Here is a 53,306-nt window from a genome sequence, read left to right as displayed (position 1 = left end):
CCCGGACGACCAGCTCTTCCTGCCGACCGTGGCCGAGGACGTCGCCTTCGGCCCGGCCAACCTGGGGTTGCGCGGGGCGGAGCTGGCGGCCCGGGTCGACGAGGCGCTCGCCGCGGTCGGGATGAGCGAGCACCGGGACCGGGCGCCGCACCACCTCTCGTTCGGTCAGCGGCGTCGGGTGGCGGTGGCCACCGTGCTCGCCATGCGCCCGGAGATCCTGGTGCTCGACGAGCCGTCGTCCAACCTCGACCCGGCCGCCCGGCGGGAGTTGGCGGCGATCCTGCGCGGCCTGCCGGTGACCCTGCTGATGGTCACCCACGACCTGCCGTACGCGGCGGAGCTCTGTGACCGTTCGGTGATCCTCGACGCCGGCCGCATCGTCGCCGACGCCCCCACCACCACCCTCCTCTCCGACGCCCTCCTCCTGTCCCGCCACCGCCTGGAACTCCCCCACGGCTTCACCCCCCACCCCTCCTGACCCGCCCCCGGCAGCTCACCGCCCCCAAGATCCGCACAAATTCACGGAAAGAGTGGCCTTCACGACGCGGGAGGCCACTCTTTCCGTGAAAGTGCGGGAATCTTGGCGCGCCCCGCGCCCCGCGCCCCGCGCCCCGCGCCCCGCGGCGGGAGGGTCAGCGGGGGCGGGTCAGCGGGGGGTTGGGGGTGGGCTGCGGCGGGCGGGTGGTGGTTGCCGCGCGGGAGGCGGCGTGCAGGCGGAGGATGCCGGCGCCTAGCGCGCCGGTGCCGGTGGCGAGGATGAGCACCACGAGCACCCGGGCCGCGGTGGGCGGCCACACCATCGGAACGACCGAGCGGGAGAGCATGGCGACGTTGGCGAAGCCGGCGAAGATCGCCAGGGACGCCCCGGCGAGGGCGAGCGCGAAGTCGGCGGCCTCCCGGCGGGCCAGCGCGTAGCCGCCGGCGGCGATGGCACCGAGCCCGGTGAGCAGCATCCAGACCTGCCCGTTGATCAGCCCGAGCAGCACCCCGCCGAGCCCGTCGGCGCCGGCGTCCAGTTCCCGGCCGATGGTGAACGCCACCGTGGCCAGCCCGCCGAGGGCGAGCAGGGCACCCACCCCGCGCAGCGTCCGTACCCCGGTGGCGGTGCCGGCCGGCGCGAGCCCGGCCGCCGCGATGGCGAGGAAGGCGAGGGTGGCGGCGACCCACCAGGGGTACGCGTCGGGCGGCGGCACCCAGTCCAGGGTGCCGCGGACCTCGATGGTCTGGTCGCCGTCGCGCAGCGGCACCACCCAGTCCCGGACCCGCTGCGGGCGCCCCGGGTCGGCGCTGACCTGCGCGGGCGGCGACGAATCGAGCCAGAGTGCCCGCTGGTCGTGCCAGCGCGTCGACTGCCCCTTCGCGATCCGGGACCAGACCGGGGCGGCGGCCGGGTCGGCCTCGGGCGAGAGGGTGGTGTCACCGGCGATGGTCTGGTTGAGGTACGTGGCCGGGGAGCGGCTGTTCTCGTACACCCCGCCCGGGCCCACCCGCAGGTACGGCTCGCCGGAGTAGCCGAGCACCTCGACGTCCCGCCCGGTGCGGTTGATCAGTTCCAGCCGGGCGCCCGCCTCGACGACCCGGACGGTGAGCCCCGACCGCGCGGGGGCGAGCGCGGTGACCTCGGCCCGGTAGTCCGTGCCGTCGGGGGCGTCCGCGCCGTGCGCGGCGGCCGGCGCGGCCAGGGCGACGAGGGCGGCGAGCGCGGCCATGACGACCACCGCCGCCCGCCGCAGCGGTACGAGGATCACTTGCCGGCCGCCGCCACCGCCGCCTTGATCCCCTCCGGGGTGCGGTCCTCGACGTCCTTGCCGTTGACCTTGATGGTCGGAGTGCTGTTCACGCCCGACTTGCTGGCGTCGTCCGTGACGTGCTCGGTCCACGCCTTGAACGTGCCGTTCTTGACGCAGGAGCCGAAGTCGTCGCGGTTCAGGCCGACGCCCGCCCCGATGTCGATCAACTGGTCGTTGCTGAGCCCGGCGCTGCCCTCCGCTGGCTGCTGGGCGAAGAGCGCGTCGGTGAACTCCTTGAACTTCCCGCCCTTCGCTGCGCAGCCGGAGGCGGCCGAGGCGCGGGTGGAGTACTCCGTGGTGGAGAAGCGGTTCAGGAAGGCCACCGGGTGGAAGACCACCCGCACCTTGTCCTCCCTGATCAACTGGTCGATGGTCGCACCGTTGACCTGCTGGAACTGCTTGCAGACCGGGCAGAGGTAGTCCTCGTACAGGTCGATGGTGACGGGACCGGCGCCGGCGACGATGCCGGTGCCGCCGGCGTTGGCGCCGGATGGGGCGGTGAAGGTCTTCGACTTCTGGCTGGAGTAGACGGACCAGCCGATCAACCCGGCGATCACCAGCACCACCACGGCGCCGACCGAGGTCCAGATGGTGCGCGTGCGCCGCTTCTCCCTGGCGAGCTGCGCGCGGACCACCTCGGCGGCGTTCTTCCGCCCCTTGCGACTACTCATCCTCGCCCTCCACGGGTGCATCGCCCGCCAGCCAGCCGTCCACCGAGAACGGGGTGCGGGGCCAGATCAGCAGGAATCCGGCCAGTGCCAGGAATCCCAGGTCCCGGAGGATCTCCGGGAGGTAGCTCGGGGCCCGCCCGGCGGCGAGCTGGCCGCCGCTGCCGAAGCACCCGCAGTCGATGGACAGGCCGCGGCTCCAGGCCGAGGCGATGCCGGTGATGAAGATCACCAGCAGTGCCGCCGAGACCCCGGCGGCCAGTCGGGTGGCCAGCCCGATCAGCAGCAGTGCGCCGAGCGCCAGCTCCACGAAGGGCAGCGCGGCGCCGACCACGGTCGCGATGTCGTACGGCATGACCTGGTAGGCGTTGACGGCCCGGCCGGAGGCGGCCAGGTCGCCGACCTTCGCGCCGCCGGCGATCAACCAGACGGCGGCCAGCCCGAGTCGGGCGGCGGTGCCGAGCCAGGGCCGGACGGCGGGCCAGCGGGCGGCCCGGGTGCTCGGTGCGGTCACGGTCATTTGTCGTCCCGGATCCGAGGAAAGTTCCGCGTCAGCCGGCGAGCGCATCGCCGACGGCCTCGACCAGGTCACAGCGGGCCCGGGCGACGCGGGAGCGGATGGTGCCCACCGGCACCCCCTCCACGGCGGCGGCCTCGGCGTACGACAGGCCGAGCAGTTGGGTGAGCACGAACGCGGCGCGCCGGTCGGCGGGGAGCCGGCGGACCAGATCGGTGGCGCCGAGGTGCCCGGCGGGGTCGGGGTGCGGGTGGTCGGTCCAGGCGTGCGCGGCGAGCCGTTCGTCGAGCCGGCGGCGGCGCACCACGGTACGCAGGTGGTCGGCGCAGGCCCGGCGGGCGATGCCCAGCAGCCAGGTACGGACGCTGGAGCGGCCCTCGAACCTGGGCAGCGCGCGGAACGCCCGCAGGTACGTCTCCTGGGTGAGGTCGTCGGCGCTGTCCGGGTCGACCAGCGCGGCGGCGAACCGCCACACCTCGGCCTGGGTGGCCCGGACGAAGGCGGCCTGCGCGACCGGGTCGCCGTCCCGGGCGGTCAGCGCCCACTGCGTCGCCACGTCCCGCGCGGCCTCGCGGCCCGCCTGGTGGCGGCCGGCGGTGGTGTCGCGCGGGGCGGGGATCACGACTGACGAGGTTACGCGGCGTACCGGGGTGGGGCAGGGCCCTTCGGCCCTTTCTATGGTCCGGCCCACGTCGGGAACTTTTCCGTCCCCACCCCCGACTACCTGCTCATGAACTGCGACGACGTACGCGTGGCGCTGTCGGCGCGGCTGGACGGCGAGGACCCGCAGGCGCCGGCGGCGGCGCTGGAGGCGCACGCCGAGGCCTGCCCCGGGTGCCGCTCCTGGCTGGCGCGGGCCGAGCGGGTGACCCGGTTCACCCGGCTGCAGGCGGTCGACGTACCCGATCTGACCGCCCCCGTGCTGGCCGCGGTCGGGGCGGACCGGGCCGGGGCGCGGGACGGCGCCGCCGCCACCGTGCGGGCCCGGCGCCAGGTGCTGCGGGTGGCCGTGGCGGTGGCCGCGGTGGCGCAGCTCGCCATCGCGCTGCCGATCCTGCTCGCCGGCTTCGGGGTGGAGGCCGACCCGCACACCAGCCGGGAGATGGCGTCCTTCGACGCGGCCCTCGCGGTCGGGTTCGCGCTGGCCGCCTGGCGGCCGGAGCGGGCCCGGGCGTTTCTGCCGGTGGCGCTGGTGCTGGCGGTCTGCCTGGCCGGCACCAGCGCGGTGGACATCGCCCGGTCGAGCACCGGCCTGGTGCACGAGCTGGGCCACCTGGCCGCCGTGGTGCAGGCGGGCCTGCTCTGGGCGTTGGGTCGGGTCAGCGGGGAGCCGTCGCGCCGGCTGCCCACCGCGTTCGCGCAGGGGCGCGGGTGAGGCCGGGTCGCCGAGTGCGGGTCCGGTCGGCGAGCATGATGGTCATGACTGCTGCCGTACGCCGGCCCGTGGCCGTCGCCGACCGTCGATGGGCCGCCCGGGTGGGCGCCGCCGCCGGTCTGCTGGTCGCCCTCGTCGCCCTGCTGCTCGCCCCGGCCACCCCGGCGAGCGCCCACGCCGTGCTGGTCAGCAGCAGCCCGGCGGCCTCGGCGGTGGTGCCGAACGCCCCCGCCGAGGTGGTGCTGACCTTCAGCGAGGGGGTCCGCAAGGTCCCCGGCAAGATCCGGGTGATCGCACCGGACGGCTCCCGGGCCGACCGGGGTGAACCGTCCTTCTCCGGCGCGGTGGTGACCGTCCCGGTCGACCCCTCCGGCGCCCGCGGCACCTACCTGATCAGCTACCGGGTGATCTCCGCCGACAGCCACCCGGTCTCCGGCGCGTTCACCTATTCGGTGGGCGCGCCGTCGCCGCCGCCCGCCGACACCGGTACGGACAACCGCGCCGACCCGGTGGTGGAGACCGCGGTGAAGGTGGCGAAGTACCTCGGCTACGCCGGCCTGCTGTTGCTGGTCGGCCCGGCGCTGGTGCTGGCCGCACTCTGGCCGCGCCGGCTGCCCCGGCGGGGACCGGCCCGGCTGGCCTGGGCGGGGCTGGGCCTGCTGGTCCTGGCCACCCTCGCCGACCTGTGGTTGCAGGTGCCGTACACCGCCGGTGGCGGGCTGTTCGAGGTGACCGGTTCGGGGCTGGGCGACGTGCTGGGCAGCGCCTTCGGCACGGCCCACCTGGTCCGGCTGGGGCTGCTCGCCGCGGCGGCGTTCCTGCTCCGGCCGCTCTTCGCCGGGCCGATCGGCCGCACGGACGGCATCATCCTGGCCATCCTGGGCGGGGCGGCGCTGTTCACCTGGCCGCTCGCCGGCCACCCGGCCGCCTCTCCCGCGCCGGCCGTCTCCGTGGTCGTGGACGCGGTGCACCTGGGCAGCATGGCGGTCTGGCTGGGCGGCCTGGTGATGCTCGCGGTGTTCCTGCTGCCGCGGGCGGACGAACGCGAGCTGGCGGCGATCCTGCCGATCTGGTCACGCTGGGCGGCCCTCGCGGTGGCGGCGCTGCTGCTCGCCGGCACGGTGCAGGGGCTGATCGAGGTGGCCACCCCGAAGGCCCTGGTCGACACCACGTACGGGCGGCTGCTGCTCGCCAAGATCGTGCTGTTCGCGTTGGTGGTCGGGGTGGCCGCGTACTCCCGGGCGTTGGTACGGCGGCGGACCGCGGCGCAGCGTCCGGCGCGGGTGCGCCGGGCGATCTGGGTGGAGCTGGCGATCACCGCGGTGGTGCTTGGCGTCTCGGCGACCCTGGTGCAGACCACCCCGGCCCGGACCGCCGCCACCGACGTGGCCGGTACGACCACCGGCTACTTCTCCACCACCCTGGCCAGCCCGGTCGCCTCGGTTCAGGTGGAGCTGGACCCGGCCGAGCGGGGCAACAATTCCGTACACCTCTACGCGTACACGAAGGACAACCGGCCGCAGCCGGTGCAGGAGTGGAAGGCGACCGCGGCGTTGCCGTCGGCGGGGATCGAGCCGATCGAGATCCCGCTGCTGCCGCTGACCGACAACCACGCGACCGGGGAGATCAACCTCCCGGCCTCGGGGGAGTGGCAGCTGCGGTTCACCGTCCGCACGTCCGACATCGACCAGGCCACGGTGACCGCCACCGTGCCGATCAAGTAACGGAAGGTTCTCACCCAGATGATCCGTCTCCGGCGTCCCGCAACCGCCGCCGCGCTCGCGCTCACCGCCGTCGCCACCGCCGTGTTCGGCCTCGCCGGGCCCGCCTCGGCGCACGTCACGGTCAACCCGAAGGAGGCGACCCAGGGCGGCTACGGCCGCTTCGCGTTCCGGGTGCCGAACGAGAGTGACAAGGCCTCGACCACCAAGGTCGAGGTGGTGCTGCCGGAGAACGCCCCGGTCGGCTCGGTGTCCACCATGCCGGTGCCGGGCTGGACGGTGGCGGTGGAGAAGCGCAAGGTCGACCCGCCGATCGACGTGCACGGCAGCCAGCTCACCGAGGCGGTGTCGAAGCTGACCTGGACGGCCGGCGCGAACGCCGGGGTCAAGCCGGGCGAGTTCCAGGAGTTCCCGGTCTCGATGGGGCCGCTGCCGCAGGTCGACCGGATGGTGTTCAAGGTGCTCCAGACCTACTCGGACGGGAACGTGGCCCGCTGGATCGAGGAGCCGACGCCGGGCGGCGAGGAGCCGGAGAACCCGGCTCCGGTGCTCACCCTGACCGCCGCCTCGCCGTCCGCCGCGCCGAGCGGGAGCGCCGCGGCGGCCGCGCCGGCCGGTGCGGACGACTCCGACGACGACGGTGCCGGCACCGCGTTCGGCGTCGCCGGTCTGGTGGCCGGCCTGGCCGGTCTGATCCTGGGTGGCCTGGCCTTCCTGCGGACCCGACGGGAGCCCACGTCGGGGGCCTGAGCTGCGCCGTTGTCGGTGGCCCGTCGGATCTTCCGGCGGGCCACCGTCCTTTCTGCGGGCCTTCGGGTGCTTGCCGTGGATATCCGGCGATTGTACGGTTCCCATCGGTAAGGTCGGCCGGGTAGTTGGCTACCGAGGGGGACGACGCGAATGCGGTTCGTGCGAACGATCGCCGGCATGCTGCTGTTGACCATGGGAATACCGGCGCTCCTGGCCGGCGGCGGCCTGTGGACCGTCGCCCGGCACGCCGACTCCGACGGCGGCTTCGGCGCCCGCTTCGAGACCGCCCGCACCCCGGGTCAGGCGATCGTGGTCGCCGACGTGGACGACCTGCTGCGCGCCGAGGCGCCGTTCGCCCGGACCGGGCAGGCCCGGCTCCGGCTGACCGCCCGGACCGCCGACGGTCCCGCCTTCCTCGGCCTGGCGCCCAGCGAGGAGGTCCGGCGCTGGCTCGACCCGGTCCCGCACGCCACCGTCCGGCGGGTCGCGCTGGCCCGGGGTCCGCTGCCGGTCCGGCTCGACCCGGCCGGGCCGGCGGCCGCCGGCGCCGTCACCGCCGTCCCGCTCGGCCAGGACTTCTGGGTACGCGAGGGGATCGGTGCGCTGGAGTGGACCCCCGGCGAGCTGTCCGGTCGCTCGCTGAGCCTGGTAGTGATGCGCCCCGACGGCCGGGGCGACCTGGCCCTGGACCTGCGTGCGGAGCTGCGGGCGGGCTGGTTCCCGGCCGCGGCGTGGGGACTGCTGGGCGGCGGCCTCCTGCTGGTGGTGCTGGCCGTGGCGCTGCTGCTGCGCCCGGTCCGCCCGCGCGAGGTGGTCTTCGTGGTCGAACCGGACCAGGTGCCGGTGCTCGCCGGCCGGCTCGGCGTGACCTCGCTCACCGGCCTCGGCGCGCAGAAGACCGCCGAGGGACGACCGCCCATGGCCGACCGGCAACTGGTCTCGGTCGGCTCAGTCCACGCCGGGCGGAATCGGGCCGCGATCGGCCCGGTCCCCAGCCGCCGGCCGGAGACCCTCGCCGACCTGCCGGCGAGCCCGGGTATGACGACGACCTGGTCCTGGCCGCCCGGGCCGGCCGAGGAGACCGCCCGCCCGGTGTCGGTGGACGGCCCGGCCCGGCCGGCGTCGCCGGACGCCCCGCCTACCGACGGTTGAGGGCCGACGGAACGACGGGTGGCCCTCCGCGCTGCCGACGTGGAGGGCCACCGTCACCGGGGGATCGGTGCTACCTGGGAGACACATGAGGTAGTTGAGACCAGATTAACGCCGATAGCGGCCGGTCGGGACATCTGTCCATTTGGTGCAAGTTTCAGGGTGTGGCCGGTGCCCCGGCGGGCCGACGCCGGTGCCGGGTCGGCAGCACGGCCAGGAGCAGCAGGCTGAGCAGCACGTACGCGTTACGGGCGACGAACTCGCCCAGGTTGTCGGTACGCGCCGGAGCGACGCCCCAGTCCTGGAAGGACACCACCCCGTAGATGATCACGAACGCCGTGCCGACAGCGAGGGTGAGCAGCCAGCGGCGATGCCGGGTCCCCTCGGCGGTGCCCCGGTCGGCGTCCAACGCCGCGTCGACCAGCACCACCACCGCCGGGATGAACCAGTACAGGTGGTGGGTCCAGGTGATCGGGCTGACCAGCCCGCCGACCAGCCCGGTCAGGGCGAGGCCGGTGAGCGCGTCACCGGCCCGGGCGGCTCGGGCGGCCCGCCACAGCCCGTACCCGGCGACCACGACGACCAGCAGCAGCCAGGGGAGCTGGCTCGGCTTCTCCGGCGCGGTGATCCGGCTGAGCAGGCCGAACAGCGACTGGTTGCCGGTGTAGTCGGTGCGCCCCACCCGGTCGGTGGCCCAGAGCTCGTGGGTCCAGAACCGCCACGAGTCGGCCGGCGCGACCGCCGCCGCCAACAGGGTGGCCAGCGTCGCGGTCGCGGCGGCCACCGCCGCCGCCCGCCAGCGCCGGGTCGCCAGCAGGTAGAGGATGAAGATGCCCGGGTAGAGCTTGAGCGCCGTCGCCAGCCCCACGCCCACGCCGGCCCAGCGCCGCCCCTGCGGTACGGCGAACAGCAGGTCGGCCAGGATCAGCACCACCAGCAGCATGTTGATCTGGCCGAAGGTGATCGTCTCCCGGGTGCTCTCCACGGCGAAGGCCAGCAGCACGGCGACCGTGAGGCTGAACGGCCGGGGCAGGTCGTGCCGCGCGACGAGCGGGGTCACCAGCCAGCGCGTCGTCACCACCACGCCGATCGCGGTCAGCGCGGTGAACACCGCCACCGTGACGCCGAGCGGGAGCAGGGCGAACGGTCGCAGCAGCAGGGCGCTGATCGGCGGGTAGGTGAAGTAGAGCGCGCCCTGCACCCGGTCCGGCTGGACGTAGTCGTAGAGCGGATGACCGGCCGCCCACCAGTCCATCGCCCGCATGTAGATCTTCAGGTCGAAGAAGTCGTGTACCAGCCCCGGCAGGTACAGCGCCGGCAGCACCGCCGCGAGCGCGACCACCGTGACGAGCCGGCGGACCGTCCGACCGCCCGGGTCGTCCTCGGTGGCGGCGGGCGGTGCGACGGGTTCGGCTGGCACGGGGAAAACCCTAGCGGTCCGTTCCGGCCACCGTGCCGAGGCGCGGGCGGGTGGGCTGCGCGTAGTCTGACCCGGTGGCTGATCTTCTCGTCTGGATCGACTGTGAGATGACCGGGTTGGACCTCGGGCGCGACGCGCTCATCGAGGTCGCCGCGCTCGTCACCGATCCCGACCTCAACGTGCTGGGTGAGGGTGTCGACGTGGTCATCCACGCCGACGAGGCGGCGCTGGACGGGATGCCGGAGATCGTCCGGACCATGCACCGCAAGTCCGGCCTGACCGAGGAGGTCCGGCGGTCCACGGTCAGCCTGGCCGAGGCCGAGGACATGGTGCTCGACTACGTCAGCACGCACGTGAAGGATCCGCGCAGCGCCCCGCTCTGCGGCAACTCGATCGCCACCGACCGCGGCTTCATCGCCCGGGACATGCCGCGTCTCGACGTCCACCTGCACTACCGCATGATCGACGTCTCCTCGATCAAGGAGCTCTGCCGGCGCTGGTACCCGCGGGTGTACTTCGGGCAGCCGCAGAAGGGGCTGGCCCACCGGGCCCTCGCCGACATCCGGGAGAGCATCCGCGAGCTGGAGTACTACCGGCAGACGATCTTCGTACCGCTGCCGGGGCCGGACGTGGAGACCGCCAAGGCCATCGCGGCCAAGCTCTGACCGGGGGGCCGCGCCCGGCGCGGGCGGCGGGGCGGTTCTGGCCGGAGGCTCGGAACCCGGTGGACGCGGCCGGCCGGGTTGTGGCTATTATTAGTCCGCGCCCCGCCCGGGTTCACCGGCGCGGAGAGCATGGTGGCTGTAGCTCAGTTGGCAGAGCACCGGGTTGTGGTCCCGGTTGTCGTGGGTTCAATTCCCATCAGTCACCCAAATCCGGAAGCCCCTCCCTCGGGAGGGGCTTTCGTCGTTCCACCACCTCGTTGCCGTGCGTCCGGAAACGGCGGAACCCCCTCCGGCGGGGGGAGGGGGTTCCGGTTGCTCCTTGCGCGCTCAGGGTGTGCCCGGTCAGGGCGTCGGCTCGGTGCTCGGGTCGCCCCCGGTGCCGGGCTCGGCGCTGGCCTCGTCGCCGGGCTGCGCCGGCGGCTCGTACGGCAGGGCGCTGCCCTTCACGTACTCGTCCCAGCTCAGGTTCCAGTCGGTCCAGCCGTTGCCGTTCTGGAGCTGCCGCTCGGTGCCCTTGACGGTGATCGGGTCGCCCATCCGGGTGTTGGCGAATAGCCAGGCGCCGTCGGCCATCGAGACGTTCACGCAGCCGTGCGAGACGTTCACCGAGCCCTGCTGCCCCTCGGACCAGGGTGCCGCGTGGATGAACTCGCCACCCCAGGTGAGCCGCTGGGCGTAGTCGATCTTCGTGCGGTAGCCGTCATCGGGGCCCAGCTCCTCCATCGTGTCGAAGACCGTCTTGCGGAGCTTCTCGATGACCACCATGGTGCCGCTGGACGACGGGGTGGTCTTCTTGCCCAGGCTGACCAGGATCGTCTTGATCACCTTGCCGTCCTTGGTGACCGTCATCCGCTTGGTGCGGTTGTCGACGGTCATCACGAACGACGGGCCGATCTTGACGTCCACGGCGAGGTCCGAGCGGCCGTACCAGCCGTCGCCCAGGGGCAGGCCACCCGCCTGCACCCGGTACGACACCGTGGTGTTGGCCTGCCAGAACGTCTTCGGCCGGTAGCGGGCCTCGGTGGGGCTGGCCCAGTGCCAGACGCCCTCCTGGACCGGCTTGGCGGTCACCGCCATCCGGCGCTGGACGTCGTCCCGGTAGTCCTGAGGGATGGCCCGGCTGAACCGGACGATCAGCGGCATGGCCACGCCGACCACCTGGTTGTCGGCGAGGAAGCTGCTCACCCGGATCTGCTTGGCGGGCCGGGCCATGGTGGTGAAGGTGCTGGTCGCGGTCGCCGGCTTGCCGTCGTCGCCGGTCGCGGTCACCGTCGCCGTGTACTTCTGGCCGTACTCCAGGGCGCCGTCGGGGAGCCAGTTCTTCCCGTCGGCGGAGAGCTCGCCCTCGACCGCCTTGCCGGCCGAGTCCTTGAGCTCGACGGTGGTCTCCTGAGCGTCCTTCGTGGTGAAGGCGATGCCGGTGGAGGCCGGCACGTCGGCGGCGTCGGCCTGCGGCTCGGTGATGGTGGCGGCCGCCTTCGGCTTGCTCTCCCCACCGCCCTGCCAGCTCGACGGCTTGCCGCCGTCGCTGGTGCACGCGGAGGTCAGGGCCATGGCGGCGGCGAGCACCACCGCCGCGAACCCGCGGCGTCGCCCGCCGCGCCGGGCCCCGCGCCGGATCAGCTCGTCCTGGCTAGCTCGCATGATTCCCTCACAGTCGTGATGCCCGGGTGCCATCGTCCCCTACTGACGCAGGAATTCGGGTACCCGTTCCCGCATGTGAACCGGAACACCCGACCACGATGTAACGATTTTGGTATTGTGCGGCGCTTCGTGAGTGGGGCTCATCTCTGTCGACGGCCGCGGCGCGCGCGTCCATCGTCACGGACCGTTGCCCGACGGGCCTGCCGGGCAACGGCACCGCCGCTCAGAAGGCCGGGCCCGCACCGCCCTTGGGCACCGGGAGGGCGCTGCCCGCGACGAACTCCGACCAGCTCATGCTCCACGCGGTCCAGCCGTTCCCCGGCACCAGCTTCCGCTCGGTGCCGCGGACCGTGATCGGGTCACCGATCAGGGTTCGGCCGAAGAGCCACCTGCCGTTCGCCATGGAGACGTTGACGCAGCCGTGTGAGACGTTCTGCCGGCCCTGCACCCCCTCGGACCAGGGAGCGGAGTGGATGTACTCGCCACCCCAGGTGATCCGCTGGGCGAAGTCGATCTTCGTGACGTACTGGTTGTCCGGGTCCGGCTCGTCCCGGGTGTCGAAGACCGTCGACTCCTTCTTCTCCATCACCACCATGGTGCCGCTGGACGAGGGGGTGTCCTTCTTGCCGAGGCTCACCGGCAGGGTGCGGATCAGCGCGCCGTTCTCGTACACGCTCATTTTCTTGCTGGCGTTGTCGACCTTCATCTCGAAGGCGCGGCCGATCTTGGCGGTCGCGGTCCGGTCGACGTTGCCGTAGCGGCCGTTGCTCAACGGGATGCCCGCGAGGGCCAGCCGTACCGAGATCGTGGTGCCCGGCTTCCAGTACGCCGGCGCCCGGTAGTACGCCTGGGTGCCGTTGTAGAGCCAGTGCCACGCGCCCGGCTGCGGCGGGTCGGTGCGGACGAACATCCGCTTCTGCACGGCCGCCCGGTCCTTCTTCGGGATGCCCGGGGAGAACTCGGCCACCACCGGCATGCCGACCCCGTAGGTCTTGCCGTCGAACATGTACAGCCCGGAGCCGATCATCGACTTCGGCTTGGCCATCGTGGTGAAGGTGCTGGTGCCCTCGTGGGTCCGGCCGTCCGTTCCCGTGCCGGAGACGGTCGCGGTGTAGCGGGTGGCGTACTTCAGCGGCGTGGACGGCACCCACGACGAGCCGTCGCGGCGCACCCGACCCTCGACCGCCGCGCCGTTCGCGGCCGTGAGCACGACCTTCGACACCTTCCCGCCGCCCGGGATCTTGGCGCTGATCTCGGTGCTCGCCGGCCGGCCGGCCGCCCCATCGGCCGGACTCACCCCGAGCGCCGGAGCGGCCGGCTGCGGCGAGGGCTCGCCGCTCGCCGTCCCCTCGGCCGCCGAGACGCTGGCGGCCTGGCTGCCGCTGACGAACGCCGGCTTCTTCTGGTCGTCGCCGCACCCCGTCAGTGCCAGCGACGCCGTCAGGACCAGGACGCCCACCATCGCCCCGCTCCGCGCGAACCTGTCCATCCCCACCTCTGTTCTCGCGTGCCTGGCGAACATCGTGCCGCATGAACGCCGTCGCCTCGGTCCCCTCAGTCGGGGCGCTGGGCCCTTTGTGGTGGTTTTTGCCTTAAGCTCGGCCGAAGGGGGGAGCCGGGGATCGGATTGGAACCCGGGTCGGAGGGCATGCTAGTGTTTTCCCCGTTGCCAACGAGCGCCGCTAGCTCAACTGGCAGAGCAGCGGACTCTTAATCCGCGGGTTCGGGGTTCGAGTCCCTGGCGGCGCACCAGCAGTAACACCTCAGGCCCGGTCCTCATGGACCGGGCCTGACCCCTTTTCTCGACCCCAACGTCAGCCATCGAAGAGAAAGCCGAGCTTGTCCACGGACGACCGCTGAGACTGCCGGGTGACCTCAACGTAGATGAGCTTGGTAATGGTCGGGGAACTGTGGTCGAGGATGTCCTGGATCTTCTCGATGGGCACGCCCTGCTCGTAAAGGAGCGTGGCGCAGGAGTGGCGTAGATCATGGAACCTGATCCTGCGTAGGCCTGCTCGGTCCAGGAGCCGGCCAAAGTGACGGTTGAGGTTGCAGGGTTCGATCGGAGTGCCAATGCCGGTGGTGAAGACCAACCCGGAGTCCTTCCAGTCCTTCCCGACGATCTTGCGTTCAGCGCCTTGGGCGACCCGGTGTTGCCGGAGCGCGGTCAGACAGGGAGCCGGCAGGGCGATGATCCGCTCGGACTCGTCGGACTTGACCGGGCCGAAGACGAGATGGCCGCCGAGACGTTGAAGCGTCTGCCGGACGTCAAGGCGACGAGCACACCGGTCGAGGGGCCGCCAGGATGGTCCTGGCTCGCTTCCCTGCGTCATGCAGCCGTCTCCGTCGTTACGCCCTCAGGAGCCAGGAAATGCCCCACGCGATCAGGATCGCGCCGCCGAGGACCCACATCGCGAGGGCGATCCGCTCCGTGTGTCGACCGCGGGGCAGTGTGTGCGGCGCTTGGGCGACTCGTCGGGCCAGCGGACGACAGAAGACCACGCATGCGACGCCGGCAAGGATCGCGAGCACGCCGTTGACCATCTCGTCTCCCTCGATCTAGCGGCGAACCGCCAGCGTGCCCGATACCTGCCCGATCTAGCGGTCAATACCGGCAAACAGCGGCACCCGGCGCGGTCACAAACCTCACCGCTCCATCCGTCGCGGTCGCGGCTGGTCAACCGGTAGGCAAGCTGGCGGTCTCAGGCCATTGCAAGGCACTTCCCAAGCTGACCGTCAATCTCTACGAACTACCGCCCGAGTGGTTCGCGCCACCAGTGTTCGTGGCCGCCGAGCTGGCCGAGCGTGATGTTGCAGTCTCGGCTGTGCAACAGCGCGAGGAACCTGTTGCCCATGAGCAGGTGCTCATACGAGACCTGGGCGATGACGTCGGCGACCGTCCGCGCCCACGACGGATCGGCCTTGAAGGGTTCGTCGAACTCGCGGATGACCAGCGCCCGACCCGTAGCCCCGGTGAAGTCGATGTAGCGCAGGGTGTCACAGAACGCGTCGAGGTTCTTGACTGACCACCCGCAGTAGCGCATCGAAACCTGAGAGAGCAGATGGGCGAGCATAGTGGACCCGGTGCCGCCGCGTGACTGGGCAATCCCGTAGCCCAGGCCTTGGAGTTCGCCCACGACGTGGTCGAGTTGCTTCTCGTCGGAGAACCCCGAGACCGCGCCCTCTTGAAGCAGCTCGTAGTCCCACTGTCGCTCGGTCTCCGCTTCAGTAAAGGCCGCCATGGCAGCACGGTAGCCGTACAGCAGGGAAATACAGCAGGGAAGGGACCCATGCAGCCCAGCCCACGCGAGGCCCTTGACCTGCTTACCAAGCTTTCAGCGACCGCACTGCCGACAATCCATAGCTTCAGGGCCGGGTCGGTGCGCCTACTCCGTCGCCGGTGGAGGTGCTGTCGCGAGGTCACGTGGGGCCGCTGGCGTGCCGAGATCGGTGCGTCCGCGGGCTAATCGGCGCGGTCGAGGGTGAGTTCGCTGTCGGTCGGCTTCGTGCGCCACGCGGCCTGAAGTTGTGAATATCGCTCCATGTCGGTTCGCACCTCGGCCAGGGCGGCACGTCGATGGGGACCGATAGGGGCGAAGTTGAAGCCGGTGTCGTGCTCAGGTAGGGCCTCGATGCCCGTGAGATCAGGCCCGTCGTCAAATCGCATCTCAAGGCTGACCTGCCAGTACTCGGGATCGGCGCAGCGGCCGTCTCGGTCATCAACGCCGACGATGGCCAATTGCCGGGTGAACGCCAGCGACGGGCGGTGGGCGTTCCAGGAGAAGCGGCCCCACTGGACGATGAAGCCGTCAGCGTCAGAGTCGGGGTCTGGATCGACGCCGTCAATCTCCACCTGCAAGAACTCGCTGAAAGCGTGCCAGGCTGCGTCGACGTCGATGACGTCGGCGGTATCAAGATCATGACTTGTCAGGTACTCGCCGAACACCTCGGCGCTTGACCGCCACGGAACGGGCATGGCAGTCATTGTCCAACAGACCCAACGCTGCGCCGGCGTCCTGCGCGTATCTGCCGCGCTGCGTACAAGCCGTCGGGCAGCATGCGTTAGCGCCTTTGCAGTACAACCACGGGAATCTGGCGGGTCGTCTTCCGCGCGTACCCGTCGTAGCCCTTGTACATGTCGGCCATCTGCCGCCACAGGCGCTCGCGGTCCTCGCCGCCGGTCTCGCTGGCCGTGACCAGGTAGGTCTGCCGGGCGATCTGTATGGAGGCGTCCGGCTGCGAGCGCAGATTGAGCCACCAGGCGGGGTTCCTGGCGCGGCCGCCGTTGGACGCGATGATCACCCATCGGTCGCCGTCGGTCTGGTAGATCAACGGTACCGTCCACGACCGCCCCGACTTGCGCCCGGTGGTGGTCAGCAACAGCACCGGTGCGCCGAACATCTTGCCGCCGAGCTTCCCGCCGCTGCGCCGGTACAGCCACACGGCAGTACGCAGAAACCCTCGCGTGAGCGCTCTACCGAATCCGCCAGACCGTTTCGCCATGGTCACTGTCTACCAGACCTGGGTCGGTGAATGCCGGGTGAGGCGCTGTCGGAGCTCGGCGATGATGAGGACGATCCCGAGCACGGTGATGTCTGGCTGTTTGAGAGGTCCTCGGATGGGCGATCGGCGTGTTCGCCGGTGCGCGTGGGCTAGCGGTTCTGGAGGACACGGAGTCGGGAGGAAGCGCCTTCCACCGAACCAGCGTCTCGCGACGGGAGGCCCTCACGCTGCTTCGCCGCATGGCCGACGGGGACCTGGACGCTATCCGTGCAGAACCCTGGCGAGCCGGCTACGGCTCCGACTGATCACCTGGTCGAACGGAAGGAGTCGGAGAGCCAGCCGTAGGCGGTGACTCTGCACTAGGCCCAGCAACGGTCAGCCGCTCAGCCAGATCGAGGCCCGCTTGATGTACGCGAGCTGTGCGGCGAAGGCGACCAGTGCGACCGCCACACCGAGCGCGATCGCCAACGTGGCGGATCCGCTGGCCACTCCGGTCAGCAGGGTCGCGCCCAGCCCGATCAGCAGTGCGTTGACGGCGCCCACCATGGCCGCCGTGGTCAGTAGCAGTTGCCAGCGAGAGGCGCTGCCGCCAACCGCCGCCGCGATCGTCCGCGTGTCGCCCCCGCCGGTCACCGCGTCGGCGAAGAAGTCGTGCTCGCCGGCGAGCTGGCGGTGGTAGTAGGCGCGGATATGCTGGATGCGCTTGAGATTCAGCGAGTTCTCTACCATGTTCTGCACTAGCCGGGCGAAGGTGAGTAGCCCGGTGATTACCAGGGTCGGCAGCACCGCGCCGAGGTACGGCTTGATCAGGTGTCCGCTGCTCGAGACGAAGCCCAGCCCGATCAGCGCGGCGGACAGCAGTGACAGGAACACGGTCGCCCGCCCGACGGACTCGGTGATCGTGGCGCTGCGCGCGGTCTGGAGCACGAAATGCTCGGTGGTCAGGGCGGTGAGCAGCCCCTGCTCGCGCGCGTCCTGGTCCATGCCTTTGCCCCCTCCGGTGCTGGCCGCGCCTCACATTAGGGAGGATAAGGCTCTTCGCCGGGTCAACCCACGCTGACCGAGCCTCTGCTGTTCAGGGCCGGCCATGGTGACGGACGGCAAGGCCAGGCCTCGATGACGGACGGGGCGGCCCGGGACTCGTCGATACGGGCCGCCCCCGGCACATCCTGGAAGTCTAGGAGGCGGCCTCGCGGGACATCGCGGAAATTGGTGTCAACGCCGGCTGAAATTTGACCCCAGCGCCGCAAACGAATCAAAGACTCAGCGCACTAGGACGTGTCCTGCCGATCATGAGCTCTGTAGATCATCCAGGGCAGCGCCGACACCCAACCGGATGCCATAGTGGCGCCATGAAGGCAGACCTGCACAGTTACTTAAAGGGCGGCCGCGACGCGCTGCTGTGGAAGCTCGACGGGCTCAGCGAATACGATATTCGGCGCCCGCTGACCCGGACTGCCACCAACTTGCTCGGTCTGGTGAAACACTCGGCGGCCGGTCAGATCCTCTACTTCGGCGTCGTGTTCGGCCGGCCGTTCGAGCAGGAGCTGCCGTACGTCGGCGACGGAGCGGAGACCAATGCCGACATGTGGGCGACCGCGGATGAGACCCGCGAGGAGATTGTCGACTTGTACCGTCGCGCGATCGCCCACGCCGACGCCACCATTGAAGCCCTTGCGCTGGATGATGTCGGCCGCGTGCCGTGGTGGGGCGATGCAGCGGTCACGTTGCACCACGTCCTGGTCCACGTCATCGCGGACACGCAACGGCACGCCGGCCACGCTGACGTCGTGCGGGAACTCATCGACGGCGCGGCCGGGCTGCTGCCCAGGAACGACAACCTGCCCCCCGCCGACGAGTCATGGTGGCTGGACTACCGCCAGCGAGTGGAGCAGGCCGCCCTCGACGCCAGCAAACGCAGCGACTAGCCGGCCATGCTCGCGAGCGCGGCGCCGCCGCTGCCGAACAGCCCGACCAGCACGATCCGTCGGAACACCACAGGGTCGATGCGGTGGAACAGTCGGTTTCCCAGCCACCAGCCAAGCGGCACCGCGGGGAGCGCCACGAGGGAGATCCGCACCACATCGGCGTGTACCTGACCGGCTAGCAGGAACCCCGTCAGCCCTATCAGACTGGTGCCGGAGAAGGTCGCCGCCAGGGTGGCCCGGAAGGTGCGCGGGTCGTAGCCGAGCGACTGGAACGCTGCGACCAGCGGCGGCCCGTTCGTCCCGGTGGCGGCGGTTAGCACCCCGACGAGGACGCCGATGGCCCCGAGACCGATCCGTCCGGTGCGGATCCGTGCCCCGGACCAGACCAGCGCGGCGCAGCCGAGCACCACGACCGCGATCAGCGCGCTCAGCAGCCGCTCCGGCGCGAGCGCGAGAACCAGCAGGCCGGCCGGCAGGCCGAGCAGGGCGGTGGCGGTGAGTGCCGCCGCGACCCGCCACCGGGCGTGGGCGCGTTCCCGGACGGCCGCGGTGACGGTCAGCCCGATGCCGGTCAGCGCCGACACCACCACGGCGGCGCGCGGGTCGACGGCGACGGCCAGCAACGGCACGGTCACCAGCGCGTACCCGAAGCCGCTGACCGCCTGGGCGAAGGCGCCGAGCAGCACGATGCCGAACGCGCTGAGCAGGATGACCACCCGCTGAGACTGACGCATCGGACGGCGGGCGGACAACCGGCCGGCCCGGAGATCCCCGACACACGGCCAGCGGCCGGCAATGCTAATGAGGTCGGCCGCCCGCGCCCGCGCCGCCGCCGCGTCCGCCCGCGCCTCGGCGGTCGCCACCGTCCGGAGCAGCTCGGCGAGTTCGTGGAGGTCGAACGAGTTCGTAGCGTCAACCATTGGTTGACGTATTCAGGCCGTCAACCTATGGTTGACGCATGACGAATCCCGTGCAGATGAGCAATCCGGTACGCCTCGACGAGCTGATCGAGTCGATCAAGAAGGTGCACAGCGACGCGCTGGACCAACTCAGCGACGCGGTGCTGGTGGGCGACCACCTCGGTGACGTCGCCGACCACCTGATCGGCCACTTCGTCGACCAGGCCCGCCGCTCCGGCGCCTCGTGGACCGACATCGGGCGCAGCATGGGTGTCACCAAGCAGGCGGCCCAGAAGCGTTCCGCCGCCAAGGCGGAGACCGCAGCCGCCCTCGACCCGAACGCCGGCTTCGGCCGCTTCACCGATCGGGCCCGCAACGTGGTGGTGGCCTCCCAGAACGAGGCGCGGGCCGCCGGCAGCCCGGAGATCCGCCCCGAGCACGTCGCCCTCGGGCTGCTCGCCGAGCCGGACGGGCTCGCCGCCCGGCTGATCGCGGTGCGGGGCGTACCGCTGGAGCGGCTGCGGGAGGTCGTCACCGCGACCTTCCCGGCGCCGGCCGACCAGGTCCCCGAGTTGATCCCCTACGACGCGCGCGCCAAGAAGGTGCTCGAGCTGACCTTCCGGGAGGCGCTGCGACTCGGCCACAACTACGTCGGCACCGAGCACATCCTGCTCGCCCTGCTGGAGGAGGAGGCCGGTGAGGGCGTCCTCACCGGCCTCGGCCTGGAGAAGTCGGACATGGAGGCGGCCGTGACCGGCGCCCTCGCCGAGGTCGCGCGGCGCCGGTCCTGACGTTCCGCCCGCTCGGGTGCGCCGGGCGCGCACCCGGGGGCGGGCGGCGCGGAATCAGTCGGCGGTGGGAAAGCCGTAGCGGGCAGCGTGCTCCGGGTCGGCCGGGTCGATTTGACGGATGCCGGCGTCGGCGAGGCGCTTGTTCACCTCGTCGAGCCGGTCGCGCACCAGCCGGGCCTCCTCCTCGGTGACCCGGCCGCGGTGCGGCCTGCCGGCGTGCTCGATGGTGCCGTAGTCGACCTTCTCCGCGCTCTTGCGCGCCTTCGGTGGTCTCACCCGCACGGCCGTCCGCAGCAGCTGGGCCATCGGCACGTCGGTGGCCATCGCGTCGAACTCGCTGGCGGTCAGCACCACCCGGCGTGGCTCGCCGCCGCCGTGCCGGTCGTGGATCTCCACCACCGCCACGTCCAGCGCGGCGTCGTCGATGCTCTCCACCTCGACCGGGGTGGCGTCCAGTTGCACGGGGCCGGCGACCAGGTCAGGGTGCTCCAGCACGACGACGCGGACCACCTCGTCGTCCGGCTGCAGAGCCGTGCCGCTGAAGTCGGAGACGTGGATCGTCTTCTTGCCCATGCGCGGAGCTTCTCCTGTCGTAGGCCGAGTTTCGGACCAGGAGACGCTAACCGACAGGTGTGCGAAAGGCCCGGCCGGAGGGCCCGGGTGTGTCGTCGCTTTCCTCCGCTTTCGGGTCAGCGGGCGCTGAGGCCGCGCCGGGTGGCGGTGGGTGGCAGTGCGTTCAGCTCGGCCCAGGAGAGCGGGGCGTCCCTCCGGGCCTCCCGGTACCGCGGTTGCGCGGGGAACCGCCCGGCGGCGTCGGCCGCCCGCCAGCTCCGCTCGGTGTCCTGCTGGTACCGGTCATTCGGCTGATTCGGCATGACCATTACCGTCCCAGAGAAAGTTGTACATGTATGGAAATAGATATGACGCTCGATCGATGCGTCAGGTTCCCGCGGCCGGCAACCGGACCACGAACCGGCAGCCATCGGTGATGTTCTGTACGTCTACCCGCCCGCCGTGCGCCTCAATCAGCCCGCGCACGATCGCCAGTCCCAGCCCGCCCGACCCCTCCCCGCCGCCGTTGCCCGGGCGCGGGGTCCGCGCCGGCTCCCCCCGGAACGCCACGTCGAAGAGGCGGGGCAGGTCGGACTCGGGGATGCCGCCGCAGGTGTCCGCCACCGCCAGCCAGGCGGTGTCCGCGTCCCGCCCGGCGTCCACCCGGACCGTGCCGTCCTCCGGCGTGTAGCGGACCGCGTTCAGCAGCAGGTTGCCGACCACCCGGGCCAGCTCCGGCTCGCTGGCGGTCACCGTCGGCCAGCCCGACTGGGCGGCGACCAGCCGGATCCGGCGGGCCGCTGCCAGCGGGGCGGTGCTGGCCAGCGCGTCGGAGACCAGGTCGCCCAGCGGCACTGCCGACATCGACAGCCGCAGGGCGCCCGCGTTGATCCGGGACAGCTCGAACAGGTCGTCGACCAGCCGGGTCATCCGATCGGTCTCCACCCGGATCCGGCGGTGGTACTCGTCGACGGTTTCCGGGTCACGGACCACCCGGTCCTCCAGCGCCTCGGCCATCGCGCGCAGCCCCGCGAGGGGGGTACGCAGGTCGTGCGAGACCCAGGCGACCAGGTCGCGGCGGCCCTTCTCGATCCGCCGCTCCCGCTCCCGCGCCTGGTCCGCCCAGACCGCCGCCGCGGCCAGCCGCCGGCCGAAGAGCCAGCCGACCACGAGGCTCACCACGGCCGCGGCGGAGACGGTGATCAGCACCACCTCCAGGTCGTGCGGGGAGAGGAACATGGCCTCCGCGATCACCGCCACCCCGGCCACCACCGCGGAGACGGTCATGGCCAGCAGCACGACGATGTGCACCAGGATCGAGCGTCCGCGCAGCAGCCGCAGGGCGACCGCCCCGACCAGCCCGACGCAGAGCGCCGCGGCGAGCGCCGCGCCGAAGATCAGCGCCAGGTCACGCATCGGCCGGCTCGTACCGGTAGCCGACGCCCCAGACGGTGACGATCCGTCGGGGATTCGCCGGGTCGGCCTCGATCTTCTCCCGCAGCCGCCGCACGTGGACCGTGACGGTGGACTGGTCGCCGAAGCTCCAGCCCCAGACCCGGTCCAGCAGTTCGGGCCGGCGGAACGCCCGCGCGGGATGCCGCATCAGGTGGGCCAGCAGGTCGAACTCGCGCAGCGTGAGAGTCAACTCCCGGCCGTGCAGCCGGGCCACCCGGGGGCCGGTCTGCACCTCCAGGCCGTCGTCGGTCAGCACCTCCGGCGGCGCGCCGACCGGCTCCCGGCCGGCCCGGCGCAGCACCGAGCGCACCCGCAGCACCAGCTCGCGCGGGGAGAACGGCTTGCTCAGGTAGTCGTCCGCGCCCAGTTGCAGGCCGAGGATCCGGTCAGCCTCGTCGCCGCGTGCGGTCAGCATGACGATGGGTACGCCGTCCGGCCGTTCCCGCAGCCGGCGGCAGACCTCCAGCCCGTCCAGCACGGGCAGCATCAGGTCCAGCACCACCAGGCGCGGTGGCTGCCGCGCCACGGCGGCCAGCGCGGCGGCCCCGTCACCGACGTGGTCGACCTGGTAGCCGGCGTGCTCCAGGTACCGGCAGACCACGTCGCTGACCGTCTGGTCGTCGTCGACCACCAGCACCCGCTGCGTCACCGGCGTACCTCCCAGTCGTACGGCCAGCGTATCGACGGGTGGGTTGGTTGATTCATTGCGAGGTTCTTACGGGCGCCCTTGCCTGTCGCTCGGGGCTCGCGCACAGGGTCAGGACACCGTCCAGAGCAGGTGGTTGACCGCCAGCGCGGTGGCCGCCTGCCCGCTCAGCCACCACCGCCGGTCGCCGGCCGGGAGCCGGACGACGGCGACCGGCAGCCAGACCGCGAAGGGCAGCCAGATCCGTTCCACCTCGGCCTTGGACAGCCCGGACGCGTCGGCGGCGGCCACGGTCAGCGCGGCCACCACCGGCAGCCAGACGGCAGGTCCGGCCATGCCGAGCGGCCTCGCCGCCGGCCCGGCCGTTGCCGTCCGGCGCGGGCCGGCCCCCACGGCGACCTGGGTGCGACCGCCGGTCCGGGCGGCGATCCGGGCGCGGGCGCCGGCCAGCGCCGGGCGGAGGGCCCGGGCCAGGGCCGGGCCGGCCACCGGGCCAGCGCTGAGCAGCAGTGCGGCCAGGTTCGCCCACACCCAGTAGCCGTACGGGCGGTCCGCCGCCCAGCCCTGGTAGTAGCGGCGTACGACCAGGTGGTAGCCGTCCAGCCACCAGAAGCCGTACCTGACGAACACGGTGGTCACCACGGCCACGCCCAGCCCGGCGGTGAGCAGCGCGCGGACCCGGTCGGCGGCCCGCAGCACCAGCACGGTCAGCGCCAGCAGCCCGGCCAGCGCCAGCCCGTACGACAGGTGCAGGGCGACGCCGAGGAGCAGCCCGCCCAGCCCGGGCGCCCAGCGTCCCGGGCGGGCCAGCAGGGCGAGCCCGGCGGCCACTACGGCGGCGAAGATCCCGTCGGCGGAGGCACCCACCCAGACCGCGCCGGGCAGCAGCACCAGGAACGGCAGCACCGCGCGGGCGGCCGGTTCGTCCCCGAGCGCCCGCAGCGTCACCGGCACCGAGACGCTGACCGTCGCCCCGATCAGGACGCAGGTCAGCGCCGCTGCCGTCCCGCCGCCGAGGCCGATCCGGTCCAGCCCGACGAACACCAGCAGTGCGCCCGGCGGGTGCCCGGCGGTGTGGGTGGACCAGGAGTCCGGCCGGAAGTCGAGGATCCGCTCGGTGAAGCCGGCCAGCATGGCGGGTACGTCCCGCACCCGGGGCACCTCGTGCAGGTACTCCGCCTGCACGGTGAGTCGCTCGGTCAGCCCGGCCCGCCAGCCGTCCACCAGCGCCAACGACCACGTCCACGCCACCGTGGCGAGCCAGCCGGCGGCCAGCAGCCGGGGCCAGGGGAGCCGCCGGGCGAGGTCGGGGCCGCGCGCCACCACGCCGGCGGCGACCAGCACCGCCGGGACGCTGCCCCAGCCGACATGCGGTCGCCAGGTGGCGTAGAGCGGCGCGGCCTCGGCGTGCAGCCCGGCGTCGTGGTGGTTGAGCACGGCGCCGACCGCCACCGCGGCGGCCAGCAGCGCCGCCTCGACGGCGAGGACTGTCAGGTCGCGGCGGCGGCCGGTGGGGAGGTGGGGGGTCATGGTGACCGCCGAGGCTATGGCCGGCCGCCGCGGTCCGGAAGCACTTCGAGGGGGACGTCAGCGACTCGTAAGGAACCGTTGCGGCGTAAGGGTTCCGTAACCGTGACGGTGGCCCGGAGCAGCGCCGGGGCGGCCTAGCGTCCTCGGCATGGAGACAGAGGTCGACGTGGTACTGCCGTGTCTGGACGAGGCGGCCGCCCTGCCCGGTGTGCTCGCCGGGCTGCCGCCCGGATACCGCGCCGTCGTGGTGGACAACGGCTCCACCGACGGCTCGCCCGAGGTGGCCGCCGCGCACGGCGCCAGGGTGGTGCACGAACTGCGGCGCGGCTACGGGGCTGCCGTCCACACCGGACTGCTCGCCGCCCGTACCGAGCTGGTCTGCGTGCTGGACTCGGACGGCTCGTTCGACCCGGGGGAGCTGCCGAGGCTGGCCGGGCCAGTGCTGGCGGGCCGGGCCGACCTGGTCGCCGGACGCCGCCGGCCGGTCACCCGTACCGCCTGGCCCTGGCACGCCCGCGCCGGCAACGCCCTGCTCGCCGCCGGGCTGCGCCGCCGGGGCGTACCGGTGCACGACCTGAGCCCGATCCGGGTGGCCCGCCGGGCGGCGCTGCTGGAGCTCGGCGTCGCGGATCGCGCCTTCGGCTACCCGCTGGAGCTGCTGCTCCGCGCGGCCGCCGCCGGGTGGCGGATCGTCGAGCTGGAGGTGGCGTACGCGCCGCGGGCGGCCGGCACCCGGTCGAAGGTGTCCGGCTCGGTCCGGGGCACCGCCCGCGCGGTGCGCGACATGACGGCGGTGCTGCGGGCCGGGGTCGCACCGGTGAGCGCGAGGAGCGCAGCGGAGCGGAGCCCCGCAGTCGCGAACGAAGGACGGCTCCGGTGAGCGCGCGGAGTGCCCCCGCAGTCGCGAGCGAAGGCTGGCGCCTGTGACGGTGCTGCTGGTGCTGGCGAAGGCGCCCGTGCCGGGCCGGGTGAAGACCCGGCTCTGCCCGCCGCTCGACCCCGACCGGGCCGCGGCGGTCGCCGCCGCCGCGCTGCTGGACACCCTGGACGCGGTCCGGGCGGTGCCCGGCGTGGTGCCGGTGCTGGCCCACGCCGGCTCCCTCGACCGGGCGGTACGGGGCACGGAGATCCGAGCGGCCCTGGCCGGCTGGACGCTGCTGCCCCAGCGCGGCCAGGGCCTCGACGACCGGCTGGCCGCCGCGCACGCCGACGCCGCGGCGGCGTTCCCCGGCCGACCGGTGCTCCAGCTGGGCATGGACACCCCGCGGGCCGGCGCGGACCTGCTCGGCACGGCCGTGGCGGCGCTGGCCGGGACGGACGCGGTGCTCGGGCCGGCCCCCGACGGCGGTTGGTGGGCGCTGGGGCTGCGCGATCCGGCGGCGGCGGCCGTGTTGCGGGCCGTGCCGATGTCCACCTCGGCGACCGGACGGTCGACCCGGGCCGCGCTGGCGGACCGCGGCCTGCGGGTCGACGCCCTGCCGGAGCTCTCCGACGTGGACGAGTGGCCGACGGCCCGGGCCGTCGCCGCCGCCGCGCCGGCCGGCCGCTTCGCCGCGGCGGTACGGGCGATCGAGGCTGGGCCGGCCGGTCGCTTCCCCGGGTCGCTGCGGGACTTCGCGGGCCGGTGGGCCGGCCCAGCGGTCCCGCCGGCCAGCCAGGAACCGGTGACGGCACGCCCGGGCGCGGCACGCCCGGTCGGCGGTGCCCGGTGAGCAGGCCCGCGGTGCTCGCCGGGGGCTTCGAGGCCGCGCTGGCCGACCCCGTCGACCGCCCCGCCGACGAGGACGCGCACTGGCTGGTGCTCGGCGACGGGGTGCGGGTGCCGCTGCCGGTTCGCCGGTGGCACGGGCCGCCCGAGCCGGCCCTGGCCGAGGTGGTGCGGCGGTGCACCGGACCGACCATCGACCTGGGCTGCGGGCCCGGCCGGCTCACCGCGGCGCTGGCCGAGCGGGGGCTGGTCGCCCTCGGCGTGGACGTCTCGGCGGTCGCCGTCCGGCTGGCCCGGGGCCGCGGCGCGGCGGCCCTGCGGCGGGACGTCCTCGCCCCGCTGCCCGGTGAGGGGCGGTGGGCGCACGCCCTGCTCGTCGACGGCACCATCGGCATCGGCGGCGACCCGGTACGCCTGCTGCGCCGTTGCGCCGGCCTGCTGCGCCCCGGTGGCACCGCCCTGGTCGAGCTGGCCCCGCCGGGTGCGGGCCTGTGGCGGGGGCGGGCGTACGTCACTTCGGGCGGGCGCGCCGGCGACGACGAGCGGGGGCCGGCGTTCCGCTGGGCCCGGGTGGGGGTGGAACTGGCCGAGCCGTTGGCGTCCGCCGCCGGCTTCCGGGTCTCCGTGGTGCTGCCGCTCGACCGCCGCTGGTTCGTCGAACTGGTCCACCGGTAGGCCGTGTGGGGTGGGGCGGCCCGGTGACCGTCCGGGGCGGTCGCGATCCGGACGCCCGGGCAGCTCGCCCGGCGTACCATGATCGTCGGCGCGGCGGACGGTCCGGCGGGTGAGGAGGTGGCCCGGTGCTCGACCGGCGGTTGTTCCTGCACCTGGCCACCTGGCTGGGGCAGTGGCCGGCCGGTCCGGGCCTGCACGTGGTCCGCTCGCACCGCCGCGCGCGCCCGGCCTGGGACGGCCGGCTGCGGCCGGCCATCGCGGTCGCCGCGCCCGACTGCGCTCTGCTCTCCGTACCGCCCGACCGGGCCGAGGCGGTCCGGGCCCTGACCGACGGGTGCTCGCTGGCGGAACTGATGCCGGGCCTGCCGGCGGCGGTGGGGCTGCCGGACTGGCCCACCCACGGGGGCGCCTTCCGGTGGAGTCTCGCCCCGGCGCCGCTGCCCGACGTCGGCGAGTGGTCCCCGCCGACCGGGCCGGGGCTGCCGCCCTGGCTGCGCCTGTTCGACCGGGAGGTGCTGCTGGTGCGGGACGCCGACGGGCGATACCTCGCCGGCGCGGGGATCAAGCGGCACGACGCGTACGGGCACGAGCTGGCCGTGGGCACCACGCCGGCCGCCCGGGGCCGGGGACTGGCCGGGCGGCTGGTCGCCCAGGCGGCCCGGCGGGTGCTCGACGAGGGCGCCGTCCCCACCTACCTGCACGGCTTCGACAACGCCGGGTCCGCCCGGGTGGCCGAGGCGGCCGGCTTCCCGGACCGCGGCTGGACGTCGTACGGGGTCTTCCCGAGCTGACCGTCGCCCGTTTTACCGGCCGGGGAGCCTGGGTGGGGGCCCCGGCATGGTGGGCAAGGTGCGTGCGGCGCGTTTTCAGTGTCCGGTAGTGGACTTGACCTGCGAATTCTTCGGCGAGCGGGCCTCTGCGGTCAGGGACGCAGAGTGCGCATCAGGTCGAGCGCCTGGCGGGTCACCGGGCGCAGCACCCGCAGCCGGGACAGCCCGACCAGCCGGTCGACCAGCGGCACCGCCCCGTCGATCAGCTTCCGGGTGCGGACCTGGTCCGGGGAGCGGTCGTGCACCCAGTAGAGCACCACTCCCATGTACGCGAGCCAGAGCAGCTCGGGCAACGCCGGCCGCAGCTCCGCGTCCACCCGGGCGGTGGACCCCTCCAGCACCTCACGGAACAGCGCGATGGACGCCTCGCGGGGGGCGGAGGACTCGGCGGAGAACGGGCTCATCGGCGAGGTGGGCTCGGCCGCCGTCTTGAAGAAGCTCGCGGCGAACGAGTGGTACGGCGTGAGCACGTCCACGCCGGCGTGCAGCACCCCGGCCAGCCGCGCGGCGAACTCGCGTTCCCGGGCGAGCACCGGCGCCGCCGCCGCCCGGTGCTCGGTCTGGGTGTCCGCGTAGAACTCCTGGATCAGGTGGTCCTTGGAGCCGAAGTAGTAGTAGGCGTTGCCCACCGCCACGCCCGCCTCCTGGGCGATCGCGCGCATCGTGGTCCGGGCGTAGCCGCGCTCCCGGAACAGCCGCATCGCCGTGTCCAGGATCAGCTGCCGGGTCTGCTCACCCCGGGCGGTCGCCGGTTCGCCGGTGGTCGGGCCACCCGCACCGGTCGTCGGGGCAGTCTGCTCGGTCATCATCGCCACCGTATCCCGGGTCCGGCCATGGTTCCCGGACCAGCTCGCGTACCGACGAGGCGGTCGCCACCACTCGCCGGGCCAGCGGCAGCAGGTGGGGGCGGGCCAGCCGTTCGGCGGTGGTGCGGTGGTCGGCCAGCGCCCAGAGACAGGCGAACCAGGCGCCGTCCCCGGCGTACACCGCGCCGGTGTCGGCGACGACGGTCAGATCCCGCAGGGTCGCGTCGTGGTCGAGGCCGGGGAACCGCCGCCGGGCCTCGACCGAGCCGGCCGGCACGAACTCCAGGGGTACGAGCTGCGGACGCGACGCCAGCCACCGCCGGGCCGCCCGGCACAGCGGGCAGCCGGCGTCGTAGAGGACGGTGAACCCGCGGACCCCACCGGCCCCGTGCCCGGTGGGGTCCGACGGTGTCACGCCCGCCCCGCCGCCCGGCGGGAGGCTCATCGCGGCGGCGGGGGCGGCGTCGGGCCGCCGGTCGCGGGCCCCGACATCGCGGGGCCGGCCATCGCCGGACCCAGCGGCCCGGAGCCGGGCTGCACCGGCAGGTGACCCACCGGCGCGATCGGCGGGTGCGGGGCGAGCTGCCGCAACCGGCTGCGGCGGTACCGGCCGAGCGCGAAGACGTTGAAGAAGTGCAGCAGGCCGAGGACCAGCAGCACCCAGCCGACCTTCCTGGAGAGTGCCTCCAGGGCCTGGCTCGTGGTGGCCACCGGCTCGGAGTCCTTCATTCCGACCGTGACGTAGCCGAGATTGAGCAGGTAGAAGCCCACCACGAGGAGGTTGTTGACCGCGCCGGCCAGCCGCTGGTCGGCGAAGACCTCCTCCAGGAAGACCAGCCCGTTGCGGGCGAGCGCCCGGGCCACCCACACGGTCAGGCCGATGCTGACCGCCAGGTAGGCCAGGTACATCCAGACCTTGACGTCCATCTCGCCGCCCTTCTTGAACGCGTTCAAATTGAAGTCCGGCTCAGCATAGGGAAGAACTTGAACATGTTCAAGAAGGCCCGCTGCGGCCGGTCCGTGGTGGGGTCGGGCCTTGCCCGGTATCGTCGCCTCGGCGCCGGTCGGCGGTCGCGGAGTCGGGTCTCTCACTGAGGCGGGTCATGCAGGTCGGAACGCGGGAAACGGGGCCCGGCCGCGTGGTCCTCACCCCGGTCGGCGAGATCGACATGGTCAGCGTCCCGGCGCTCGAACAGGCGGTGGACGCGCTCCTCGACCAGCGTCGGGTGGTGGAGATCGTGATCGATCTGGCCGACGTTCCGTTCCTCGACTCGACCGGGGTGGCCACTCTGCTGCACGGCGCGGCCGAGGCGGTCGGCCGCGGCGCGACCCTACGGGTGGCCAACCCGCAGCCGGTGGTGGCCCGGGTCCTCCGGATCACCGCCGTCGACGCGCTGCTCGGCTGGTCCGGCGACTCCTCCGCCGAGCCCGGCGGGGGTCGCCTCGACTGACCCGTCGTGGTGCCGGTCGGGCCAGGCGACCCCCCCGCCGTCCGGGTCCGGCCCGGCGGCCACCGCGCCGCCGGCCGGCCGGCTCAGTGGGCGAGGCCGAGCACCTGGGCGGCAGCCCGGCCGTTGGCGTGGCTGGCGCCGTACGTGGTGACGAACGCCCGGGCGCCGGCCGGCCGCCAGCTGCCCGGCCAGCCCATCTCCACCACCGTGACCGGGTGCGTGGCGGCCAGCGCGTCGACCAGTTCCGGGCCGCCCGGGAGCCGATGCAGGTGGCGGCCGACCAGCACGATCGGCCGGGCCCCGGCGAGCCGGCGCAGCGCCTCCGGTTCGGTCTCGCCGGCCACCACGCGGATCTCCTCGGCGTCGGCGAGGTGCGGGCCCAGCCCCCACGGCACCCGGCCCTCGGCGATCGTGGAGTCGGCGTGCACCTGCACCACGAGCGGCTTGGCCAGGTCGGTGACGTCGCCCTCGACGCGTACCGCCCGGAGCGCCGCGGCGTATCCGAGCCCGTCGACGCCCGGCGTCGGCGTGCCGGGGTCGCCGGTCCAGGCGGCCAGGTCCGCGGCGCGGCCGGCTGCCTGCTCGACCCGGCCCCGGTCCAGCCGGCCGTCGGCGAGGGCCTCGACGATCTCGGCCGCCACCCGCTCGACCAGTTCGGCGTCGACCTTCGCGCCGATGCAGAGCAGGTCGGCCCCGGCGGCCAGGGCGCGGACGGCGGCCGGGCCGACGCCGCCGGCGGCCAGCGCTGCGCCCTTCATCTCCAGCGCGTCGGTGATCACGGTGCCGGTGAAGCCGTACTCCCGGCGCAGCAGGTCGACCAGGACCGCCCGGCTGAAGGTGGCCGGGCCGTCGCCGGTCAACGCGGGCACCCGGATGTGCGCGGTCATCACCGCGCGGACGCCGGCGTCGATGACGGCCGTGAACGGCGGCAGGTCCCGCTGGCGCAGCAGGGCCGGCGGGACGTCGACGGTGGGCAGTTCGTGGTGGGAGTCGGCGACGGTCGCGCCGTGGCCCGGGAAGTGCTTGGCGCAGGCGGCCACCCCGGCCGACTGGAGGCCGGACACCGCGGCGGCCGAGTGGGCGGCCACCCGGGCCGGGTCGGCGCCGAACGAGCGGGTGCCGATGACCGGGTTGTCGTCCGCGGTGTTGACGTCGACCGTGGGGGCGAGGTCGACGGTGATGCCGAGGGCGGCCAGCTCCGCGCCGATCGCCGAGTAGACCTGGCGGGTCAGCACCACGTCGTCGACCGCGCCGAGCGCGGCGTTGCCCGGGTACGGGCTGCCGGTGGCGTGGGCCAGCCGGGTGACGTCGCCGCCCTCCTCGTCGATCGCGACGATGGCGTCCGGCCGGCCGGCCCGCAGCGCGGCGGTGCCCGCCGCCACCTGGCCCGGGTCGTGGATGTTGGTGCCGAACAGGGTGTGTCCGGCGAGTCCCTCGGCGAGCAGGTCCACCGCCCAGTCGGGCGGGACCGGCCCCGGGTACGCGGCGAGCAGGGTGCCCAGCGCGAGCCGGCGAAGTCCTGGATCCAACCCCACGTGTTACCCCTTTCGGTGCCGGACGGCACGAGTGTCGCACCGGAGCGGCCGTCCCGGACGGCGTCGCTGCCGGGTCGTCCGAAGACTCCGGATCCGGGTGGCCGATACGCTGACGGGCACCCATCTGCAGGTCTTTAGTAGTTAGCAAAGTTTGCTGAAAATAAGAGGACGTGGCATGAGTGCGACCCGGCTGCCCGGCACCCCCCGCCTGTTGCGGGCGCTCAACGACCGCGCGGCGCTGGAGCTGCTCCTCGAACGCGGCCCCCTCACCCGGGCCCGGATCGGCGAGCTGACCGGGCTCTCCAAGGTCACCGCCTCCCAGCTGGTGGAGCGGCTGGAGGAGCGGGGTCTGGTCGCCCGGGTCGGCGAGCAGGCCGGCGGGCGGGGCCCGAACGCCCAGCTCTACGCGGTCCGGCCGGGCAGCGCCCACGTGGTCGGCGTGGACGTCGACGCGGACCGGGTGGTGGCGGCCTGCGCCGACATCACCGGCGCGGTGATCGGCCGGGTCGAGCAGTCCACGAAGGACACGGACGACCCGGTGGGCGTGGTGCACAACGCGGTGGTGCAGGCGGCGAGCAGCGCCGGCGCGGAGCTGTCCAGCGTACGGCGGATCGTGCTCGGCACTCCCGGCCTGGTCGATCCCGGCACGGGGGACATCACCTTCGCGTTCAACCTGCCGCGCTGGCACAGCGGCCTGCTCGCCGCGCTCCGCGAGGACCTGCACACCCCGGTGGTCTTCGAGAACGACGTCAACCTCGCCGCCGTCGCCGAGGCGCAGTCCGGCGCCGCGCAGGGGGTGTCGGACTTCGTGCTGGTCTGGGTGGGGGCGGGCGTCGGCCTGGCGATCGTGCTCGGTGGCCGGCTGCACCACGGCAGCAGCGGTGCGGCCGGCGAGATCGGCTACCTGCCGGTCCCCGGGGCGCCGATCCCGCGGGACGTCTCCAAGCGGGCCAAGCCGGCGTTCCAGCAGCTCGCCGGCGCCGACGCGGTCCGCGCGGTGGCCGCCGAGCACGGCTTCGTCGCCGACGCCGCGGCCGACGCGGTGCGCGCCGCCATCGCGGCCGGCCCGGCGGGCGGCCCGGTGCTCGACGAGCTGGCCCGCCGGCTTGCCCTCGGGGTGGCGAGCACCTGCGTGGTGCTCGACCCGCCGCTGGTGGTGCTCGCCGGCGAGGTGGGCCAGGCCGGCGGGGCGGCACTGGCCGAGCGGGTGCAGCAGGAGGTCGCCGCGATCACGCTGGTCCGTCCCCGGGTGGTGCCCACGGGCCTCACCGAGGAGCCGATCCTGCGGGGTGCGCTGCGGACCGCGCTGGACGCGGTCCGCGACGAGGTGTTCGGCTCGACGGTCGGCTGACCGGCCGGCGGGCCCGCCGGCCGGTGCCGTCGTCGGGGGCGCCGCCATGTGAAGGAATTCTTCACCAGATAGCGCATGCCTGCAAGGAGTTGCCGCGCACGGCGAGCGGCCCCCGCCGCCGCCCGGAGGGCGGGAGCGGGGACCGACCGCGCGGTCAGATCAGGTCGCGGCGGCGGAACGCGGCGAAGGCGGCCACCACCAGCGCCACCGTCAGACCGAGCAGCACCGCCAGCCCCGGCGCCCAGCTCAGGGTGTACATGTTGTCGCAGAAGCCGCTCGTGTCGCCCAGGCACGCGCGGCTGTCCCAGAAGCGGGCCTCCCCGGTGAGCCAGGCGCCCACATAGCTGGAGAGCATCCACTGGTCCGGCCGGGCCGCCCCGACGATCTGCAGCACCAGCCGGGCGCCCAGCTCCCACACCACCAGGTACGCGGCCACGGTGCCCAGCGCCGCCGACGTGTGCCGGCCCAGCGTGGCGATCGCGAAGCCCAGCGCGGCGGCCAGCAGCACCAGCACCAGCCCCCGCCCGTACGTCCCGCCCAACGACCGCCAGAACTCGCCGTCCAGCCGCCCCGGCAACCCGGCGGTCTGCCCGATCAGCCAGAACACGGCCAGGTACGCCGCCGACGCCGCCGCCGAGAGCACCAGCAACCCGCCGAGCAGGGTCCCCAGCTTCGCGCCGAGCACCGCCCACCGGCGGGGCCGCCAGAGCAGCAGGTTCACCACCCCGCCGGAGTTCAGATCGGCGCCGATGTACGACGCCCCGACCAGGAAGCCGAAGAGCATCAGGAAGGCGACGAGGAAGTAGAGCAGCGGACGGGCCTGGTTGGCGAAGGTGAAGACGCCGCTGAGGAAGTCCGCCGCCACCGGCACCCTCTCCATCCGGACCGGGTCGATCTCGCTGCAGTCCCCGGGGACGTAGTCGTTCACGTCCGGCGCGAGCGTCCCCGCCTTGATCCTCAGGCACCGGTCGTGCGCCGCCTCCATGCTGCTCCGCTGCTCGGCGGCCTGGGCCTGGGCCCGGCTCATCTCGTCCGCGGTCGGCCGGTGCGACCCGGCGAGCGTGGTCGCCGCGGTGACCGCGAACGCGGCCAGCAGCAGCACCACCATCAACTGCACGAAGCGGCGCGCCGACAGCCGCTCCAACTCGGCACGGACCAGGTTCATGCCCCCACCTCCCGGTTCTCACGCGCGTCGAGGTCGATCACCACGTCGTCCGGCCCGGCGTCCGGCCGGACCGAGCCGTCCACCTGCCGGGGCACCACCGGGTGCGGCATCGTCCCGGTCAGCTCCAGGAAGACGCTCTCCAGGTCCGGCCGGAGCGGGACCAGCTCGCGTACCCAGAGGCCCTCCTCGCCCAGCGTGCGGCTGATCAGCTCCGGCTCCTCCACCCCGGCGACCACCAGGTGGTCGGGGTGCGCGGTGACCGCCAGCCCGAGCGTCCGCAGCAGCTCCGCGGCCCGCTCCGGCTCGGCCACCCGGACCTGCCACTCGTGCTGGTCGAAGCCCGCGAGCACCTCGTCCACCCGCCCGGCCGCCACCCGGCGGCCCCGGCTGATGATCGTCACGTGGTCACAGATCAGCTGGATCTCGGCCAGGATGTGGCTGGAGAGCAGCACTGTCACGCCGGCCGCCGAGAGCGACCGCATCAGGTCCCGCATCTCCCGGATCCCCGCCGGGTCCAGCCCGTTCGCCGGCTCGTCGAGGATCAGCAACTCCGGGCTCTTCAGCAACGCCGACGCCACCGCCAGCCGCTGCTTCATGCCCAGCGAATAGCCCTTGACCCGCTCGTCGCCCCGATCACTCAGGCCGACCTGCTCCAGCACCTCGTCCACCCGGCTGGTCGGCACGCCCCCGGCCACGGCGAGCAGCCGCAGCGTCCGGCGCGCCGTGAAGTTGCCGAAGAACTGCGGGCTCTCCACGATCGCACCCACCCGACCGGAGACCTCGGGCAGCCGCTCCGGCGAGCGGGCCCCGAGCACGCTCATCCGGCCGCCGTCCGCCCGCACCAGCCCCAGCAGGGCGCGCAGCGTCGTGGTCTTGCCCGAACCGTTCGGCCCGAGGAAGCCGTGCACCTGCCCGGCCTCGACCAGCAGGTCGAAACCGTCGACGGCGACCCGACGACCGTGCCGGAGCGTGTGGAAGGTCTTCCGGAGACCGTCGATCTCGATGACCGCGCTCATCCGCGCGGCTCCTGACAGCGGTCGGGCATGAATCATCCTCCGGTTGGGTGACCAACGACACGGCGCCTCACCCTATGGCGGGGGCGCCGCCCGTGGGGGGCGCCGCACGCGGTGCGTGATTGGATGGACCGGTGACTGGTGACCTGATCCCCGCCGCCGGCGGCGCCCCCGCCGCCCCCTCGACCGTGGACGCGGATCTGGTGGTCAGCCTCGACGGGGTCGCCGTCAAGCGCTCCGGCACCGCGTTGCTGCACGACGTCGACTGGCGGGTCGAGCTGGACGAGCGCTGGGTGGTGCTCGGGCCGAACGGAGCCGGGAAGACCACCCTGCTCAACCTGGCCGCCGGGCGGCTGCACCCGACCACCGGCGCCGCGTACGTGCTCGGCGAGCGGATCGGCCGCACCGACGTCAACGAGCTGCGGATGCGCATCGGTCTCTCCACCGCCGCGCTGGCCGAGCGGGTCCCCGCCGACGAGCGGGTCAGCGACGTCGTGGTCACCGCCGCCTGGTCGGTGGTGGGCCGCTGGCGGGAGAGCTACGACCGCACCGACGAGGCCCGCGCCCGGGCCCTGCTCGGGCAGCTCGGCGTCGGGCACCTGGCCGACCGCCCGTACGGCACGCTGTCGGAGGGGGAGCGCAAGCGGGTGCAGATCGCCCGTGCCCTGATGACCGACCCCGAGTTGCTGCTCCTCGACGAGCCGGCCGCCGGGCTCGACCTGGGCGGTCGCGAGGACCTGGTGGCCCGGCTGGCCGAGCTGGCGTACGACCCGGACGCCCCGGCGCTGGTGCTGGTGACCCACCACGTGGAGGAGATCCCGCCCGGCTTCACCCACGCGCTGCTGCTGCGCGAGGGTGGCGTGATGGCGCAGGGCCTGCTCGCCGACACCCTCACCGCGGACAACCTCTCGAAGACCTTCGGCCTGCCCCTCGTCGTGCAGCGCTCCGGCGACCGCTGGACCGCCCGCGCCGCCTGAGGCGGAAAGGAACCACCGTGCAGCAGACCCGGGTCGCCGTGGTGGGCAGCGCCAACATGGACCTGGTCGGCACCGCGCCCGCGCTGCCCCGGCCGGGGGAGACCCTGCTCGGCAGCGACTTCGTCATGCTCCCCGGGGGCAAGGGCGCCAACCAGGCCATCGCCGCCGTCCGCGCCGGCGCGTCCTGCGTCTTCCTCGGCGCGATCGGTTCGGACGCCTTCGGGGTCACCCTCAGGGCCCGGATCACCGCCGCCGGGGTGGACACCGGCCACCTCCGGGTGGTGTACGGAGCCTCCGGGGTGGCGCTGGTCATGGTGGACGCCGAGGGGGAGAACGCGATCCTGGTGACGCCCGGCGCCAACGGGGCGTTCGTCGGGCTCACCGAGGGCGAGCTGCGCGCCGTACGCGAGGCGGACGTGCTGGTCGCCCAGCTGGAGGTGCCGGTCGAGACGGTGACCGAGGCGGCGGTCGCGGCCCGGGACGCCGGCACCCGGGTGATCCTCAACGCGGCGCCGGCCCGGCAGGTGCCGGCGGACCTGCTCGCCGCCGTGGACCTGCTGGTGGTCAACGAGATCGAGGCGCAGGCGCTCACCGGCCGGGGTCGGGACGAGCCGGCGGCGCTGCTCGACCTGGTGCCCCGGGCGGTGCTCACCCTCGGCGCGCAGGGCGCCTGGTACGGCGACCGGGACGGCCGGTCGGTGCACGTCCCGCCGGTCAAGGTCGAGGCGGTCGACTCCACCGCCGCCGGTGACGCGTTCACCGCGGCGCTGGCCGTCGCATGGGGCGAGGGGCGGGAGCTGGTCGACGCGGTGCACTGGGCGGCGGCGGCGGGAGCCGCCTGCGTACGACGGCTCGGCGCCTCGGGGGCGCTGCCCCTCCGGGTCGAGATCGACGAGCTGTACGCCCCGGCCGCCTGACCCGGCCCGCCGTCCGGGTCGGGGAGGCGGTCAATCGGCCGGTTCGTCGGCCAGCCGCTCACCCCGGCGCCGCAGCATGCCCAGCCCGGGGATGCCGGCGACGGCCAGCTTGAGATCGCGGGTGACGTCGAGCAGGTCGTGCAGGTCCGGGCCGACCCGGTCCAGGGTGGCCAGGATCGGCAGGATGTCCGCGGTCAGGTGCTCCTTGAGCTTCGGCAGCTCGTCGACGAGCCGGATCGCCGCGGTCACCTCCTCCGGGCTGAGCTGCTCGACGAACCGGCTGGCCATCGGCGCGGCCCGGCGCAGCGCCGGCTCGTACGCGGCCAGCAGCTCGGCGGCGGTGCCGGCGGCCTCCTCGGCGGCGACCACCGTGCCGGCGGCGCGCCCGGCCACCCGCTCGGCCTCGCCGACCACCACGGCCGCGGCGGCGGAGACCCGCTCGGCGTCGCCCACGACGACGGCGGCCGCCGCGGCGACCTCGGTGGCGGTATCGATCGCGGTGGTGGCGGCGGCGCTGATCACCGCGACCTCGCGGACCGCCGCCTCGGCGTCGTCGAGCACCCGGTCGGTGCGGTCCAGCGTGCCCTCGATCCGGTCCACCACCCCGTTGATCCGGTGCAGCAGCGCCTCCACCCCGTCGAGCACAGCAAAGGCGCGGGCGGGTACGGCGGCGAACGACGCGGCCGAGCCGAACGCCTGGTCCAGGGCGGAGCGGGTGAGGCCGACGACGGCGCCGGGCCGGGGGAGGGGAATCGCCATGTGCACCAGTGTGCGTCGGCCGCGCCAGGAACGCCGGGCGGCGGCCGGCGGCCCGCGTCACCGCCCGCGCCGTCGGGCCACGGTCAGCGCACGCCCTCGAAGGTGACCTGCGGGACCACGCAGACCAGCGCGACCAGCGGTGGCAGTGACAGGAGCACGACCAGGACCCCGCGTCCCAGGACGCGGCCCCGGACCGCCAGGGTGGTCGCGCCCCGGGCGTGCCAGACGTACGCCACGTTGGCGAGCGCGATGACGTGCCCGCCCGCGTGGATGGATTCGGAGGTGACCTGTACCGCGTCGTCCGGGCCGTGCCGGTGGCGTCCCCGCCCGCCGCCCCTCGACCGGTCGGCCGCCCGATGTCCTGCCACGACGCTACGAAGCTGATGTCGTGGATGAATCGCGGCCGGGTAGTGGTGCACACGGGGCCGGCCCCGCGGGTGATTCACTGACGTCATCAGCTTCGCAGTCGGCGAGCGGAGGGTGGGCGGTGCGCAGCCATCGATGCCGGCGGGGCGGCGCGGAGGCGGCGGCCGGCGTACGGTCGGGGCGCATGGGGGACGACGAGCGGGAGCGGAACGTCGAGGTGGTCCGGCGGTACCTGCGGACCTTCGTCACCAAGGACCTGGCCGAGCTGCGCGAGGTGGTCGCGGAGGACGTCCTGATCTACGGCTCGGGCACGGCGGTGCAGGGGCGACACTTCGTCGAGGGCGCCGTCTCCTCGCCCGGTCTGACCGTGCTCGACCAGGAGATCCTGGAGCTGTTCGCCGCCGAGGACCGGGTGGTCGTCTCGCTGGCGCAGACCTACCGGCGGGACGTCACCGGCGCCACGGTGGTGCAGAGCGCCTGCAAGATGTATCGGCTGGCCGGCGGGAGGATCGTCCAGTTCTGGGGCGAGCAGGACACCTACGGCCTGCTGCGCGGCCTGGGGCTGTTGCCGGACGAACCGATCGCCTTCTGACGGCGGGGCGGCGCCTGCCCGCCGTCCATCGCGCGCTGCACCGCCCGGTAGATCTGGCCGAAGCGCAGCGCGTCTCCGGTACACAGCAGCCGGACCGGCTGACCGCGCCAGCGGGCCCACATCTCCAGCTGCCGGCTGCCCCGGGCGTACGAGCGGTCCAGGTGCTCGAAGAGGAAGTCGGCGAGCGGCCCGACCCCGAGCCCGACCAGCACCGACGCCCCGACGATGGCGACCGTGACGGTCGGCGAGCGGTGCAGCACGACCGCCAGTCCGACGCCGAGCACGGCGGCCACCAGCGGCCCGGCCAGCGCGGCGCCGATCGCGCCGCGGCCGGCGAGCACCCGCCAGGAACGGCTGCCCCGCCGGTGCCACACCATGCTGATCTCCGCGAGCGGGAACGACCGGCCGTCCACCCGGACGGCGGTGGAGGTGACCTGGACGGACCTGTCGTCGTAGTACGTGATCATGGCCTGACTCCCGGTGGCGGGGCGGACACCAGACTACTTACCCCAACGACCCGGGTCGTAAGGTTGGCACGCGACTTCGACGAGGAAGTGAGGGCAGTGTGAGCGAGTTCGTTCGGCTGGAAGTCAAGGACGGCATCGGCACCATCCGGCTGGAGCGGCCGCCGATGAACGCGCTCAACACCCAGGTGCAGGAGGAGCTGCGGGCCGCCGCGGCCGCCGCCACCGCCGACCCGGCGGTCCGCGCGGTCATCGTGTACGGCGGGGAGAAGGTCTTCGCCGCCGGCGCGGACATCAAGGAGATGGCCGACATGTCCTACGTGGACATGGCGGAGCGGGCCGCCGACCTCTCCAGCGCGCTCGGCGCGATCGCCCGGATCCCCAAGCCGGTGGTCGCCGCCATCACCGGGTACGCCCTCGGTGGCGGCTGCGAGCTGGCCCTGGCCTGCGACTGGCGGGTGGTGGCCGAGGACGCAAAGCTCGGCCAGCCGGAGATCAAGCTCGGCATCATCCCCGGCGCCGGCGGCACCCAGCGGCTGGCCCGCCTGGTCGGCCCGGCCCGCGCCAAGGACCTGATCATGTCCGGCCGGATGGTCGACGCCGAGGAGGCGCTGCGGATCGGCCTGGCCGACCGGGTCGTCCCGGCCGCCGAGGTGTACGCCGCCGCCGTCGCCCTGGTGAAGCCGTTCCTGACCGGCCCGGTGCAGGCGCTGCGGGCGGCCAAGCTGGCCGTCGACGGTGGCCTCGACATGGACCTCAACTCGGGCCTGGCCTGGGAGAGTCAGCTGTTCGCGGCGCTCTTCGCCACCGACGACCGGCGTGAGGGCATGGCCGCGTTCGTGGCGAAGCGCAAGCCGGACTTCACCGGCCGCTGAGCCGGTCCGGGTCGGCGGCGGAGACCCACCGCCGACCCGAGAACGGTTCACATTCCGCCTACCGGCCAGTAACGTGTGACACCGGTCATGTGACGAAGGGGAGCGGCGATGACGGAACGGGTCGAGGGCCACGGCGGAGAGTTGGCGCTGGCGGCGCTGCGAGCGCACGGCGTACGGGAGATGTTCACCCTCTCCGGCGGGCACGTCTTTCCGCTCTACGACGCGGCGCACAAGACCGGGTTCCCCATCTACGACGTCCGCCACGAGCAGTCCGCGGTCTTCGCCGCCGAGGCGGTGGCCAAGCTCCAGCGCCGGCCCGGCCTGGCCGTGCTCACCGCCGGCCCGGGCGTCACCAACGGCGTGTCCGGCATGACCAGCGCCTTCTTCAACGCCTCCCCGGTGCTGGTGCTCGGGGGTCGGGCCCCGCAGTTCCGCTGGGGCTCCGGCAGCCTCCAGGAGATGGACCACCTGCCGCTGGTCGCCCCGGTCACCAAGCACGCCGAGACGGTGTTCAGCGCCGACGACATCCCGCGCGCCGTCACCGCCGCCCTCACCGCGGCCCTCACCCCGCACCGCGGTCCGGCCTTCCTCGACTTCCCCCTCGAGGCGGTCTTCTCCGTCGGCGACGCGGAGCTGCCTACGGTGTCGGCGATCGCCCCGATCGAGGCCGACCCGGACGAGGTGGCGAAGGCCGCCGGCCTGATCGCGGGCGCCAGCCGGCCGGTGATCATCGCCGGCTCCGACGTGTACGCCGGCGACGCGGTCGACGCCCTCCGGGCCGCCGCCGAGGCGCTCGGCGTGCCCGTCTTCACCAACGGCATGGGTCGCGGCGCGCTGCCGCCCACCCACCCGCTCGCCTTCGCCAAGGCCCGCCGGGTCGCGCTCAAGGGCGCCGACGTGGTCGTGGTGATCGGCACCCCGCTCGACTTCCGGCTCGCCTTCGGCGACTTCGGCGACGCGAAGGTCGTACACGTCGTCGACGCGCCCAGCCAGCGCGCCGGGCACGTGCAGCCCGCCGCCGCCCCCGCCGGCGACCTGCGGCTCATCCTCACCGCCTTCGCCGAGCACCCCGGCGACCGGGCCGACCACGCCGACTGGATCGCCCAGCTCCGGGTCGCCGAGGACGCCGCCAAGGCCCGCGACGCCGAGGAGATGGCCGCCGAGACCGACCCGATCCGGCCCGCCCGGATCTACGGCGAGCTGCGCAAGGTGCTCGCCCCCGACGCCATCACCATCGGCGACGGCGGCGACTTCGTCTCGTACGCCGGCCGCTACCTGGAGCCCGCCCAGCCCGGCACCTGGCTCGACCCCGGCCCGTACGGCTGCCTCGGCACCGGCATGGGCTACGCGATGGGGGCCCGGGTCAGCCACCCGGACCGACAGATCTGCGTGCTGATGGGTGACGGCGCCGCCGGTTTCTCGCTGATGGACGTGGAGTCCCTGGCCCGGCAGCAGCTCCCGGTGGTCATCGTGGTCGGCAACAACGGCATCTGGGGCCTGGAGAAGCACCCGATGCGGGCCATGTACGGCTACGACGTCGCCGCCGACCTCCAGCCCGGCCTGCGCTACGACAAGGTGGTCGAGGCGCTCGGCGGCGCCGGCGAGACCGTCGACAAGGCCGCCAACCTCGGCCCGGCCCTGACCCGCGCGTTCGACTCCGGCGTGCCGTACCTGGTCAACGTGCTGACCGACCCCGCGGACGCGTACCCCCGCTCGTCGAACCTGGCCTGACCACGACCGCTCGACCGCCGTCGCCGGGTGACCGGCGGCGGCGGTCGCGTTCTGTCAGCAGCGAAATCAGCGGCATGTCAGCGGCTGTCGACGTAACGTCAGCGCCGTCGCTCATCGTGGGGTGGCCAGCGATTCGACGGGAGTTCCGATGACATACGCGATCCACGCGGAGGGTCTGGTCCGCCGCTTCGGCGCGACCACCGCCCTCGCCGGAGTCGACCTCGCCGTCCCCACCGGGACGGTTTTCGGTCTGCTCGGGCCGAACGGGGCGGGCAAAACCACCGCGGTACGGGTGCTCGCCACCCTGCTCGCCGCCGACGCGGGGCACGCCACGGTGGGCGGGTACGACGTCCGCCGCGACGCCCACCGGGTCCGCCAGCTGATCGGCCTGACCGGCCAGTACGCCTCGGTCGACGAGACGCTGACCGGTACCGAGAACCTGCTGCTGATCGGCCGGCTGCTCGGGATGGGCCGGGCCGACGCCCGGGCCCGCGCCGGGCAACTGCTCGCCGACTTCCACCTCACCGACGCCGCCGACCGGGCGGCCAAGACCTACTCGGGCGGCATGCGGCGCCGCCTCGACCTGGCCGCCAGCCTGGTCGGCCGGCCGCAGGTGCTCTTCCTCGACGAGCCGACCACCGGGCTCGACCCGCGCAGCCGCAACGAGCTGTGGGACATCGTCCGGGGCCTGGTCGCCGACGGGGTGACCGTGCTGCTGACCACCCAGTACCTGGAGGAGGCCGACCAGCTCGCCGGCGAGATCGCCGTGGTGGACCACGGCCGGGTCATCGCCCAGGGCACGCCCGAGGAGCTGAAGGCGAAGACCGGCGGGCAGATCCTGACGGTCCGGCCGGCGGACGCCAGCGACCTGCCGACCGTGGTGTCCATCGCCGCGGAGGTCGCCGGGGGGACCCCCGAGGTCGCCCAGACCACCGTCACCGTGCCGGTGAACGACCCCGGCGTGTTGCCCGCCGTGGTGCGCCGGCTCGACCAGGCCGAGATCACGATCGCCGAGCTGGCCTTGCGCGGCTCCAGCCTGGACGAGGTCTTCCTCTCCCTGACCGGCCACCGGGCCGAGCAGGACGGCCGCTCCGATGTTGAACTGGAAAGGATTCCCGCATGACCGCCGCCACCCTCACCGCGGCCCCGCTGGCCCCGGCCCGCCGGCCGGGCCTCGCCGCCGGGCTGCGGCACACCCTCACCCTGGCCTGGCGCAGCCTGGTGCAGATCAAGCACAACCCGATGGAACTGCTCGACCTGAGCATCCAGCCGGTGATGTTCGTGCTGCTCTTCACGTACGTCTTCGGCGGCGCGATCTCCGGGACGCCGGGCGACTACCTGAAGTTCGCGCTGCCCGGGATCATCGTGCAGAACGCCTTCTTCGCCACCATGACCACCGGCTTCGGGCTCAACAACGACCTCACCAAGGGCGTCTTCGACCGGCTGCGGGCGCTGCCGATCGCCCGCTGGGCGCCGCTGGCCGGGCGGATCCTCGCCGACACCGTCAAGCAGGCCTGGTCGGTGTCGCTGCTGGTCGGGGTCGGCATGATCCTCGGGTTCCGGCTGGGCAACGGGGTGGTCGGGCTGCTCGGCGCGTTCGCGCTGCTGCTCGCGTTCTCACTGGCCGCCTCGTGGATCTCGGTGCTGGTCGGCGTGCTGGTCAGCGAGCCGGACAAGGTGCAGATCTTCGGCTTCATGGTGATCTTCCCGCTGACCTTCACCAGCAACGCCTTCGTGCCGACCGACACCATGCCCTCGTGGCTCCAGCGCTGGGTGGAGGTCAACCCGGTGACCATCCTCGCCGACGCGCTGCGTGGCCTGCTGGTCGGCGGACCGGTGGCCGGCCCGGCCGTCCAGGCGATGATCTGGGCCGCTGCCCTCGCCGCCGTGTTCGCCCCGCTCGCCGTGCGGGCGCTCAGGCGTCGAGTGTGACCCGGACCGCCGCCGCGGCCGCCTCTGCCGGCCGTCGCCGCAACCCGGTGCTCAGACCTCCGGCCGGTCCTGCTCGGTGTCCCGGCGGCGCAGGTCATCCTCGCGGCGGCGCAGGTCGTCCTCCCAACGGCGGAAGAGCTCCTGGTCCTGCTGCCGGGATCGCTCCCCGATGGACGACAGGAACGCCGGGTCGTCGTCCGGCGCCACCTGGCGGCCACGACGGTGCTGTTCGGAGAAGCCGTTCCCGATCGGCCAGGCGGTCCGGGGGCGGCCGGGGCCCGTCTCCCGACCGGCGACGAACCAGGCGATCGAGCCGACCAGCGGGAAGAACAGGATGATCAGCACCCAGGCGATGCGGGGCAGCGCCCGGATCTCGCCCTCCTCCGCGGAGAGGCAGCTGATCAGCGCGCAGATGCCGAGCACGACCTGGGCCAGGAAGAGAAGCCCGTACAGGCGAATCATGTCGGACATCATGGACCACCGATGCCGTTCAGCGCAGCCCGCGTACCACCAGCAGCACGCCGAGCAGGGCGAACCCGGCGGCGGCCAGCGCGGTCAGCGGGAACGACCAGCGTTGCGCCCGGCGCGGCCCGGCGCCGGTGGCCCGCCGCCAGGTCAGGGCGAGCGTGCCGAGCCAACCCAGCACCGCCACGCCGGCCAGCAGCGCGCCGGCCAGGTCGCCGGTGAGGGCGAGCCGGACCAGCAGCACGGCGACCGCGGTGAACGCCAGCAGGGTGCGGCGCCAGGCCAGCCGGGTCCGCTCCGGCTGGAGCCCGGAGTCGCCGGTCATCCGAGCGCCCGGGCCAGCACCGCGATCACCAGCAGCAGCGCGCCGGCGGCGACGGCGAGGGCCAGCACGGCCGGAAAGCGGGACGCCGGCAGCTCCTCGCCGAGCCGGATCGCCCGCTCGGTACGCGCCCAGTGGTCGACCGCCCGGACGGCGACGGCCGCGCCGAGCAGCAGCAGCGCGACGGCGATCACCTCGCGTAGGTGGGCGACGGGCAGCGGTGGCAGGAACTGGGCGGCGGCCAGCCCGCCGGCGATCAGCGCCAGCCCGGTCCGCAGCCAGGCCAGGAAGGTCCGCTCGTTGGCCAGCGAGAAGCGGTAGTCGGGCCTGCTGCCGACCGACCGCATCTCGCGCGGGTCGAACCACCGCCTGATCGCCTCCCACACGTCGCCGATTATCCGCTTTGCCCGGTGAATAGCCTGGGGGGATGACCGATCTTGACGCGCGGACCCTGCGCGACGCCTATGACACCCAGCTCCGTCCGGAGATCCCGGATCCGCTGCCCGCCGGGGTGACCGTCGAACGGGACGGCCCGCTGGTCCGGATCCTCGGCCTGGACAAGCGTGGCTTCCTCACCTACCGCACCCTTGACGGGCTGGCCGGCGCGGAGCTGGACGCGCTGATCGCCCGGCAGGTGGAGGTCTTCCGGGCCCGGGGCGAGGGCGTGGAGTGGAAGCTCAACGGTCACGACGAGCCGGCCGACCTGGGTGACCGGCTGCGGGCCGCCGGGTTCGTCCCCGAGGACCGGGAGACCGTCGTGGTCGGGCCGGTCGCGGCGCTGGCCGGCGCCGTCCCGGTCCTGCCCGACGGGGTATGCCTGCGCGAGGTGACCGCCCGCGAGGACCTGGAACGGATCGCCGCCATGGAGGAGGAGGTCTGGCACGACGACCGGAGCCACCTGGTGACCGGGCTCGCGAAGGAGATCGAGGCCGACCCGCAGTCGATCACGATCGTGGTGGCCGAGGTGGGGGAGACCGTGGTCAGCGCCGGCTGGATCCGCTATCCGGCCAACACCGGCTTCGGCACCCTCTGGGGCGGCTCGACGCTGCCCGAGTGGCGCCGCAAGGGCGTCTACCGGGCGCTGGTGGCGTACCGGGCGCGGCTGGCCGAGCAGCGCGGCCGGACGCTGCTCCAGGTGGACTGCTCGGAGGACAGCCGGCCGATCCTGGAGCGGCTCGGGCTGATAGCGGTCACCACGACGACCCCGTACGTCTACACTCCGTGATCATGGAGCGGTTGACGGCGGAGGAGCAGTCCACCCTGAAGACGGGGGCGTTCGGCGCCGTCTTCCTGGTGTCGAACGCCGAGCCCGGGATGTTCGCGATGATCCGGGAGAGCGTCGCCGCGTCCGGGGCGCTGGACGACGCCAGCGGCGTGGTGAAGGAGGCGCTCACGGTCGGCCCGCTGCCGCAGTTGCCCCGGGACTCCGCGTTGGAGGTCGAGTCGGTGGTGCTGCCGGCGTTGACCCGGGCGGTGGCGATCCTGCGGGAGAAGTCGCCGGGGGAGGTCGAGGCGTACCGCTCGGTGGTGCTGACGGCGGCCGAGCGGGTGGCCGGCGCGCACCGCGGGGTGGCACCGGCGGAGGCGGCGGTGATCGACAAGATCAGGGCCGTGCTGGCCGAGCCGGCCTGACGGCGGCGGCCGACCAGAGTGCGCGGACGGTGGTCCGGACGCAGCGGTCACGGACCCGTCCGCAGGCGCAGCGGTAGGTGTCGGGGAGCATTCGACGGCACGATCGCCGGGCGGCGTCCGCGCCGTCCAGAGCCCGCCCCGTCGCCGGCGAAACCCCCATTTCCGACATGTACGTCACCTCCCGCTTTGGGAGTTTACCCGGCGCTGCGGCCCTCGGTGAGCTGTGTCACTCTGAGGCTCCGGGAGGGCGATGCTACTTGCGGGTAACATTGCGCCGTGGGCAACTGCACAGCGGCCCGCGGTTGACCGACCGTTAAGTCACGCGGGAGGCTGCGCCCGAGACCGGGCGAGTGATCGCAACACCAACCAGGAGGGTCGTCGAAGCGCGATGAACATCGTCGTACTCGTCAAGCAGGTGCCCGATTCGGGCGCGGACCGCAACCTGCGTCCTGACGACAACACCGTCGACCGCGGTTCGGCGAACAACGTCATCAACGAGATGGACGAGTACGCCATCGAAGAGGCGTTGAAGATCAAGGAGGCGCACGGCGGCGAGGTCACCATCCTGACCATGGGTCCGGACCGGGCGACCGAGTCGATCCGCAAGGCGCTCTCCATGGGCCCGGACAAGGCCGTGCACGTCGTGGACGACGCCCTGCACGGCTCCTGCGCCGTCGCCACCTCGAAGGTGCTCGCCGCCGCGCTCGGTCAGCTCAACGCCGACCTGGTGATCTGCGGCGCCGAGTCCACCGACGGCCGGGTCCAGGTCCTGCCGCACATGATCGCCGAGCGACTGGGCGTCGCCGCGCTGACCGGCGCGCGCAAGCTCACCGTCGACGGCGCCACGCTGACCGTCGAGCGGCAGACCGAGGAGGGCTACGAGGTGGTCACCGCCTCGACCCCGGCCGTGGTCTCCGTCTGGGACACCATCAACGAGCCGCGCTACCCGTCCTTCAAGGGCATCATGGCCGCCAAGAAGAAGCCGGTGCAGACGCTCTCCCTGGGTGACCTCGGCGTCGCCCCGACCGAGGTGGGCTTCGACGGCGCGACCAGCGCCGTGCTGGAGCACACCAAGCGCCCGCCGCGCTCCGGCGGCGCGAAGATCACCGACGAGGGCGAGGGCGGCGTCAAGCTGGTCGAGTTCCTCGCCACCGAGAAGTTCGTGTGAGAGGTCTGGACATGGCTGAGGTTCTCGTCGTCGTCGAAGCAACCAAGGAATTCGGCGTCAAGAAGGTCACCCTGGAGATGCTCACCCTCGCCCGCGAGCTGGGCACCCCCAGCGCGGTGGTGCTCGGTGGCTCCGGCGCCGCCGAGGCGCTGAGCGCCAAGCTGGGCGAGTACGGCGCGGAGAAGATCTACGCCGCCGAGGGCGAGGAGATCGACGGCTACCTGGTGGCCCCGAAGGCCACCGTGCTGGCCGACCTGGTCAAGCGGGTGCAGCCGGCCGCCGTGCTGCTCGCCTCGGCCCAGGAGGGCAAGGAGATCGCCGCCCGGCTGGCCGTCAAGCTGGACAACGGCATCCTGACCGACGTGGTCGGCCTCGACGCCGACGGCACCGCGACCCAGGTCGCCTTCGCCGGCTCCACCATCGTCAAGTCCAAGGTCACCAAGGGCCTTCCGCTGGTCACCGTCCGGCCGAACTCGGTCAACCCGACCCCGGCCGCCGCCACCCCGGCGATCGAGCAGCTCACCGTCGCCGTCACCGACGCCGACAAGCTGGCCAAGGTCGTCGACCGGGTCGCCGAGCAGAAGGGCTCCCGCCCCGAGCTCACCGAGGCGTCGGTCGTCGTCTCCGGCGGTCGCGGCGTCGGCAACGCCGACAACTTCAAGCTGGTCGAGGAGCTGGCCGACCTGCTCGGCGGCGCCGTCGGCGCGTCCCGCGCGGCCGTCGACTCCGGCTACTACCCGCACCAGTTCCAGGTCGGCCAGACCGGCAAGACCGTCGCCCCGCAGCTCTACGTCGCGCTGGGCATCTCCGGCGCGATCCAGCACCGGGCCGGCATGCAGACCTCGAAGACCATCGTCGCCGTGAACAAGGACGGCGAGGCCCCGATCTTCGAGCTCGCCGACTACGGCGTGGTGGGCGACCTGTTCAAGGTCGTCCCGCAGGCCGCCGAGGAGATCCGCAAGCGCAAGTGACCGTCGCGGTCACGAAAGAGCCGCCGTCCGGGGGTCCGGGCGGCGGCTCTTTCCGTGTTGCGGCCTTCCATGCGGTGGAAGGGAGCTGATCGGCGGGCCGGGGAGCTGAGCCGGCCCGCCGATCAGCCCGTCAGGGTGCCCCTCAGCAAACTGTCGCCGGAGTGGGCGGCCTTGTTGTCGTACTGCTCGGCGGAGACGTCTCCCGAGCCCTTGCTCAGCGTACCGACCGAGAACATCTGCATCGTCTTTTGGATCGATCAGCCAGACCCCGTAGTACCCCGGAACCTTCGGGAGATTCGCGACGTGCCGTTGTGCGCCCCGCCCCGCCCCGGCCCCCGTACGCCGAGCGGTACTCCGGCAGCCGGCGGGTCGGGTCTCGGCCGTTAGGCTGAACGGTGATGGCTTACCTGGATCACGCGGCGACGACCCCGATGCTCGACGAGGCACTCGAGGCGTACGTCGCCACCGCCCGCGAGGTCGGCAACGCGTCTTCGCTGCACGCGGCGGGCCGGCGTGCCCGGCGCCGGGTGGAGGAGTCCCGCGAGCGGGTGGCCGCCGTGCTCGGCGCCCGCCCCTCCGAGGTGATCTTCACGGGGGGTGGCACGGAGAGCGACAACCTCGCGGTGAAGGGCATCTTCTGGGCCCGTCGCGCCGCCCGCGCCGGGCGGATCCGGGTGGTCTCCAGCGCGGTCGAGCACCATGCGGTGCTGGACGCCGTGGACTGGCTGACCGGGCACGAGGGCGCCGAGGTCGGCTGGCTGCCGGTCGGGGCCGCCGGCCGGCTCGACCCGGAGCGGCTCCGCGCGGAGCTGGCCGCGCACGGCGACCGGGTGGCCCTGGTCACCGCGATGTGGGCCAACAACGAGGTGGGCACCGTGCAGCCGGTGGCCGAGCTGGCGGCCGTCGCCGCCGAGCACGGCGTGCCGTTCCACACGGACGCGATCCAGGCCGTCGGCCAGGTGCCGGTCGACTTCGCCGCCAGCGGCGTCGCCGCGCTGACCGTGACCGGGCACAAGCTCGGCGGCCCGACCGGGGTCGGCGCGCTGCTGCTCGCCCGGGACGTCGCGGCCACCCCGCTGCTGCACGGCGGCGGCCAGGAGCGGGACGTGCGCTCCGGCACCCTCGACACCGCCGGCATCGTGGCCTTCGCGGTGGCCGTGGAGGCCGCGGTGAAGGGCCAGCAGGAGTACGCGGCGTGGGTGGCCGCCCTCCGCGACGAGCTGGTCGAGCGGGTCCGGCGGGCGGTGCCCGAGGTGGTCTTCAACGGCGACCCGGTCGACCGTCTCCCCGGCAACGCCCACTTCTCCTTCCCCGGCTGCGAGGGCGACGCGCTGCTGCTGCTCCTCGACGCCCAGGGCATCGCCTGCTCCACCGGCTCGGCCTGCTCGGCCGGGGTGGCGCAGCCCTCACACGTGTTGCTGGCGATGGGCGCCGACGACGACCGGGCCCGCTCCTCGCTGCGCTTCACCCTCGGCCACACCAGCACCCGGGCCGACGTCGACGCCCTGATCGCCGCCCTCCCGGCGGCGGTCGACCGCGCCCGCCGCGCCGCCGCCCTCCGCACCCCCCGGTGACCCGGCTACGCTCGGTGGGATGAGGGGAGTGGGCTGGTGAGGGTTCTGGCGGCGATGTCGGGCGGGGTGGACTCCGCCGTGGCGGCGGCGCGCGCGGTGGAGGCCGGGCACGACGTGACCGGAGTGCACCTGGCGCTGGCCCGCAACCCGCAGACGTATCGCACCGGCGCTCGCGGCTGCTGCACGCTGGAGGACTCCCGGGATGCCCGGCGGGCCGCCGACGTGATCGGCATCCCGTTCTACGTCTGGGACATGGCCGACCGGTTCCATGAGGACGTGGTGGACGACTTCGTCGCCGAGTACGCGGCCGGTCGTACCCCGAATCCGTGCCTGCGTTGCAACGAGAAGATCAAGTTCGCCGCGGTGCTGGACCGGGCCGTGGCCCTGGGCTTCGACGCGGTGGGCACCGGCCACCACGCCCGGCTCGGCCCCGACGGCCTGCTGCGGCGCAGCGTCGACATGGCCAAGGACCAGTCGTACGTCCTCGCGGTGCTGACCCGCGCGCAGCTGGACCGGTCGATCTTCCCGCTCGGCGACTCCACCAAGGCCGAGGTACGCGCGGAGGCGGCCCGACGTGGCCTCGCGGTGGCCGACAAGCCCGACTCGCACGACATCTGCTTCATCGCCGACGGCGACACCCGCGGCTTCCTCGCCCAGCGGCTCGGCGAGGCCCCCGGCGACGTGGTCGACGCGGTCAGCGGCGCGGTGGTCGGCAGCCACAGCGGCGCGTACGCCTACACCGTCGGCCAGCGGCGCGGGCTGCACCTGGACCGGCCGGCCCCGGACGGCCGGCCCCGCTACGTGCTCTCCATCACCCCGAAGACCAACACGGTGACCGTCGGCCCGGCCGAGGCGCTGGAGGTCTCCGAGGTCCGGGCGACCCGGCCGGTCTGGACCGGCGGCGAGCGGCCGACCGCGCCGGTCGAATGCGAGGTGCAGCTGCGGGCGCACGGCGACGTGGTGCCCGCCACCGTCGAGGTCTCCGCCGACGGGCTCGCCGCCGAGCTGCACCGCCCGGTCCGCGGCGTTGCCGCCGGCCAGGCGATCGTGGCGTACCGGCCGGACCCGGCCGGGGACGTGGTGCTGGGCTCGGCCACCATCACCGGCTGAGCGCCCCGGGGCGCGGCACGGGATCGGTCGGCGGGGCGCCGGTGCGCGCTTTCACCCCGGCGGGGGGATACCTCCGCGATGCGCTGCGGAGCTGATGTCGCGGATGAATCAGACCGGACGAGGCGATGCGCCGGGGACGGGCTGCGGCCGCGCGGTCACCGGCGACCGACGCCGGCAGGAGCAGCCACCCGGCAGGGGCAATCACTCGGCAGGGGCAATCGTCCGGTAGGGAGCGCCGTCCCGTCGGGCGGTGGCCGGCGCAGCGGTTAGTCTTCCCGCGTGACTGATCACGCTTGGCCCTGGCCCGCCGGGGCGGCGACCGGAATCGGCTCGCTGCCCGGCACCGACATCGCCGAGGCGCAGCGGATCGTGCTCGGTGAGCTGCCCGCCCTCCCACACCTGCCCGAGCTGCCCGCCCGGGGCCCGGGCGCCGACCTGATCGGCCGCACCGGCGGCCTGCTGGTCGACCTGCCGATCGAGCTGTACGCGGGCCGCTGGCGGATCGCCCCGCGCCCCGGCAGGGACCTGCGCCGAGCCCGGGACCTGATGGATCGCGACCTGGACCAGCTCGCCGAGCAGGCCGAGGAGTACGCCGGCCTGGTCAAGGTGCAGGCCGCCGGCCCGTTCACCCTGGCCGCCGCGCTGGAGCTGCCGATCGGTGGCCGGCTGCTGCGCGACCCGGGCGCGGTGCGCGACCTCACCGGCTCGCTCGCCGAGGGGCTGCGGGGGCACGTCGAGGCGGTGCGCCGGCGGCTGCCCCGCGCGTCGGTGCTGCTCCAGCTCGACGAGCCGTCCCTGCCGGCGGTGCTGGCCGGCCGGGTGCCCACCGAGAGCGGCTTCGGCACCCACCGGGCGGTGGAGTCCGAGGCCGCCCGCGCGCTCCTGCAGACGGTGGTGGAGGCGGCCGGCGTGCCGACGGTGGTGCACTGCTGCGCCCCCGACGTGCCGTTGGAGCTGATCCGTACCGCCGGGGCGGTCGGGGTGGCGCTGGACCTGGACCTGGTCACCGACCTGGACCCGCTCGGCGAGGCGATCGACGCCGGGCTCGGGCTGTTGGCCGGCGCCGCGCCCACGTTGCCGCCGCCCGGCGGTCGTGCGCCGACCTCCGCCCAGGTCGCCGACCGGGTGAGCCAGGTCTGGGACCGCCTCGGCTTCCCTCGGCGCCGGCTCGCCGAGCAGGTGGTGGTGACCCCGGCCTGCGGCCTCGCCGGGGCCACCCCGGAGTACGCTCGCGCGGTCCTCGCCGCCTGTCGGGACGCCGGCCGGCGGCTGTACGAGGAGTGAGGTTTTTCCGTCGTACCCACCGGGCAGGATGGCCGGCATGATTGGACGACTGCGCTCCGTGGTGGTCGACTGCCCTGACCCGCGGGCCCTGGCCGGCTTCTACGCCGAGCTGCTCGGCCTGCCGGTGATCGAGGACAACTCCGACGGTGACGACTGGGTGGTGCTCGGCGGCCCGCCGGGTCACCTGCCGCGGCTCGCCTTCCAGCGGGCGCCCGGCCTGCGCACGCCGGCCTGGCCCGATCCGGAGCGGCCCCAGCAGTTCCACCTCGACGTCACCGTCGACGACATCGAGACCGCCGAGAAGGCGGCGCTGGCCCTGGGCGCCCGGCGGCTGCCGGGCCAGGGCGAGGGCTTCCGGGTGTACGCCGACCCGGCCGGGCACCCGTTCTGCCTCTGCTGGGACTGACCCGGGCCGTCGGGGCCGACCTGGCGGAGGTTGCGGGCACCGGGCATGATCGCCACCGTGATCGACTCCTCGCTCCGGCGGGCCTCCGGCTCGCTCTTCGGGCTCGCCTACGGTGATGCCCTGGGCAAGCCCACCGAGTTCCTCACCGTCGCCGAGATCGTTCGCCGGTACGGCCCGGCCGGCCCCCGGGAATTGGCCGGCGACCCGGCGCTGGTCACCGACGACACCCAGATGGCGCTCGCCGTCGCGTGGGCGCTGTACGACGCGCCCGCCCACACCCCGGAGACGGTCGAGCCGCTGCTGCGACGGCGCTTCCTCGACTGGGCGGCCAGCCCCGACAACAACCGGGCACCCGGCATGACCTGCCTGCGAGCCTGCGCCGAGCTGTCCCGGGGCACCCGCTGGCAGGAGGCGACCGTGGCCGACTCGAAGGGCTGTGGCGCGAACATGCGGGTCACCCCCGTCGGGCTCCTCGACGTCGACCTGGACACCCTCGGCGGGCTGGCCCAGCTCCAGGCTGGCCTGACCCACGGTCACCCGACCGGCCTGGCGGCCAGCGAGCTGACCGCGTACGCGGTCCGGCTGCTGCGCGACGGCGCCGCGCTGGCCGACCTGCCCGGGCTGCTCACCGCGCGGGCCCACGACCAGCGCCGGGTGTACCGGGCCGACTGGCTCGGCGACCTCTGGCAGCGTCCCGGGGTGGCGACGCCAACGGAGTTCATCGCCCGGGGCTGGGACGAGTGCCTGCGTGCCCTCGCGCGCCTCGATGCCGCGCTGGCCGGCCCGGACGACGGCGGTGACCCGTGCCGGCAGACCGGGGAGGGCTGGATCGCCGAGGAGGCGCTCGCCACCGCGCTGCTCTGCGCGATCCGGCACGCCGACGACCCGGTCGGCGCGCTGGCCCGCGGGGCCACCACCGGCGGCGACTCCGACTCCATCGCCGCCCTGGCCGGTGCCTTCGTCGGCGCTGCCCACGGCATGGCCGCCTGGCCCGCCGACTGGTCCACCCGCATCGAGTACGCCGACCAGCTCACCACCCTCGCCCGCGCCGCGGACTGACCCGGCGCTCAGCCGCCCCCGGCCACCGCCCGTAGCCGCCGGCCGGGGGCGGGGGCGCGCTGCGGGGGGGGGAGGGGGTCCGGGGGCCAGGGGGGGGAGTTTCGGGAGCTGGCGCCGGAGGGTCGGGGCGCAGGCGCCGGCCCGGGCCGCGATGGCCGCGGGGGG

58 protein-coding genes, 2 tRNA genes and 3 pseudogenes (1 of these 63 running past the window's edge) are annotated in these 53,306 nt (G+C 73.6%); 32 read left to right on the top strand and 31 right to left on the bottom strand.

Annotated features, from left to right (window positions below; all coding sequences use genetic code 11):
* Nucleotides 1-478, top strand: partial view of an ABC transporter ATP-binding protein gene (locus tag SLP03_RS17520; RefSeq protein ID WP_319461671.1) — the 3' portion only. It extends 284 nt beyond the left edge of the window; only the last 478 of its 762 coding nucleotides appear in the window; its start codon lies off the left edge, out of view; it ends in the stop codon at nucleotides 476-478.
* 154 nt (nucleotides 479-632) lie between these two features.
* On the opposite strand, the gene SLP03_RS17515 is transcribed toward SLP03_RS17520, so the two are convergent.
* From SLP03_RS17515 to SLP03_RS17500, 4 genes are read right to left on the bottom strand one after another with little or no spacing between them, the layout of a single operon-like run.
* Nucleotides 633-1,748: a hypothetical protein gene (locus SLP03_RS17515; protein ID WP_319461670.1), complete on the bottom strand. Its 1,116-nt coding sequence runs from the start codon at nucleotides 1,746-1,748 to the stop codon at nucleotides 633-635.
* Nucleotides 1,745-2,461 (bottom strand): DsbA family protein, encoded by a 717-nt coding sequence (locus tag SLP03_RS17510; RefSeq protein ID WP_319461669.1) that lies wholly within the window; start codon nucleotides 2,459-2,461, stop codon nucleotides 1,745-1,747. Before SLP03_RS17510 ends, SLP03_RS17515 begins: the two co-directional genes overlap by 4 nt.
* Nucleotides 2,454-2,978 carry a MauE/DoxX family redox-associated membrane protein gene (locus SLP03_RS17505; RefSeq protein WP_319461668.1) on the bottom strand — a complete coding sequence of 175 codons (525 nt, stop codon included), beginning with the start codon at nucleotides 2,976-2,978 and terminating at the stop codon, nucleotides 2,454-2,456. The genes SLP03_RS17510 and SLP03_RS17505 overlap by 8 nt, the downstream gene beginning before the upstream one ends.
* A gap of 31 nt (nucleotides 2,979-3,009) precedes the next feature.
* On the bottom strand, nucleotides 3,010-3,597 hold the full coding sequence (locus tag SLP03_RS17500) for a sigma-70 family RNA polymerase sigma factor (protein ID WP_319461667.1): 588 nt from the start codon (nucleotides 3,595-3,597) through the stop codon (nucleotides 3,010-3,012).
* A 108-nt stretch (nucleotides 3,598-3,705) separates the two neighbouring features.
* On the opposite strand from SLP03_RS17500, the gene SLP03_RS17495 reads away from it, so the two are divergent.
* From SLP03_RS17495 to SLP03_RS31670, 4 genes are all read left to right on the top strand, one after another.
* A complete protein-coding gene (locus SLP03_RS17495) occupies nucleotides 3,706-4,350 on the top strand; it encodes a zf-HC2 domain-containing protein (RefSeq protein WP_319461666.1) in 645 nt (214 codons plus the stop codon).
* A 44-nt stretch (nucleotides 4,351-4,394) separates the two neighbouring features.
* On the top strand, nucleotides 4,395-6,074 hold the full coding sequence (locus tag SLP03_RS17490) for a copper resistance CopC/CopD family protein (RefSeq protein ID WP_319461665.1): 1,680 nt from the start codon (nucleotides 4,395-4,397) through the stop codon (nucleotides 6,072-6,074).
* Nucleotides 6,075-6,092: 18 nt separating this feature from the next.
* A complete protein-coding gene (locus SLP03_RS17485; RefSeq protein ID WP_319461664.1) occupies nucleotides 6,093-6,821 on the top strand; it encodes a YcnI family protein in 729 nt (242 codons plus the stop codon).
* A 150-nt stretch (nucleotides 6,822-6,971) separates the two neighbouring features.
* Nucleotides 6,972-7,973 (top strand): hypothetical protein, encoded by a 1,002-nt coding sequence (locus SLP03_RS31670; RefSeq protein WP_413644543.1) that lies wholly within the window; start codon nucleotides 6,972-6,974, stop codon nucleotides 7,971-7,973.
* Nucleotides 7,974-8,127: 154 nt separating this feature from the next.
* On the opposite strand, the gene SLP03_RS17475 is transcribed toward SLP03_RS31670, so the two are convergent.
* On the bottom strand, nucleotides 8,128-9,390 hold the full coding sequence (locus tag SLP03_RS17475; RefSeq protein ID WP_319461663.1) for a glycosyltransferase 87 family protein: 1,263 nt from the start codon (nucleotides 9,388-9,390) through the stop codon (nucleotides 8,128-8,130).
* A gap of 74 nt (nucleotides 9,391-9,464) precedes the next feature.
* Between SLP03_RS17475 and orn the strand changes: the two genes are divergently transcribed.
* Nucleotides 9,465-10,055 carry an oligoribonuclease gene (orn, locus tag SLP03_RS17470; protein ID WP_319461662.1) on the top strand — a complete coding sequence of 197 codons (591 nt, stop codon included), beginning with the start codon at nucleotides 9,465-9,467 and terminating at the stop codon, nucleotides 10,053-10,055.
* 132 nt (nucleotides 10,056-10,187) lie between these two features.
* Nucleotides 10,188-10,260, top strand: a tRNA-His gene (locus tag SLP03_RS17465).
* 137 nt (nucleotides 10,261-10,397) lie between these two features.
* Here SLP03_RS17465 and SLP03_RS17460 read toward each other — a convergent pair.
* A complete protein-coding gene (locus SLP03_RS17460; RefSeq protein WP_319461661.1) occupies nucleotides 10,398-11,699 on the bottom strand; it encodes a L,D-transpeptidase in 1,302 nt (433 codons plus the stop codon).
* A 223-nt stretch (nucleotides 11,700-11,922) separates the two neighbouring features.
* Nucleotides 11,923-13,188 (bottom strand): L,D-transpeptidase, encoded by a 1,266-nt coding sequence (locus SLP03_RS17455; RefSeq protein ID WP_319461660.1) that lies wholly within the window; start codon nucleotides 13,186-13,188, stop codon nucleotides 11,923-11,925.
* A 187-nt stretch (nucleotides 13,189-13,375) separates the two neighbouring features.
* On the opposite strand from SLP03_RS17455, the gene SLP03_RS17450 reads away from it, so the two are divergent.
* Nucleotides 13,376-13,451 (top strand) — tRNA-Lys (locus tag SLP03_RS17450).
* 62 nt (nucleotides 13,452-13,513) lie between these two features.
* Here SLP03_RS17450 and SLP03_RS17445 read toward each other — a convergent pair.
* The 6 genes from SLP03_RS17445 to SLP03_RS17420 all read right to left on the bottom strand — a co-directional run bounded on the left by SLP03_RS17445 (nucleotide 13,514) and on the right by SLP03_RS17420 (nucleotide 17,186).
* On the bottom strand, nucleotides 13,514-14,032 hold the full coding sequence (locus tag SLP03_RS17445) for a site-specific integrase (protein WP_319461659.1): 519 nt from the start codon (nucleotides 14,030-14,032) through the stop codon (nucleotides 13,514-13,516).
* A 16-nt stretch (nucleotides 14,033-14,048) separates the two neighbouring features.
* Nucleotides 14,049-14,243: a hypothetical protein gene (locus tag SLP03_RS17440; RefSeq protein ID WP_319461658.1), complete on the bottom strand. Its 195-nt coding sequence runs from the start codon at nucleotides 14,241-14,243 to the stop codon at nucleotides 14,049-14,051.
* A gap of 206 nt (nucleotides 14,244-14,449) precedes the next feature.
* A complete protein-coding gene (locus SLP03_RS17435) occupies nucleotides 14,450-14,941 on the bottom strand; it encodes a barstar family protein (RefSeq protein WP_319461657.1) in 492 nt (163 codons plus the stop codon).
* A gap of 221 nt (nucleotides 14,942-15,162) precedes the next feature.
* Complete coding sequence (locus SLP03_RS17430) at nucleotides 15,163-15,675, bottom strand: hypothetical protein (protein ID WP_319461656.1); 513 nt, start codon at nucleotides 15,673-15,675, stop codon at nucleotides 15,163-15,165.
* Between the two features lie 86 nt (nucleotides 15,676-15,761).
* On the bottom strand, nucleotides 15,762-16,142 hold the full coding sequence (locus SLP03_RS17425) for a nitroreductase family deazaflavin-dependent oxidoreductase (protein WP_319461655.1): 381 nt from the start codon (nucleotides 16,140-16,142) through the stop codon (nucleotides 15,762-15,764).
* 435 nt (nucleotides 16,143-16,577) lie between these two features.
* Complete coding sequence (locus SLP03_RS17420; RefSeq protein WP_319461654.1) at nucleotides 16,578-17,186, bottom strand: hypothetical protein; 609 nt, start codon at nucleotides 17,184-17,186, stop codon at nucleotides 16,578-16,580.
* Nucleotides 17,187-17,554: 368 nt separating this feature from the next.
* Between SLP03_RS17420 and SLP03_RS17415 the strand changes: the two genes are divergently transcribed.
* The gene (locus SLP03_RS17415) at nucleotides 17,555-18,130 is read left to right on the top strand and encodes a DinB family protein (RefSeq protein WP_319461653.1); all 576 of its coding nucleotides are present in this window, start codon (nucleotides 17,555-17,557) and stop codon (nucleotides 18,128-18,130) included.
* Here SLP03_RS17415 and SLP03_RS17410 read toward each other — a convergent pair.
* Nucleotides 18,127-19,050 carry a sulfite exporter TauE/SafE family protein gene (locus tag SLP03_RS17410; RefSeq protein WP_319461652.1) on the bottom strand — a complete coding sequence of 308 codons (924 nt, stop codon included), beginning with the start codon at nucleotides 19,048-19,050 and terminating at the stop codon, nucleotides 18,127-18,129. The two genes, SLP03_RS17415 and SLP03_RS17410, sit on opposite strands and share 4 nt — an antisense overlap.
* Nucleotides 19,051-19,088: 38 nt before the next feature.
* On the opposite strand from SLP03_RS17410, the gene SLP03_RS17405 reads away from it, so the two are divergent.
* On the top strand, nucleotides 19,089-19,820 hold the full coding sequence (locus SLP03_RS17405; protein ID WP_319461651.1) for a Clp protease N-terminal domain-containing protein: 732 nt from the start codon (nucleotides 19,089-19,091) through the stop codon (nucleotides 19,818-19,820).
* Nucleotides 19,821-19,874: 54 nt separating this feature from the next.
* Here SLP03_RS17405 and SLP03_RS17400 read toward each other — a convergent pair whose 3' ends face one another.
* The 5 genes from SLP03_RS17400 to SLP03_RS17380 form a co-directional block, all read right to left on the bottom strand.
* On the bottom strand, nucleotides 19,875-20,393 hold the full coding sequence (locus SLP03_RS17400) for a hypothetical protein (protein ID WP_319461650.1): 519 nt from the start codon (nucleotides 20,391-20,393) through the stop codon (nucleotides 19,875-19,877).
* 116 nt (nucleotides 20,394-20,509) lie between these two features.
* Entirely contained in the window at nucleotides 20,510-20,695 is a 186-nt protein-coding gene (locus SLP03_RS17395) for a DNA repair protein (protein WP_319461649.1), read from the bottom strand.
* 64 nt (nucleotides 20,696-20,759) lie between these two features.
* Nucleotides 20,760-21,788, bottom strand: coding sequence for a HAMP domain-containing sensor histidine kinase (locus tag SLP03_RS17390; protein ID WP_319461648.1), 1,029 nt, complete (start codon nucleotides 21,786-21,788; stop codon nucleotides 20,760-20,762).
* Complete coding sequence (locus tag SLP03_RS17385; protein ID WP_319461647.1) at nucleotides 21,781-22,476, bottom strand: response regulator transcription factor; 696 nt, start codon at nucleotides 22,474-22,476, stop codon at nucleotides 21,781-21,783. Before SLP03_RS17385 ends, SLP03_RS17390 begins: the two co-directional genes overlap by 8 nt.
* Nucleotides 22,477-22,584: 108 nt before the next feature.
* Nucleotides 22,585-24,003, bottom strand: a complete 1,419-nt coding sequence (locus SLP03_RS17380) for a hypothetical protein (protein ID WP_319461646.1) — start codon at nucleotides 24,001-24,003, stop codon at nucleotides 22,585-22,587.
* Between the two features lie 148 nt (nucleotides 24,004-24,151).
* Between SLP03_RS17380 and SLP03_RS17375 the strand changes: the two are divergent.
* From SLP03_RS17375 to SLP03_RS17360, 4 genes and pseudogenes are all read left to right on the top strand, one after another.
* Nucleotides 24,152-24,808: pseudogene (locus SLP03_RS17375) on the top strand (glycosyltransferase family 2 protein); the annotation flags it as partial.
* A gap of 118 nt (nucleotides 24,809-24,926) precedes the next feature.
* Nucleotides 24,927-25,592, top strand: a pseudogene (locus SLP03_RS17370) (TIGR04282 family arsenosugar biosynthesis glycosyltransferase); the annotation flags it as partial.
* Between the two features lie 119 nt (nucleotides 25,593-25,711).
* Nucleotides 25,712-26,386, top strand: a complete 675-nt coding sequence (locus SLP03_RS17365) for a class I SAM-dependent methyltransferase (protein ID WP_413644542.1) — start codon at nucleotides 25,712-25,714, stop codon at nucleotides 26,384-26,386.
* Between the two features lie 125 nt (nucleotides 26,387-26,511).
* The gene (locus tag SLP03_RS17360) at nucleotides 26,512-27,177 is read left to right on the top strand and encodes a GNAT family N-acetyltransferase (RefSeq protein WP_319461645.1); all 666 of its coding nucleotides are present in this window, start codon (nucleotides 26,512-26,514) and stop codon (nucleotides 27,175-27,177) included.
* Nucleotides 27,178-27,308: 131 nt separating this feature from the next.
* On the opposite strand, the gene SLP03_RS17355 is transcribed toward SLP03_RS17360, so the two are convergent.
* The 3 genes from SLP03_RS17355 to SLP03_RS17345 are packed head-to-tail and all read right to left on the bottom strand — an operon-like array spanning nucleotide 27,309 to nucleotide 28,976.
* Nucleotides 27,309-28,022: a TetR family transcriptional regulator gene (locus tag SLP03_RS17355; protein ID WP_319461644.1), complete on the bottom strand. Its 714-nt coding sequence runs from the start codon at nucleotides 28,020-28,022 to the stop codon at nucleotides 27,309-27,311.
* On the bottom strand, nucleotides 27,949-28,437 hold the full coding sequence (locus SLP03_RS17350) for a thiol-disulfide oxidoreductase DCC family protein (RefSeq protein ID WP_319461643.1): 489 nt from the start codon (nucleotides 28,435-28,437) through the stop codon (nucleotides 27,949-27,951). Before SLP03_RS17350 ends, SLP03_RS17355 begins: the two co-directional genes overlap by 74 nt.
* 26 nt (nucleotides 28,438-28,463) lie before the next feature.
* Nucleotides 28,464-28,976, bottom strand: coding sequence for a hypothetical protein (locus SLP03_RS17345; RefSeq protein ID WP_319461642.1), 513 nt, complete (start codon nucleotides 28,974-28,976; stop codon nucleotides 28,464-28,466).
* Nucleotides 28,977-29,125: 149 nt separating this feature from the next.
* Between SLP03_RS17345 and SLP03_RS17340 the strand changes: the two genes are divergently transcribed.
* Nucleotides 29,126-29,473 carry an STAS domain-containing protein gene (locus SLP03_RS17340; RefSeq protein ID WP_319461641.1) on the top strand — a complete coding sequence of 116 codons (348 nt, stop codon included), beginning with the start codon at nucleotides 29,126-29,128 and terminating at the stop codon, nucleotides 29,471-29,473.
* A gap of 83 nt (nucleotides 29,474-29,556) precedes the next feature.
* Here the strand turns inward: SLP03_RS17340 and SLP03_RS17335 are convergent, their stop codons facing one another.
* Nucleotides 29,557-31,008, bottom strand: a complete 1,452-nt coding sequence (locus tag SLP03_RS17335) for a glycoside hydrolase family 3 N-terminal domain-containing protein (RefSeq protein WP_319461640.1) — start codon at nucleotides 31,006-31,008, stop codon at nucleotides 29,557-29,559.
* 175 nt (nucleotides 31,009-31,183) lie between these two features.
* On the opposite strand from SLP03_RS17335, the gene SLP03_RS17330 reads away from it, so the two are divergent.
* Nucleotides 31,184-32,359 (top strand): ROK family transcriptional regulator, encoded by a 1,176-nt coding sequence (locus tag SLP03_RS17330; protein ID WP_319461639.1) that lies wholly within the window; start codon nucleotides 31,184-31,186, stop codon nucleotides 32,357-32,359.
* A gap of 154 nt (nucleotides 32,360-32,513) precedes the next feature.
* On the opposite strand, the gene SLP03_RS17325 is transcribed toward SLP03_RS17330, so the two are convergent.
* Nucleotides 32,514-33,524, bottom strand: a complete 1,011-nt coding sequence (locus tag SLP03_RS17325; protein WP_319461638.1) for an ABC transporter permease subunit — start codon at nucleotides 33,522-33,524, stop codon at nucleotides 32,514-32,516.
* Entirely contained in the window at nucleotides 33,521-34,540 is a 1,020-nt protein-coding gene (locus SLP03_RS17320; RefSeq protein ID WP_319461637.1) for an ABC transporter ATP-binding protein, read from the bottom strand. Before SLP03_RS17320 ends, SLP03_RS17325 begins: the two co-directional genes overlap by 4 nt.
* Before the next feature lie 131 nt (nucleotides 34,541-34,671).
* Here SLP03_RS17320 and SLP03_RS17315 point away from each other — a divergent pair, with 131 nt between their 5' ends.
* Nucleotides 34,672-35,514 carry an ABC transporter ATP-binding protein gene (locus tag SLP03_RS17315; RefSeq protein ID WP_413644541.1) on the top strand — a complete coding sequence of 281 codons (843 nt, stop codon included), beginning with the start codon at nucleotides 34,672-34,674 and terminating at the stop codon, nucleotides 35,512-35,514.
* Nucleotides 35,515-35,531: 17 nt separating this feature from the next.
* Nucleotides 35,532-36,431, top strand: a complete 900-nt coding sequence (locus SLP03_RS17310) for a ribokinase (protein WP_319461635.1) — start codon at nucleotides 35,532-35,534, stop codon at nucleotides 36,429-36,431.
* 30 nt (nucleotides 36,432-36,461) lie between these two features.
* On the opposite strand, the gene SLP03_RS17305 is transcribed toward SLP03_RS17310, so the two are convergent.
* Both SLP03_RS17305 and SLP03_RS17300 read right to left on the bottom strand, forming a co-directional pair.
* Nucleotides 36,462-37,190: a hypothetical protein gene (locus SLP03_RS17305; protein WP_319461634.1), complete on the bottom strand. Its 729-nt coding sequence runs from the start codon at nucleotides 37,188-37,190 to the stop codon at nucleotides 36,462-36,464.
* A gap of 104 nt (nucleotides 37,191-37,294) precedes the next feature.
* Nucleotides 37,295-37,492: pseudogene (locus SLP03_RS17300) on the bottom strand (DUF6232 family protein); the annotation flags it as partial.
* Nucleotides 37,493-37,740: 248 nt separating this feature from the next.
* Here SLP03_RS17300 and SLP03_RS17295 point away from each other — a divergent pair.
* Nucleotides 37,741-38,148, top strand: a complete 408-nt coding sequence (locus SLP03_RS17295) for a nuclear transport factor 2 family protein (RefSeq protein WP_319461633.1) — start codon at nucleotides 37,741-37,743, stop codon at nucleotides 38,146-38,148.
* Here SLP03_RS17295 and SLP03_RS17290 read toward each other — a convergent pair.
* The gene (locus tag SLP03_RS17290; RefSeq protein WP_319461632.1) at nucleotides 38,094-38,615 is read right to left on the bottom strand and encodes a DUF6232 family protein; all 522 of its coding nucleotides are present in this window, start codon (nucleotides 38,613-38,615) and stop codon (nucleotides 38,094-38,096) included. The genes SLP03_RS17295 and SLP03_RS17290 overlap by 55 nt on opposite strands.
* A 98-nt stretch (nucleotides 38,616-38,713) precedes the next feature.
* Between SLP03_RS17290 and SLP03_RS17285 the strand changes: the two genes are divergently transcribed.
* The 4 genes from SLP03_RS17285 (at nucleotide 38,714) to SLP03_RS17270 (ending at nucleotide 43,150) form a co-directional block, all read left to right on the top strand.
* On the top strand, nucleotides 38,714-39,487 hold the full coding sequence (locus SLP03_RS17285; RefSeq protein ID WP_319461631.1) for an enoyl-CoA hydratase-related protein: 774 nt from the start codon (nucleotides 38,714-38,716) through the stop codon (nucleotides 39,485-39,487).
* Nucleotides 39,488-39,595: 108 nt separating this feature from the next.
* Complete coding sequence (locus tag SLP03_RS17280; protein ID WP_319461630.1) at nucleotides 39,596-41,218, top strand: acetolactate synthase; 1,623 nt, start codon at nucleotides 39,596-39,598, stop codon at nucleotides 41,216-41,218.
* 148 nt (nucleotides 41,219-41,366) lie between these two features.
* Nucleotides 41,367-42,341: an ATP-binding cassette domain-containing protein gene (locus SLP03_RS17275; RefSeq protein ID WP_319461629.1), complete on the top strand. Its 975-nt coding sequence runs from the start codon at nucleotides 41,367-41,369 to the stop codon at nucleotides 42,339-42,341.
* Nucleotides 42,338-43,150: an ABC transporter permease gene (locus tag SLP03_RS17270; protein WP_319461628.1), complete on the top strand. Its 813-nt coding sequence runs from the start codon at nucleotides 42,338-42,340 to the stop codon at nucleotides 43,148-43,150. Before SLP03_RS17275 ends, SLP03_RS17270 begins: the two co-directional genes overlap by 4 nt.
* Before the next feature lie 51 nt (nucleotides 43,151-43,201).
* On the opposite strand, the gene SLP03_RS17265 is transcribed toward SLP03_RS17270, so the two are convergent.
* Genes SLP03_RS17265 through SLP03_RS17255 form a run of 3 tightly spaced genes read right to left on the bottom strand, consistent with a single transcriptional unit; the run spans nucleotide 43,202 to nucleotide 44,323 of the window.
* Entirely contained in the window at nucleotides 43,202-43,612 is a 411-nt protein-coding gene (locus SLP03_RS17265; protein WP_319461627.1) for a PLD nuclease N-terminal domain-containing protein, read from the bottom strand.
* Nucleotides 43,613-43,640: 28 nt separating this feature from the next.
* Nucleotides 43,641-43,940 carry a DUF202 domain-containing protein gene (locus SLP03_RS17260; protein ID WP_319461626.1) on the bottom strand — a complete coding sequence of 100 codons (300 nt, stop codon included), beginning with the start codon at nucleotides 43,938-43,940 and terminating at the stop codon, nucleotides 43,641-43,643.
* Entirely contained in the window at nucleotides 43,937-44,323 is a 387-nt protein-coding gene (locus SLP03_RS17255) for a DUF202 domain-containing protein (RefSeq protein ID WP_319461625.1), read from the bottom strand. The genes SLP03_RS17260 and SLP03_RS17255 overlap by 4 nt, the downstream gene beginning before the upstream one ends.
* A gap of 41 nt (nucleotides 44,324-44,364) precedes the next feature.
* Here SLP03_RS17255 and SLP03_RS17250 point away from each other — a divergent pair, with 41 nt between their 5' ends.
* The 9 genes from SLP03_RS17250 (at nucleotide 44,365) to SLP03_RS17205 (ending at nucleotide 53,141) form a co-directional block, all read left to right on the top strand.
* Nucleotides 44,365-45,162, top strand: coding sequence for a GNAT family N-acetyltransferase (locus SLP03_RS17250; protein ID WP_319461624.1), 798 nt, complete (start codon nucleotides 44,365-44,367; stop codon nucleotides 45,160-45,162).
* Nucleotides 45,163-45,164: 2 nt separating this feature from the next.
* The gene (locus SLP03_RS17245; RefSeq protein ID WP_319461623.1) at nucleotides 45,165-45,569 is read left to right on the top strand and encodes a hypothetical protein; all 405 of its coding nucleotides are present in this window, start codon (nucleotides 45,165-45,167) and stop codon (nucleotides 45,567-45,569) included.
* 388 nt (nucleotides 45,570-45,957) lie between these two features.
* Nucleotides 45,958-46,737, top strand: a complete 780-nt coding sequence (locus tag SLP03_RS17240; RefSeq protein WP_319461622.1) for an electron transfer flavoprotein subunit beta/FixA family protein — start codon at nucleotides 45,958-45,960, stop codon at nucleotides 46,735-46,737.
* An 11-nt stretch (nucleotides 46,738-46,748) separates the two neighbouring features.
* A complete protein-coding gene (locus SLP03_RS17235; RefSeq protein WP_319461621.1) occupies nucleotides 46,749-47,708 on the top strand; it encodes an electron transfer flavoprotein subunit alpha/FixB family protein in 960 nt (319 codons plus the stop codon).
* Nucleotides 47,709-48,106: 398 nt separating this feature from the next.
* A complete protein-coding gene (locus SLP03_RS17225) occupies nucleotides 48,107-49,282 on the top strand; it encodes a cysteine desulfurase family protein (RefSeq protein ID WP_319461620.1) in 1,176 nt (391 codons plus the stop codon).
* Between the two features lie 36 nt (nucleotides 49,283-49,318).
* Nucleotides 49,319-50,392, top strand: coding sequence for a tRNA 2-thiouridine(34) synthase MnmA (gene mnmA / locus SLP03_RS17220; protein ID WP_319461619.1), 1,074 nt, complete (start codon nucleotides 49,319-49,321; stop codon nucleotides 50,390-50,392).
* Nucleotides 50,393-50,671: 279 nt separating this feature from the next.
* Nucleotides 50,672-51,676, top strand: coding sequence for a methionine synthase (locus SLP03_RS17215; RefSeq protein ID WP_319461618.1), 1,005 nt, complete (start codon nucleotides 50,672-50,674; stop codon nucleotides 51,674-51,676).
* Nucleotides 51,677-51,713: 37 nt separating this feature from the next.
* On the top strand, nucleotides 51,714-52,082 hold the full coding sequence (locus SLP03_RS17210; protein WP_319461617.1) for a VOC family protein: 369 nt from the start codon (nucleotides 51,714-51,716) through the stop codon (nucleotides 52,080-52,082).
* Nucleotides 52,083-52,127: 45 nt separating this feature from the next.
* Nucleotides 52,128-53,141: an ADP-ribosylglycohydrolase family protein gene (locus tag SLP03_RS17205; protein WP_319461616.1), complete on the top strand. Its 1,014-nt coding sequence runs from the start codon at nucleotides 52,128-52,130 to the stop codon at nucleotides 53,139-53,141.
* Nucleotides 53,142-53,306 lie beyond the last annotated feature (165 nt).

The sequence above is a fragment of the Micromonospora sp. RTP1Z1 genome (assembly GCF_033804685.1).
In the GTDB taxonomy this organism is placed as follows: Bacteria; Actinomycetota; Actinomycetes; order Mycobacteriales; family Micromonosporaceae; genus Micromonospora.
The sequence above is the reverse complement of the archived record's forward strand: the minus strand, read 5'-3'. Positions and strand labels throughout refer to the sequence as shown.

Bases quoted from the DNA above. Each gene is read 5' to 3' on its own strand.
- SLP03_RS17325 (WP_319461638.1), bottom strand. From the start codon at position 33,524: ATGAACCTGGTCCGTGCCGAGTTGGAGCGGCTGTCGGCGCGCCGCTTC.
- SLP03_RS17245 (WP_319461623.1), top strand. From the start codon at position 45,165: ATGGAGCGGTTGACGGCGGAGGAGCAGTCCACCCTGAAGACGGGGGCG.
- SLP03_RS17250 (WP_319461624.1), top strand. From the start codon at position 44,365: ATGACCGATCTTGACGCGCGGACCCTGCGCGACGCCTATGACACCCAG.
- SLP03_RS17355 (WP_319461644.1), bottom strand. From the start codon at position 28,022: ATGACCGAGCAGACTGCCCCGACGACCGGTGCGGGTGGCCCGACCACC.
- SLP03_RS17400 (WP_319461650.1), bottom strand. From the start codon at position 20,393: ATGGGCAAGAAGACGATCCACGTCTCCGACTTCAGCGGCACGGCTCTG.
- SLP03_RS17275 (WP_319461629.1), top strand. From the start codon at position 41,367: ATGACATACGCGATCCACGCGGAGGGTCTGGTCCGCCGCTTCGGCGCG.
- SLP03_RS17280 (WP_319461630.1), top strand. From the start codon at position 39,596: ATGACGGAACGGGTCGAGGGCCACGGCGGAGAGTTGGCGCTGGCGGCG.
- SLP03_RS17340 (WP_319461641.1), top strand. From the start codon at position 29,126: ATGCAGGTCGGAACGCGGGAAACGGGGCCCGGCCGCGTGGTCCTCACC.
- SLP03_RS17405 (WP_319461651.1), top strand. From the start codon at position 19,089: ATGACGAATCCCGTGCAGATGAGCAATCCGGTACGCCTCGACGAGCTG.
- SLP03_RS17485 (WP_319461664.1), top strand. From the start codon at position 6,093: ATGATCCGTCTCCGGCGTCCCGCAACCGCCGCCGCGCTCGCGCTCACC.
- SLP03_RS17240 (WP_319461622.1), top strand. From the start codon at position 45,958: ATGAACATCGTCGTACTCGTCAAGCAGGTGCCCGATTCGGGCGCGGAC.
- SLP03_RS17265 (WP_319461627.1), bottom strand. From the start codon at position 43,612: ATGATTCGCCTGTACGGGCTTCTCTTCCTGGCCCAGGTCGTGCTCGGC.
- SLP03_RS17380 (WP_319461646.1), bottom strand. From the start codon at position 24,003: ATGACCCCCCACCTCCCCACCGGCCGCCGCCGCGACCTGACAGTCCTC.
- SLP03_RS17505 (WP_319461668.1), bottom strand. From the start codon at position 2,978: ATGACCGTGACCGCACCGAGCACCCGGGCCGCCCGCTGGCCCGCCGTC.
- SLP03_RS17440 (WP_319461658.1), bottom strand. From the start codon at position 14,243: ATGGTCAACGGCGTGCTCGCGATCCTTGCCGGCGTCGCATGCGTGGTC.
- SLP03_RS17320 (WP_319461637.1), bottom strand. From the start codon at position 34,540: ATGAGCGCGGTCATCGAGATCGACGGTCTCCGGAAGACCTTCCACACG.
- SLP03_RS17390 (WP_319461648.1), bottom strand. From the start codon at position 21,788: ATGCGTGACCTGGCGCTGATCTTCGGCGCGGCGCTCGCCGCGGCGCTC.
- SLP03_RS17225 (WP_319461620.1), top strand. From the start codon at position 48,107: ATGGCTTACCTGGATCACGCGGCGACGACCCCGATGCTCGACGAGGCA.
- SLP03_RS17305 (WP_319461634.1), bottom strand. From the start codon at position 37,190: ATGGCGATTCCCCTCCCCCGGCCCGGCGCCGTCGTCGGCCTCACCCGC.
- SLP03_RS17210 (WP_319461617.1), top strand. From the start codon at position 51,714: ATGATTGGACGACTGCGCTCCGTGGTGGTCGACTGCCCTGACCCGCGG.
- SLP03_RS17270 (WP_319461628.1), top strand. From the start codon at position 42,338: ATGACCGCCGCCACCCTCACCGCGGCCCCGCTGGCCCCGGCCCGCCGG.
- SLP03_RS17205 (WP_319461616.1), top strand. From the start codon at position 52,128: ATGATCGCCACCGTGATCGACTCCTCGCTCCGGCGGGCCTCCGGCTCG.
- SLP03_RS17510 (WP_319461669.1), bottom strand. From the start codon at position 2,461: ATGAGTAGTCGCAAGGGGCGGAAGAACGCCGCCGAGGTGGTCCGCGCG.
- SLP03_RS17235 (WP_319461621.1), top strand. From the start codon at position 46,749: ATGGCTGAGGTTCTCGTCGTCGTCGAAGCAACCAAGGAATTCGGCGTC.
- SLP03_RS17395 (WP_319461649.1), bottom strand. From the start codon at position 20,695: ATGCCGAATCAGCCGAATGACCGGTACCAGCAGGACACCGAGCGGAGC.
- SLP03_RS17445 (WP_319461659.1), bottom strand. From the start codon at position 14,032: ATGACGCAGGGAAGCGAGCCAGGACCATCCTGGCGGCCCCTCGACCGG.
- SLP03_RS17290 (WP_319461632.1), bottom strand. From the start codon at position 38,615: ATGATCACGTACTACGACGACAGGTCCGTCCAGGTCACCTCCACCGCC.
- SLP03_RS17430 (WP_319461656.1), bottom strand. From the start codon at position 15,675: ATGCCCGTTCCGTGGCGGTCAAGCGCCGAGGTGTTCGGCGAGTACCTG.
- SLP03_RS17295 (WP_319461633.1), top strand. From the start codon at position 37,741: ATGGGGGACGACGAGCGGGAGCGGAACGTCGAGGTGGTCCGGCGGTAC.
- SLP03_RS17435 (WP_319461657.1), bottom strand. From the start codon at position 14,941: ATGGCGGCCTTTACTGAAGCGGAGACCGAGCGACAGTGGGACTACGAG.
- SLP03_RS31670 (WP_413644543.1), top strand. From the start codon at position 6,972: ATGCGGTTCGTGCGAACGATCGCCGGCATGCTGCTGTTGACCATGGGA.
- SLP03_RS17495 (WP_319461666.1), top strand. From the start codon at position 3,706: ATGAACTGCGACGACGTACGCGTGGCGCTGTCGGCGCGGCTGGACGGC.
- SLP03_RS17415 (WP_319461653.1), top strand. From the start codon at position 17,555: ATGAAGGCAGACCTGCACAGTTACTTAAAGGGCGGCCGCGACGCGCTG.
- SLP03_RS17410 (WP_319461652.1), bottom strand. From the start codon at position 19,050: ATGGTTGACGCTACGAACTCGTTCGACCTCCACGAACTCGCCGAGCTG.
- SLP03_RS17490 (WP_319461665.1), top strand. From the start codon at position 4,395: ATGACTGCTGCCGTACGCCGGCCCGTGGCCGTCGCCGACCGTCGATGG.
- SLP03_RS17330 (WP_319461639.1), top strand. From the start codon at position 31,184: ATGAGTGCGACCCGGCTGCCCGGCACCCCCCGCCTGTTGCGGGCGCTC.
- SLP03_RS17460 (WP_319461661.1), bottom strand. From the start codon at position 11,699: ATGCGAGCTAGCCAGGACGAGCTGATCCGGCGCGGGGCCCGGCGCGGC.
- SLP03_RS17260 (WP_319461626.1), bottom strand. From the start codon at position 43,940: ATGACCGGCGACTCCGGGCTCCAGCCGGAGCGGACCCGGCTGGCCTGG.
- SLP03_RS17420 (WP_319461654.1), bottom strand. From the start codon at position 17,186: ATGGACCAGGACGCGCGCGAGCAGGGGCTGCTCACCGCCCTGACCACC.
- SLP03_RS17455 (WP_319461660.1), bottom strand. From the start codon at position 13,188: ATGGACAGGTTCGCGCGGAGCGGGGCGATGGTGGGCGTCCTGGTCCTG.